The 53,297-nt window shown below is 46.7% G+C and carries 50 protein-coding genes, 1 other RNA gene and 1 other annotated feature; of the genes, 4 read left to right on the top strand and 47 right to left on the bottom strand.

Translation table 11 applies throughout. The annotated features are described in order from the left end of the window. Positions 1-5 precede the first annotated feature (5 nt). The 6 genes from ACLUWI_RS06430 to ACLUWI_RS06405 all read right to left on the bottom strand — a co-directional run bounded on the left by ACLUWI_RS06430 (position 6) and on the right by ACLUWI_RS06405 (position 6,835). Entirely contained in the window at positions 6-278 is a 273-nt protein-coding gene (locus ACLUWI_RS06430) for a hypothetical protein (protein ID WP_412146622.1), read from the bottom strand. A 23-nt stretch (positions 279-301) separates the two neighbouring features. Further along, positions 302-2,140 (bottom strand): APC family permease, encoded by a 1,839-nt coding sequence (locus ACLUWI_RS06425; protein WP_412146621.1) that lies wholly within the window; start codon positions 2,138-2,140, stop codon positions 302-304. Positions 2,141-2,252: 112 nt separating this feature from the next. Further along, the gene (locus ACLUWI_RS06420) at positions 2,253-3,860 is read right to left on the bottom strand and encodes an APC family permease (RefSeq protein WP_412146620.1); all 1,608 of its coding nucleotides are present in this window, start codon (positions 3,858-3,860) and stop codon (positions 2,253-2,255) included. Positions 3,861-3,995: 135 nt separating this feature from the next. After that, complete coding sequence (gene groL, locus ACLUWI_RS06415) at positions 3,996-5,618, bottom strand: chaperonin GroEL (RefSeq protein ID WP_128513106.1); 1,623 nt, start codon at positions 5,616-5,618, stop codon at positions 3,996-3,998. A 49-nt stretch (positions 5,619-5,667) separates the two neighbouring features. Then, positions 5,668-5,952: a co-chaperone GroES gene (groES, locus tag ACLUWI_RS06410; protein ID WP_034541305.1), complete on the bottom strand. Its 285-nt coding sequence runs from the start codon at positions 5,950-5,952 to the stop codon at positions 5,668-5,670. A 235-nt stretch (positions 5,953-6,187) separates the two neighbouring features. Beyond that, positions 6,188-6,835 carry a redox-sensing transcriptional repressor Rex gene (locus ACLUWI_RS06405; protein ID WP_412146619.1) on the bottom strand — a complete coding sequence of 216 codons (648 nt, stop codon included), beginning with the start codon at positions 6,833-6,835 and terminating at the stop codon, positions 6,188-6,190. Between the two features lie 336 nt (positions 6,836-7,171). Here ACLUWI_RS06405 and ACLUWI_RS06400 point away from each other — a divergent pair, with 336 nt between their 5' ends. Continuing rightward, positions 7,172-9,097: an ABC-F family ATP-binding cassette domain-containing protein gene (locus ACLUWI_RS06400; protein WP_412146618.1), complete on the top strand. Its 1,926-nt coding sequence runs from the start codon at positions 7,172-7,174 to the stop codon at positions 9,095-9,097. Between the two features lie 86 nt (positions 9,098-9,183). Here ACLUWI_RS06400 and ACLUWI_RS06395 read toward each other — a convergent pair whose 3' ends face one another. The 38 genes from ACLUWI_RS06395 to ACLUWI_RS06210 form a co-directional block, all read right to left on the bottom strand. Next, positions 9,184-10,146: a ketopantoate reductase family protein gene (locus ACLUWI_RS06395; RefSeq protein ID WP_412146617.1), complete on the bottom strand. Its 963-nt coding sequence runs from the start codon at positions 10,144-10,146 to the stop codon at positions 9,184-9,186. Positions 10,147-10,270: 124 nt separating this feature from the next. Beyond that, positions 10,271-10,567 carry a hypothetical protein gene (locus tag ACLUWI_RS06390; RefSeq protein WP_412146616.1) on the bottom strand — a complete coding sequence of 99 codons (297 nt, stop codon included), beginning with the start codon at positions 10,565-10,567 and terminating at the stop codon, positions 10,271-10,273. Further along, complete coding sequence (locus ACLUWI_RS06385; RefSeq protein ID WP_412146615.1) at positions 10,567-11,553, bottom strand: biotin--[acetyl-CoA-carboxylase] ligase; 987 nt, start codon at positions 11,551-11,553, stop codon at positions 10,567-10,569. Before ACLUWI_RS06385 ends, ACLUWI_RS06390 begins: the two co-directional genes overlap by 1 nt. Before the next feature lie 15 nt (positions 11,554-11,568). Then, the gene (locus ACLUWI_RS06380) at positions 11,569-12,123 is read right to left on the bottom strand and encodes a biotin transporter BioY (RefSeq protein ID WP_412146625.1); all 555 of its coding nucleotides are present in this window, start codon (positions 12,121-12,123) and stop codon (positions 11,569-11,571) included. A gap of 104 nt (positions 12,124-12,227) precedes the next feature. Continuing rightward, positions 12,228-13,415, bottom strand: a complete 1,188-nt coding sequence (locus ACLUWI_RS06375; RefSeq protein WP_412146614.1) for a pyridoxal phosphate-dependent aminotransferase — start codon at positions 13,413-13,415, stop codon at positions 12,228-12,230. Positions 13,416-13,456: 41 nt separating this feature from the next. Beyond that, positions 13,457-16,900: a pyruvate carboxylase gene (locus ACLUWI_RS06370; protein WP_412146613.1), complete on the bottom strand. Its 3,444-nt coding sequence runs from the start codon at positions 16,898-16,900 to the stop codon at positions 13,457-13,459. A 210-nt stretch (positions 16,901-17,110) separates the two neighbouring features. After that, positions 17,111-17,875 carry an enoyl-ACP reductase FabI gene (gene fabI, locus ACLUWI_RS06365; RefSeq protein ID WP_412146612.1) on the bottom strand — a complete coding sequence of 255 codons (765 nt, stop codon included), beginning with the start codon at positions 17,873-17,875 and terminating at the stop codon, positions 17,111-17,113. 12 nt (positions 17,876-17,887) lie between these two features. Next, positions 17,888-18,661, bottom strand: a complete 774-nt coding sequence (gene accA, locus ACLUWI_RS06360; protein ID WP_412146611.1) for a carboxyltransferase subunit alpha — start codon at positions 18,659-18,661, stop codon at positions 17,888-17,890. Continuing rightward, positions 18,654-19,505 carry an acetyl-CoA carboxylase carboxyltransferase subunit beta gene (locus tag ACLUWI_RS06355; RefSeq protein WP_412146610.1) on the bottom strand — a complete coding sequence of 284 codons (852 nt, stop codon included), beginning with the start codon at positions 19,503-19,505 and terminating at the stop codon, positions 18,654-18,656. The genes accA and ACLUWI_RS06355 overlap by 8 nt, the downstream gene beginning before the upstream one ends. After that, positions 19,502-20,872, bottom strand: coding sequence for an acetyl-CoA carboxylase biotin carboxylase subunit (gene accC / locus ACLUWI_RS06350; protein WP_412146609.1), 1,371 nt, complete (start codon positions 20,870-20,872; stop codon positions 19,502-19,504). Before accC ends, ACLUWI_RS06355 begins: the two co-directional genes overlap by 4 nt. Before the next feature lie 9 nt (positions 20,873-20,881). After that, a complete protein-coding gene (fabZ, locus tag ACLUWI_RS06345; protein WP_412146608.1) occupies positions 20,882-21,316 on the bottom strand; it encodes a 3-hydroxyacyl-ACP dehydratase FabZ in 435 nt (144 codons plus the stop codon). Positions 21,317-21,319: 3 nt separating this feature from the next. Continuing rightward, positions 21,320-21,742, bottom strand: coding sequence for an acetyl-CoA carboxylase biotin carboxyl carrier protein (locus tag ACLUWI_RS06340; RefSeq protein WP_074504512.1), 423 nt, complete (start codon positions 21,740-21,742; stop codon positions 21,320-21,322). 7 nt (positions 21,743-21,749) lie between these two features. Then, positions 21,750-22,982, bottom strand: coding sequence for a beta-ketoacyl-ACP synthase II (gene fabF / locus ACLUWI_RS06335; protein WP_412146607.1), 1,233 nt, complete (start codon positions 22,980-22,982; stop codon positions 21,750-21,752). A gap of 9 nt (positions 22,983-22,991) precedes the next feature. Then, positions 22,992-23,723: a 3-oxoacyl-[acyl-carrier-protein] reductase gene (gene fabG / locus ACLUWI_RS06330; protein WP_412146606.1), complete on the bottom strand. Its 732-nt coding sequence runs from the start codon at positions 23,721-23,723 to the stop codon at positions 22,992-22,994. Beyond that, positions 23,714-24,646, bottom strand: a complete 933-nt coding sequence (locus tag ACLUWI_RS06325; protein WP_412146605.1) for an ACP S-malonyltransferase — start codon at positions 24,644-24,646, stop codon at positions 23,714-23,716. The genes fabG and ACLUWI_RS06325 overlap by 10 nt, the downstream gene beginning before the upstream one ends. A 1-nt stretch (position 24,647) precedes the next feature. Then, on the bottom strand, positions 24,648-24,896 hold the full coding sequence (locus ACLUWI_RS06320; protein ID WP_272216027.1) for an acyl carrier protein: 249 nt from the start codon (positions 24,894-24,896) through the stop codon (positions 24,648-24,650). A 33-nt stretch (positions 24,897-24,929) separates the two neighbouring features. Beyond that, a complete protein-coding gene (locus tag ACLUWI_RS06315; protein ID WP_412144527.1) occupies positions 24,930-25,904 on the bottom strand; it encodes a beta-ketoacyl-ACP synthase III in 975 nt (324 codons plus the stop codon). 16 nt (positions 25,905-25,920) lie between these two features. Next, complete coding sequence (locus ACLUWI_RS06310) at positions 25,921-26,361, bottom strand: MarR family winged helix-turn-helix transcriptional regulator (protein ID WP_272216025.1); 441 nt, start codon at positions 26,359-26,361, stop codon at positions 25,921-25,923. A gap of 72 nt (positions 26,362-26,433) precedes the next feature. Next, the gene (fabZ, locus tag ACLUWI_RS06305; RefSeq protein ID WP_033934303.1) at positions 26,434-26,880 is read right to left on the bottom strand and encodes a 3-hydroxyacyl-ACP dehydratase FabZ; all 447 of its coding nucleotides are present in this window, start codon (positions 26,878-26,880) and stop codon (positions 26,434-26,436) included. 311 nt (positions 26,881-27,191) lie between these two features. Next, positions 27,192-28,244: a tRNA (adenosine(37)-N6)-threonylcarbamoyltransferase complex transferase subunit TsaD gene (gene tsaD / locus ACLUWI_RS06300; protein ID WP_412146604.1), complete on the bottom strand. Its 1,053-nt coding sequence runs from the start codon at positions 28,242-28,244 to the stop codon at positions 27,192-27,194. 6 nt (positions 28,245-28,250) lie between these two features. After that, positions 28,251-28,811 carry a ribosomal protein S18-alanine N-acetyltransferase gene (rimI, locus tag ACLUWI_RS06295; RefSeq protein WP_412146603.1) on the bottom strand — a complete coding sequence of 187 codons (561 nt, stop codon included), beginning with the start codon at positions 28,809-28,811 and terminating at the stop codon, positions 28,251-28,253. Next, entirely contained in the window at positions 28,795-29,520 is a 726-nt protein-coding gene (tsaB, locus tag ACLUWI_RS06290; protein ID WP_412146602.1) for a tRNA (adenosine(37)-N6)-threonylcarbamoyltransferase complex dimerization subunit type 1 TsaB, read from the bottom strand. Before tsaB ends, rimI begins: the two co-directional genes overlap by 17 nt. Positions 29,521-29,634: 114 nt before the next feature. After that, positions 29,635-30,633, bottom strand: a complete 999-nt coding sequence (gene galE / locus ACLUWI_RS06285) for a UDP-glucose 4-epimerase GalE (protein WP_412146601.1) — start codon at positions 30,631-30,633, stop codon at positions 29,635-29,637. Between the two features lie 107 nt (positions 30,634-30,740). Further along, positions 30,741-31,700, bottom strand: a complete 960-nt coding sequence (locus ACLUWI_RS06280) for an exopolyphosphatase (RefSeq protein WP_412146600.1) — start codon at positions 31,698-31,700, stop codon at positions 30,741-30,743. Continuing rightward, a complete protein-coding gene (locus ACLUWI_RS06275; protein ID WP_412146624.1) occupies positions 31,693-33,939 on the bottom strand; it encodes an RNA degradosome polyphosphate kinase in 2,247 nt (748 codons plus the stop codon). Before ACLUWI_RS06275 ends, ACLUWI_RS06280 begins: the two co-directional genes overlap by 8 nt. 4 nt (positions 33,940-33,943) lie before the next feature. Continuing rightward, entirely contained in the window at positions 33,944-35,443 is a 1,500-nt protein-coding gene (locus ACLUWI_RS06270; RefSeq protein ID WP_412146599.1) for an exopolyphosphatase, read from the bottom strand. Between the two features lie 204 nt (positions 35,444-35,647). Next, positions 35,648-36,409, bottom strand: coding sequence for an acyl-[acyl-carrier-protein] thioesterase (locus tag ACLUWI_RS06265; RefSeq protein WP_412146598.1), 762 nt, complete (start codon positions 36,407-36,409; stop codon positions 35,648-35,650). A gap of 14 nt (positions 36,410-36,423) precedes the next feature. Then, the gene (gene rsmI, locus ACLUWI_RS06260) at positions 36,424-37,290 is read right to left on the bottom strand and encodes a 16S rRNA (cytidine(1402)-2'-O)-methyltransferase (RefSeq protein WP_412146597.1); all 867 of its coding nucleotides are present in this window, start codon (positions 37,288-37,290) and stop codon (positions 36,424-36,426) included. Between the two features lie 11 nt (positions 37,291-37,301). Then, the gene (locus tag ACLUWI_RS06255; protein WP_006500467.1) at positions 37,302-37,652 is read right to left on the bottom strand and encodes a DNA replication initiation control protein YabA; all 351 of its coding nucleotides are present in this window, start codon (positions 37,650-37,652) and stop codon (positions 37,302-37,304) included. Positions 37,653-37,670: 18 nt separating this feature from the next. Further along, complete coding sequence (gene holB / locus ACLUWI_RS06250; RefSeq protein WP_412146596.1) at positions 37,671-38,687, bottom strand: DNA polymerase III subunit delta'; 1,017 nt, start codon at positions 38,685-38,687, stop codon at positions 37,671-37,673. A 32-nt stretch (positions 38,688-38,719) separates the two neighbouring features. Then, the gene (locus ACLUWI_RS06245) at positions 38,720-39,040 is read right to left on the bottom strand and encodes a cyclic-di-AMP receptor (RefSeq protein ID WP_006500469.1); all 321 of its coding nucleotides are present in this window, start codon (positions 39,038-39,040) and stop codon (positions 38,720-38,722) included. A gap of 24 nt (positions 39,041-39,064) precedes the next feature. Continuing rightward, positions 39,065-39,706 carry a dTMP kinase gene (gene tmk, locus ACLUWI_RS06240; protein ID WP_412146595.1) on the bottom strand — a complete coding sequence of 214 codons (642 nt, stop codon included), beginning with the start codon at positions 39,704-39,706 and terminating at the stop codon, positions 39,065-39,067. A 13-nt stretch (positions 39,707-39,719) separates the two neighbouring features. After that, positions 39,720-39,971, bottom strand: a complete 252-nt coding sequence (locus ACLUWI_RS06235) for a YaaL family protein (protein WP_412146594.1) — start codon at positions 39,969-39,971, stop codon at positions 39,720-39,722. A 9-nt stretch (positions 39,972-39,980) separates the two neighbouring features. Next, on the bottom strand, positions 39,981-40,580 hold the full coding sequence (gene recR / locus ACLUWI_RS06230; RefSeq protein WP_275263775.1) for a recombination mediator RecR: 600 nt from the start codon (positions 40,578-40,580) through the stop codon (positions 39,981-39,983). A gap of 12 nt (positions 40,581-40,592) precedes the next feature. Beyond that, a complete protein-coding gene (locus ACLUWI_RS06225) occupies positions 40,593-40,901 on the bottom strand; it encodes a YbaB/EbfC family nucleoid-associated protein (protein WP_302147613.1) in 309 nt (102 codons plus the stop codon). A 32-nt stretch (positions 40,902-40,933) separates the two neighbouring features. Continuing rightward, positions 40,934-42,670, bottom strand: a complete 1,737-nt coding sequence (gene dnaX, locus ACLUWI_RS06220) for a DNA polymerase III subunit gamma/tau (protein ID WP_412146593.1) — start codon at positions 42,668-42,670, stop codon at positions 40,934-40,936. Positions 42,671-42,800: 130 nt separating this feature from the next. Then, positions 42,801-42,897, bottom strand: an RNA gene (gene ffs / locus ACLUWI_RS06215) — signal recognition particle sRNA small type. A gap of 47 nt (positions 42,898-42,944) precedes the next feature. Further along, positions 42,945-43,415 (bottom strand): nucleoside deaminase, encoded by a 471-nt coding sequence (locus ACLUWI_RS06210; protein ID WP_412146623.1) that lies wholly within the window; start codon positions 43,413-43,415, stop codon positions 42,945-42,947. Between the two features lie 285 nt (positions 43,416-43,700). On the opposite strand from ACLUWI_RS06210, the gene nrdH reads away from it, so the two are divergent. The 3 genes from nrdH (at position 43,701) to nrdF (ending at position 47,244) form a co-directional block, all read left to right on the top strand. After that, on the top strand, positions 43,701-43,922 hold the full coding sequence (gene nrdH / locus ACLUWI_RS06205; protein WP_006500476.1) for a glutaredoxin-like protein NrdH: 222 nt from the start codon (positions 43,701-43,703) through the stop codon (positions 43,920-43,922). 88 nt (positions 43,923-44,010) lie between these two features. Then, positions 44,011-46,182, top strand: a complete 2,172-nt coding sequence (nrdE, locus tag ACLUWI_RS06200) for a class 1b ribonucleoside-diphosphate reductase subunit alpha (RefSeq protein ID WP_412146592.1) — start codon at positions 44,011-44,013, stop codon at positions 46,180-46,182. Positions 46,183-46,224: 42 nt separating this feature from the next. Then, the gene (nrdF, locus tag ACLUWI_RS06195; RefSeq protein WP_412146591.1) at positions 46,225-47,244 is read left to right on the top strand and encodes a class 1b ribonucleoside-diphosphate reductase subunit beta; all 1,020 of its coding nucleotides are present in this window, start codon (positions 46,225-46,227) and stop codon (positions 47,242-47,244) included. Positions 47,245-47,310: 66 nt separating this feature from the next. Here nrdF and brnQ read toward each other — a convergent pair whose 3' ends face one another. From brnQ to ACLUWI_RS06180, 3 genes are all read right to left on the bottom strand, one after another. Then, the gene (brnQ, locus tag ACLUWI_RS06190) at positions 47,311-48,681 is read right to left on the bottom strand and encodes a branched-chain amino acid transport system II carrier protein (protein WP_412146590.1); all 1,371 of its coding nucleotides are present in this window, start codon (positions 48,679-48,681) and stop codon (positions 47,311-47,313) included. A 110-nt stretch (positions 48,682-48,791) separates the two neighbouring features. Next, positions 48,792-49,025 (bottom strand) — a binding site (T-box leader). Positions 49,026-49,196: 171 nt separating this feature from the next. Then, positions 49,197-51,836 carry a bifunctional acetaldehyde-CoA/alcohol dehydrogenase gene (gene adhE, locus ACLUWI_RS06185; RefSeq protein ID WP_412146589.1) on the bottom strand — a complete coding sequence of 880 codons (2,640 nt, stop codon included), beginning with the start codon at positions 51,834-51,836 and terminating at the stop codon, positions 49,197-49,199. Positions 51,837-52,251: 415 nt separating this feature from the next. Beyond that, positions 52,252-53,163 (bottom strand): phosphatase PAP2 family protein, encoded by a 912-nt coding sequence (locus ACLUWI_RS06180; RefSeq protein WP_412146588.1) that lies wholly within the window; start codon positions 53,161-53,163, stop codon positions 52,252-52,254. Between the last annotated feature and the right edge of the window lie 134 nt (positions 53,164-53,297).

Below are 53,297 nucleotides of genomic sequence, written 5' to 3'. Positions count from 1 at the left end.
TTAAATTAACCCAGCAGCTGCTGTACTGCTTCTAAAAAAATTAAAATTACGACCAAAACTAAGATCAGGTTCATGGAAGCAACGGTTTTCGCATCACGCTGCTTGATCTTTGGCCAGTTGAACCCCAGATAGGCACCGACCAGTAACAAACAACCCAACAAGCCACCCAGATCAGAGACAAAATGCTGATGACGAATCGAAAAACTCGAAATCAGAAAAACACCGATTGCTCCCATCGCTGCCCATAGCCATTGCCGATTTTTAAAAAATTTTTCCATTGGCTTAAAACCACCCTGCTCGTTTATTCATGCAAATGATAGTTATAGCTTGAAACCACAATGTTTTCGCGTGAATTTAAAGCAGCCCGCAGTCTGACGCTAGTTTGGTTATGCAGTGCCATCTGCCAAGGCTTATTTGGAATAAACTGCGGTACCAGAACCGTTGTCGAATAGTTTTTAGCAGCCGCCCTTTTGGCAACGACATCGACGAAACGTAACGTCGGTTTGGCAATCGAACGGTATGAGGAATGAATGTCGACAAACCGCACGTCAGGATATTCGGCCTTAAACTCATTGGCCGTCTTGTGTTCCTTGCCGGGGTTCTCATCAAACGAGACGTGCATGGCAATTACGTAATCACCAATCGACCGGGCGTAATTGATGGCGCCTTTGGTAACCCGCGTAACGTTCCCAATCAAAACGATAACTGTCGCACCATCATAATCATGCAGCTGAACTTTGGTCTTTTCCGCAATTCGCAGCTGCATGCCAACTTTAATATAATGATTATGAATCTTGTAGAACATAAACAGTAGAGCCGGCATGATGATCAGGTATGGCCAAACATTGCCAAAATGCTGCCAGAACAAGAAAACAACTAAGCATGCAGAGATCAGTGCCCCAATGAGGTTGATCGTTGACTTGCCCAGCCAATGTCCTTGACGATGCCGGAACCAGTGAATGATCATTCCCGACTGCGAAAGCGTAAACGGAACAAAAACCCCCACTGCATACAGCGGAATCAGCATGTTGGTTTTACCATGGAAGATTAAAATCATCACGATCGCACCAACAGCCAAGGCAATAATCCCATTCGAATATCCTAAGCGATCCCCACGGTCCATAAAGGCATGTGGCAAGTACTTGTCTTTGGCCATATTAAAAGCCAGGATTGGAAAGGCCGAAAAACCGGTATTGGCGGCAACGGCCAGAATCATTGCCGTGGAAAGCTGCAACAGATAAAATCCGATCCCATGGCCATTAAAGATTACGGAACCAATCTGTGAAAGTACGGTAGCATGGGAATTTGGCACGATACCGAAGTAGTAGCTGAAGAACGTAATCCCACCAAAGAATGCTGCCAGAATCAAACTCATAATTGCTAAGGTATTAGCAGCATTTTTCTTTTTGGGTTCGTTGAAGTTGGGCACGGCATTACTAATGGCTTCAACACCAGTCAGTGAGGAAGAGCCGGCTGAGAAAGCCCGAATAAACAGCACAGCCGACATCCCAGCAACCGGCGTCCCAAATGAGGCTGTTGCATGATAGGTCAGATGACCAGTCGCAATATTAAAAAAGCCCCAGATGATCATTGCGGTAATCATGATAATAAAGAAGTATACCGGAACCGTTAAGAAATTAGCGCTGTCGCTCAATCCCCGCAGATTCAGAATCATAATCGAAAGGACGATAATCACTGAAATCGGCACCGAATACTTATAAAGCTGCGGAACCGCAGAAACAATCGCTTCCGTACCAGAAGTCGTTGAAACCGCAACTGTCAGCATATAGTCAACCAGCAGCGACCCGCCGGCAACCAAGCCACCTGTGCGGCCCCAGTTTTCGGTGGCTACGACATAGGCACCACCACCACTGGGATAGGCATTGATAATCTGCCGATAGGAAAGGGTAATTGCCACCAACAGAATCAAAACCAACGCCGCAATCGGCAATGAGTACCAGATTGCCGCCGCCGACAGTGTTACCAAAACGGTCGTAATCTGTTCAGTACCATAAGCAACGGATGATAAAGCATCCGACGATAACAAGGCCAAAGCTTTAAACTTTGTCAAATGGGCCTGGCCTTCATCCAGCGTCTTCAAGGGCTTACCGATGAGGACGCGTTTTAAATACCGCCACATATTCTTTTTCTCCTTCACTCTATTATAAAATATAAAGTCAACAGTTATTCTACACCACGTAAATGGTTAATACCACCCAAGGGCAGCTTGATCATCCAACAGTTCTATAAAATTATTTTTGCTGATCAACATGAGCATTAACGCGCCGTCCTAATTCAAGGTCTTCACCTTTGACGCTGCTGTTGACTCCCCACCAGTAAAATGCCAGAGAGCACAAAATAATCACTACAAAATCAAATGGATACTGAATCAAGTTCTGACCGCCAAAACCAGCACTGCCCAGATAAGACATCACCGAGATAAAAAGCAGGTAGCCCAGCAGCCAGCCGCAGCCTTTCAGTTGGGTCTTCCATGAAGCATGATGATAGCGAATCTCATAATAGGCGTAGATTGGCAGACCTAAACAGATCACAAAAATTACCTCAATCGTTGTTGGCCACATTGCCCAATAGATTGCCAGACTTGTCAAAACAAACGACAAAGGCGCCATCCACTTCAAAGAGCGGGGCTTAAACGGTCGCTTAAGATCGGGTGCAATTCTTCTAAGCGCGACTGCAGCTACCGGTCCAGTCAGATAAGCAATCAGAGTCGAGGCCGAGATGACGCTGGCAAGCGCACTCCAATTACGGAAAATACAGACCAAAACCGCTGCCAGAATCAGATTAACGATCATGGCAAAACGCGGGACCATATAACGCCGCTCAAGTCGCCCCAGCCATGCTGGCAAATGATCGCCACGCGCCATTGCCGCCAGCGTTCTGGAAGCATTGGTAACAAAAGCAACCCCAGTCCCAAACGGCGAGACGAACGCATCAATATACAACAGAATCGTCAGCCAATTAATTCCCATTAAGATTGCCAGATCCGCAAATGGCGAGGCAAAATCAATGCCATGCCAGCCGTGCGCCGTTAGCAGTGATGGCTTAACCGCCCCCACAAAGGTAATCTGCAGCAGAATATACAATACTGCCGTAATCGTCAATGAGATTACAACGCCACGGTAGATGTTTTTTTGTGGATCTTTCATTTCACCGCCCAGATTGACAACCGTCTGGAAGGCATCATAAGAAAAAATAATTCCGGCTACCGTAGTTGCTTCAAAAATCGAGCGACTGCCATAAGGCATAAACTCATGGATGCCTTGCCCGAAATTACTGGTATGAAAGCCGCTCAGCATCAACACAATGATCGTCAAGGTTGGCATCAGCAGCTTAAAAATCGAGATTAAACCAGTAAAATGCGTCAAGATCTTAACTGACCAGAAATTAATCAACGTAAAAACAATCATAAACGCAAAGACTACCAACAGCCCTTGATTGGTAATGCTGCCATGACTGACAAAGCTACGCGTCCAATTAGCCCAACTCCATGGCCATGAGCTCATATACTGTACTGAAGCCACCGCTTCGATGGGAATCAGCGTAATCAAGGAGACCCAGTTGGCCCAGGCCGCTATGAAGCCTAAAAGCGGGCCATGACTGTACTGAGCATAGCGACTCATCCCACCGCTTTCCGGAAACATCGCGCCCAGTTCAACGTAATTAAAAGCAATCACCATAATAATGACTGCCCCTAAAATCCAAGAGATGACCGCTGCTGGTCCGGCAATCCTAGCTGCCTCGCCAGCACCAAACAGCCATCCAGATCCGATTAATGAATTCAGAGCCAGTAAAATGACAGATGTTAAAGACATTTTCTGGCTAGGCATTTTTGATGACATAAAAATACTCCACTAAATAAGATAGCGTCCATTGGTTTGAATGGACATACCTAACAGAATACCACTAAGCAAGCATTAAACGCAAAAAAGCACCGCGACTTTTGTCGAGGTGCTTTGATTCATTATTATTAATGATTACATCATACCGGCACCAGGTTGAGGAGCGGCTGGTTGATCATTCTTTGGTTCTGGCTTATCAGCAACAACCGCTTCCGTGGTCAAAAGCATTGCTGATACCGAAGCAGCATTTTGCAGTGCCGAACGCGTAACCTTGGTAGGGTCAACGATGCCGGCTGCAACCATGTCTTCAAATTTGTCAACGGCAGCGTTGTAACCAATACCTGGCTTTTCGCTCTTCAAACGGTTAACGATGATTGAGCCTTCAACGCCAGCATTTTCAGCGATTTGACGAACTGGGGCTTCCAGTGCCTTCTTAACGATGTTGACACCAGTTGCTTCGTCGTCGCTTTCAGTTTCAACGTTTTCCAAAGCAGGGATTACATTGATCAAAGCAGTACCACCACCAGGTACGAAGCCTTCTTGAACGGCAGCCCGCGTAGCGTTCAGAGCGTCTTCAACACGGTACTTCTTTTCCTTGAGTTCCGTTTCCGTAGCAGCGCCGACCTTGATTACGGCAACCCCACCAGACAGCTTGGCCAGGCGTTCCTGCAGCTTTTCTTTGTCGAATTCAGAAGTCGTGTTGGCAATTGCCTGCTTGATCTGTTCAACGCGTTCAGCAATCGCATCCTTTGCACCATTGCCGTCAACGATCGTCGTGTTGTCCTTAGTTACGGTAACCTTGTTGGCAGAGCCAAGTTGAGCAATCGTAGCATCCTTTAAGCTCATGCCCAGATCGTCAGAAATTACGGTACCACCAGTCAAAATGGCAATGTCTTGCAATTGAGCCTTACGACGATCGCCAAAGCCTGGAGCCTTAACGGCGCAAACGTTGAACGTCCCACGAATCTTGTTCAATACCAAGGTTGGCAAAGCTTCGCCGGTAATGTCATCAGCAATGATCAGAAGCGAGCGGCCTTCTTGAACAACGGCCTGCAGCAATGGCAGAATGTCTTGAATGTTGCCGATCTTCTTGTCGGTGATCAGAATGTATGGGTTGTCCAAATCAGATTCCATCTTGTCCGTGTCAGTTACCATGTATTGAGACATGTAGCCACGGTCAAAGCTCATCCCTTCAACCACATCAACCGTCGTGTCAACGCCACGGCTGTCTTCAATCGTGATTACGCCATCATGACCAACCTTTTCCATAGCATCGGCAATCAGTTCACCGACTTCAGGATTAGCAGCAGAGATGGAAGCAATTTGTGCAATGTCGTCTTTGCTTTGCACTTCGTGACTCATCTTGTGCAGTTCTTCAACGGCAGCCTTAGTAGCTTTGTCAATCCCGCGACGAATACCAACTGGGTTAGCCCCAGCGGCAACGTTCTTCATCCCGGCGTTAACAATAGCTTGCGTCAAAACAGTTGCCGTCGTCGTACCGTCACCGGCATTGTCATTGGTCTTGGAAGCAACTTCAGAAACGAGCTTGGCACCCATGTTTTCAAAATGGTCTTCCAATTCAATGTTCTTGGCAATCGTAACCCCATCATTAGTAATTGTAGGCGCACCATAGCTTTGTTCCAAAACAACGTTGCGACCCTTAGGACCGATCGTCGTCTTAACCGTGTTGGCCAGCTTGTCTACCCCACGCAGCATTGCCTTGCGTGCATCTTCAGAAAATTTAATTTCTTTTGCCATTTTAGATTTTCACCTCATTAATATTGATCGAATGCGAAAACAAGTCTATTTAGTCAACGATGGCAACCAGGTCTTTTTCACGAACGACCAGGTACTTTTCACCATTGTATTCGACTTCATTGCCTGCGTACTTGTCAAACAGGACGCGGTCGCCTTCCTTAACGGCTGGAGCAACTTTTTGACCATTGTCCAGGTAACGGCCTTCGCCGACTGCTACAACCGTACCCGTCGTTGGCTTATCCTTGGCATTGTTAGCCAGGACAATTCCGCCAACCGTCTTTTCTTCAGCTTGTTCCGCTTTAAGAACAACGCGATCTCCTAATGGTTTTAACACGTTAATCCCTCCATCAATCATCATTAATAATTCAGATATTCTTTTTAGCACTCTTATCACCCAAGTGCTAATTACATGATCTACTATATCATGATCCTGCCAAAATGCAACAATTATTTTGACCAATTTTGACTATTATTTTCTGGAAAACGTTTCAATTGCCTTTCTAAAAGCTTTTTGACCTTTTTGACTTTTTCATCAAAAAACGCATGACGATTGCTCGCCATGCGTTAAGTTATTTTTGACCATCTTTAGTATTGTTATTTTCAATAAAGTAGATCAACGTCTGCAGCTCATTGGTCAGATCAATATTTTGTACCTGAACGTCTTTTGGTACTGACAGCCGAACCGGCGTAAAGTTCAAGATACCATGAACTCCGGCTTCGACCAGCTCATCAGTAACAGCCTGCGACTTTTCGCCAGGAACCGTTAAAATAACGACATCAATCTGCTGTTCTTGCAACTGCTTTTTCATCTCGCCAACCGGGTAGACAGGAATCCCACTTTTAACGGTATTGGCTAAGGCCGGTTTAGGATCAAAAGCCGCGCTGATTCGCAGATTGGTACTTTGGTGGAAATTATAGTTCATCAAGGCACTGCCCAGACTGCCGACCCCGACCAAAGCCACACTGGTCAGCTTATCCTGATTCAAGATGCCCTTGAAAAAGTTTAAAAGCTTTTCCACATCATAGCCATAGCCACGCTTACCCAATTCGCCAAAATAGGAAAAGTCGCGTCGAATCGTTGCCGAATCAACTTTAACCGCCTCTGATAATTCAGTCGATGAGACGCGCCGTTTGTTGGCATTAAGCAAAACGTTCAGATACCGATAGTAGACCGGCAACCGCTTAGCCGTGGCACGGGGAATTTTACGCGTTGCCATTAATAGATTCCTCCAATTCAGATTCTAGTTTGTGAAAAATATTTCTTAATCATTTTAACAATTCCACTAAAGTTTGTGAACTATTTTCCAAGAAAAGAATCGTTTTTTATTTAAACATGCTTTCTATTATGCTACAGGCTTCACTACATGTCCATTAATGATTTGTGAAATTTAGGCCATCTACTGATCATGAATGGGTTGGTAATGACGATCATTTTTTAAACGTTAATTCAAAATTTAACATTATTGATCGGTCCTATCCTCAAGCTCGCGACCTGGTCTGATCTTGTGCTACAATCTTAACTGATTATCTACTTTAAAAAATGAGGTTAAATTATGCTGCTACTGCAAACCAATAATGTTGAACGTCGCTTTGGCAGCGATGTTTTGTTTCATAATATGAATATGCAGATTCAAGAACATGGCCGCACTGCATTAGTCGGACGCAACGGTGCCGGCAAAACGACCTTCTTGAAAATCATTGCCGGTTTAACCGAACCTGATGAAGGCACGGTTACTCACGCCCGCGACCTAACGATTGGCTATCTGGCTCAGAATCAAGGACTCGACAGCCAAAATTCAATTTGGGCCGAATTAGACAGCGTCTTTGCTCCTTTACACAAACTGGAAAAACAGCTGCATGAGCTAGAGAATCAACTCGGGACGCTCAAGCCCGGAGCAGCAGACTACCAAGACGTTTTAGCCAACTATGACCGTTTATCCGAACAGTTTAAAAAACAGGGCGGCTATGAATACGCGTCTCGGATGCGTGGCGTACTGCATGGCTTCGGCTTTGATGAAGGTATGTATGATACTTCGGTCAATGCGCTTTCTGGTGGTCAAAAAACCAAGCTGGCCCTGGCTAAGATTCTGCTGCAGTCGCCCAACCTTTTGATTCTAGACGAACCGACCAATCACTTGGACATGGGCGTCTTAAGCTGGCTGGAAGACTACCTTAAAAGCTATCAAGGCGCGCTTTTGATCGTTTCTCACGACCGCTACTTCTTAGATCGCGTGGTTACTGACGTTTACGATCTTGACAATCAAACGCTGATTCACTATACCGGCAACTATACGCAGTTCGTAGCCCACAAGCGTGAACGACTGCAGGCTGAATGGAAGCATTATGAGCAGCAGCAAAAAGAAATCGCCAAGCTGGAGGATTTTGTCAATCGCAACATTGTCCGCGCCTCAACTACCAAACGCGCCCAGGCTCGCCGCAAGCAGCTTGAGAAAATGGATCGCTTGGAGCGACCAACAACCGATAATTCCTCGATCCATTTTCAATTCCACAGTGACCACGCTTCGGGTAACGAGGTCTTGGACGTCGATGAACTCAATATCGGCTATCAAGACCAACAGTTGGCAGGACCATTGTCGTTTAAGGTTCGCAAAGGTCAGCGCGTTGGTATTATCGGTCCAAATGGGATTGGCAAATCAACGCTTTTAAAGACGCTTTTGCAAAAGATTCCCAAGCTCAGCGGGACAATCAAATTCGGCGCCAATCTGGAAATCGGCTACTACGACCAGGAACAACAGCAACTGCATCCTGAAAAGACCGTTTTAGAAGAAGTTTGGGACGACCATCCTGAAGTTTCCGAAAAAGACATTCGCTCGCTTCTGGGCAGTTTCCTGTTTGTTGGCGATGACGTCTACAAACCGGTCAGCGCACTTTCTGGTGGGGAAAAGGCACGCTTGGAGCTGACCAAGCTTTCATTTATGCCAATTAACTTTTTGATCCTGGATGAACCAACCAACCACTTGGACATCGACAGCCGTGAAGTTTTGGAAACGGCCATTAACGAATTTGATGGGACGGTTCTGTTTATTTCGCACGACCGCTACTTCTTAAATCAGGTTGCTACCGATATCCTATATATGACGGCTCATGGCATAACGCATTATGAAGGAAACTACGATGACTATCTGACCCAGCAGGCAAAACTGGAGCATCAGACACAGCCAGAAACCAAAGTCAAACAGTCAACCGGTCAGCTTTCCTATCAGCAAAGCAAAGAAACTCAGCGCGCCCGGCGCAAGTTGCAGCGACAAGTCGATCAATTAGAGAATCAGATGAGCGAACTGGAGGCACAGCAGGCCGCGATCGAAACTGAGATGGCCAAGCCTGAAATTGCCGTTGACATCGCGCAGCTGACCGACCTGCAAAAAAAGCTGGATGCGTTAAAAGTCCAAAGCGAAGAAGTCGAGCTGCAATGGACCGAGGCTGCTGAAGCTCTGGAGACATTCGATCAAGAAAACTAAAATTAACTCTGCTTTAGGCTTTAATTGTTGACTAAAAAGGCCGCTGGACCAGAACTGATCCAACGGTCTTTTTATGTTTGTCTTTTTTATTGACGGAATTTGCGCGTATTTTCCGCTAAATGAACCAAGCCGCGCAGAAAATCATGCGTCGTGGCTTCATAGTCATATTTTTTGCCTAAGTCGTAGATATAGCCATTGATGTAGTCGACTTCGGTATTCCGACCATTATGCATATCCTGATACATTGAAGGATAGTGCAGCGGATTACCGACACGACTAACGTATTCAACCGTCTTCCATTCGGTTTCACGATCATTGAGCAGTTTGATACCTGCTCGTTCAGTCACGTCATAGGCCTCATTGATCAATTGCTTGCTCAGCCGTTCCGCCCCTGGATAGTCAATAAACTGACCCATTTGAATCTCAAACAGCGTGCAGATCGTGTTGACAACTGAGTTAAAGACAACCTTGGTCATCAAGGTTCCCAAGAAGTTAGTCGTCAACGTTGGATTCAGATTAGCGGCTTTAAAGTCGGCAATAATCTCATGCGTGCGCTCATCTGGCTTTTCCGTTTCATTGGCAACATTAATCGTCCCAGCGCCAGGCTTGCCAATAAAGTCAACGTCGCCAGCCTTGTTTAACACGGTCCCAATCAGGCAGGTTCCGGCTAAAACATGCTCTTTGGGGAAATACTTATTCAGTTTTTCAACATGCCCCATCCCATTCATGCCCGAAAAAACGTACTGCTTTTCCGGCTTAAGGAAATGCGCCGAGCGCTCCAATAGATCCTGCAGCGTCATCTGCTTGGCAAAAACGATAAAAACGTCTGGCTCGCCTTGATACTCTTCCGGTGAATAGATGTTGACCGGAACCAGATGCCGATTTTCATGGTCGCGGGAAACATAGACCCCACCTTGTTTTTTAATGGTTTCAACTTCGGGCGCCCAGTTGTCGACAAAATCAACCTGAGCCCCCGCGTTTTCCTGCAGCAGCACTCCAAAGCGCAGTCCCATCGCACCCGCGCCTAAAACCGTATATCGTAGCGTCATCTTAATCACTGATCCTTTCCTAAAACTTAATTAAAACATATCATTGGGCCTGATTTATTTTTCTTTTTAATCAACGTCTTACATTTTAATCTTATTTTAATTAAAAATCAATGAGAAAAGATAGCTATTTAAAATAAATTCGACAGTGACGATGGCAGCCAGGATTAAAGTCATGCCCACAACGCGGACAGCTTCCCTGCTGATATTGTTCAAACTGCATCAGACAGCCGCAGACACCACATAAAACTGGCCAGTCATCTCGCTTGCAAGCCATGAAATGATGGTTTTCTAAAGCGTCATGACATTGATAGCAGGCATAATATTTTCGGCACTGGCTGCATTTTAAAGCTGCTACGTCAACCGGCAAATGATAGTGTCGACAGCGGCCAGCCCGATCCAAATCTAAGCCGTGAATTTCCATTACGATACCATCCCTGGCAGATCAACTTTGGTCACTTCGCCGCTGATAAACGACTTTTTCGTGCCATCAGCAAATTCCAATACCAGGCCGCCTTGACTGTCAATGTCGATGGCTTTGCCAACTGCCTCATCATTGCCGATTTTAAGTACGACTGGCCGATTCAAGACCATTGAATGAGCTCGATACTCTGGCAGGAATTTTCCTGAATCATACTCACGATAAACGTTCATGATTGCAACCAAAAGCTTGGCAGCAAGGCGATTGCGATCAATGTTCTGTTCAGGGGCAATGCTGCCGGCTTTTTTTGCCACTGGCGCCGGAAAATCGACAGTCGACAGATTAATGCCGATTCCTACGATCAAAGCAGCCGATGATGCCGATTCCAGTTCCAGCGTTGCTTCAGTCAAAATACCGCAGACCTTGTGACCGTTCATATAGATGTCGTTGACCCACTTATACGAAAAATCATGATCGGGAAAAGCTTGTTTTAGCACTCCACCAACCGCAACGGCGACTCCCGTTGTTAAAAGGCCAATTTTAGGCAGCGCGCTCATTGGATTATGCGGCAAAATCAGGCTAAAATATAAACCCGTCTTTTGCGGCGAATAGAACTGGCGGCCGCGTCTGCCATAACCGGCCGTCTGCTGATCAGCTAAAAATGCAACCGGCTGACTGGGCTGGTGACTGCTGAGATACTGCTTAGCCCAGTTTTGCGTTGAATCAATGCTTGATGCCGTATAGATCTCACCGTTAAACTCATTGTGAGTCTGCATCTTGATTACCATTGCATCCAAATGATCCGTTCCTAAATATCGATAGCCAAGCGCTCGCTGACTCTCAAGCTGGTATCCTTGTCTGCGCAAGGCAGCAACGCCTTTCCAGATACTTTCACGGCTGATTTTCAACCGTTGTGCCAACTGACTGCCCGAAATCCATTGCTGCTCATTAAGCAAAAATATCTTTAACAGCTCATCTTTAGTCCCCATTGCGATCCCTCTTTTCTAACCAAGATTCAATACCGGTACGCGTCGCAGCTGACGAGCAACAGCTACTGCAACGCCAGCTTTGATCAGGTCGCCAGGAATAAATGCCAAATTGGACATCAATGCCGCCGTCAGCTTAATATGCGACTGCCAGCTGAGCCAAAGCGAGCCGGTAACATCAATAAACAGCACACCGGCCAGCACAATCATCAAAAATTCCTGCCACCAGTTCCAATGACTGCCAAAATGCTGCCGCAGACTGCTGATCAAAAACGGTGCAAACAGCCAGGCTAAAAGATAGCCGCCAGTTGGGCCGGCAAAAACAGCAATCCCCCCACTGCCGCCAGTTAAGAAAGGAAATCCAACCGCAACCAGCAACAAGAGCAATGCCACCGAGGTCGTTCCTTCTTTAGGCCCCAAAATCTCACCGGCCATCATGACTCCCATATTCTGCAATACGATTGGAACGGGAATAAATCCTAACGGAATGCCTGGAATCATGCCTAATACAATTAAAATTGCCGTCATTAAAGCCGTTTGTGTTAGATGAACGATATTTTGACGTTTCATAATATTCCTTCTTTCACTTTGTAACCCGTTTTTTAAAGTTAGGGTTACAACAAGTTTAAAACAAGAGCCCAGCTCAAAATTGAACTGAGCTCTAAATTAATGATTGATTATTTTTGGTGGTCTGCCATAAAGGCTTGAATTCGTTGAACTGCTTCTTTCAATACATCCATGCTGGTTGCATAGCTGATTCGCACGTGGTTTTCCATTCCAAAAGCCGCGCCCGGAACGACGGCCACGTGAGCCTCATCAAGCAATGCACCGACAAATTCATCAGTTGAGGCAAAACCGGTCAGCTTAACGGCCTCGCTGACGTCAGGGAAGGCATAGAAAGCTCCGGCCGGTTTTACCTCCAGCTTAAAGCCTGGAATCGCGTTCAATAATGGATAAAGCGTGTTGATGCGTTCCTCATAGGTAGCGCGCATTTCTTCAACACAGGTCTGATCACCGGTAATCGCTGCCAAAGCCGCATACTGGCTGACGGCTGCCATGTTGCCGGCCGCGTGACTCAAGAACGTCTTCAGCCCCTTGACTACCTGTTCGTCAGCAATGGCATAGCCAACGCGCCAGCCGGTCATCGAGTAGGTCTTAGACATCCCATTAACCAAAATCGTCTGTTTGCGAATTTCTGGTGACAAATCAAGCAACGAGACAAATTCGGTGCCATTGTATACCAGCTTGCCATAAATATCATCGGCAATCACGATGATATCATGCTCAACGGCCCAGTCACCGATCGCCTGCAATTGTTCGCGTGTATAGACAGCACCAGATGGATTGTTAGGCGTGTTTAAGATCATGGCCTTCGTCTTAGACGTTCGCGCCGCTTCCAATTCTTCAGGAACTACGGTCAAACGACCAGCTGCCGGCTTGACGAAGACTGGCTTGGCCCCGGCCAGCTTGACTTGTTCACCATAAGTTACCCAGTATGGCAGAGGAATCAAAACTTCGTCGCCTTCATTAAACAGTGCTTGTCCCAGAGCGTACAGCGTCATTTTAGCACCATTCATTACTACCACGTTATCTGCCGTGAAATCAGTGCCGTGATCAGCATTTTCTTTATCGGCGATTGCTTTTCTCAATGGTTCAATACCAACTGCCGCGGTGTAAAAATCAACCTTGCCAGACTCAATTGCTTTAATAGCTGCCTGCCCGATATGTTTAGGCGTATTGAAATCCGGCTGACCAATTGAAAGATTCAAGACGTCAATGCCTTGTGCCTTCATTGCTTTAGCCTTGCCAGACAAAGCCAGCGTTGCTGAGGGTTGAATGTTGCTTACGCGTTCTGAAATTTCCACTGTTTTAACCTCGCTTTATAAATTAATACTGTCAAGCTGTATTAGCTTAAAGGACTCATTTGAATCAGCAGGTCTTGGCTTTCCATCGTCGAACCAGCTTTGGCATAGACTTTGTCAATCTTGCCGTCAAACGAAGCCTTGATCGTTGTTTCCATCTTCATGGCTTCGGTTACGACCAGCGTCTGACCCTTCTTGACCTCTTGACCGTTTTCGACCATCACGTCAACGACCGTCCCATTAAGCGGCATCCCGATCTGACCTGGATCGTGCGGATCGGCTTTTGGCACGCTAACCTTGGCCGTAGTAGCGTGTGTCTGATCCTTGACCGTCAAGACCAGCTGTTGACCGTTTTCAGAGAACAGCAGCTGGCGGTTGCCATCAACGTCCATGTCAGAAACCGTCTTAAGTTCAAGAATCTCCGTACGACCCGGCCGCAGATTGACGTAGATCTTTTCGCCTGGGCGCATCCCTTGATAGAACGTATTCGTGTCCAGGACGCCGATCTTGCCATATTGACGATTGCGCTTGACATAATCAAGATAAACGTCTGGGTACAATACATAGCTGATGACTTCTTCAGCGGTTGGCTGGCGCTTCAGCTGCTCAGCCAGTTCCTTAGTCATCTGATCGAAGTCAACCGGCTGGGCCAGACTACCAGGACGAACCGTAATCGCTGGATGATCCTTTAAGACGACTTTTTGCAGCTGCTTTGGAAAACCGCCATATGGCTGACCAAGATCACCCGCAAAGAAGTTGACTACAGATTCTGGGAAGTCAAGCGTTTCACCGCGTTCAATAATATTTTCCGCATTCAAGCCATTTTGGATCATAAAGATGGCCAGATCGCCGACCACCTTAGAGCTTGGCGTAACCTTAACGATATCGCCAAGCAGGGCATTAACTTCACGATATTTGGCCTTGACCTCGTCAAAGTCATCCAGTCCCAACGACTTAGCTTGTTGCTGCAGGTTGGAGTATTGACCGCCAGGCATCTCAGTTTGATAGATGTCGGTCTGCGGTGACGTAATGCCATTCATGAAGTCTTGGTATAGTGGCTTGACCTGTGCCCAGTAGTCATTGATCTTTTCGACCGTTTCAATGTCCAGTTCCGGCTGCCGTTCATTACCAGCTAAAGCATAGTAGAAACTGCTCATGCTTGGCTGACTGGTCGTTCCCGAAAGCGCGCTGGAAGCCACGTCAACCACGTCAACTCCGGCTCTGGTAGCCTGAACATAGGTTGCAACCCCATTGCCGGTCGTGTCATGCGTATGCAGGTGAACCGGTACGTCATACTTGCTCTTCAGTTCGCCAATCAGTTCATAGGCGGCCTGTGGTTTGAGCAGTCCAGCCATATCCTTGATGCCAATAATCTGGGCTCCGGCATCAACCAGCTGACCAGCAAGCGTCTTGTAGTAGTCCAGCGTGTATTTATGCTCGTCTGGGCTGAGCAGGTCACCCGTGTAGCACATCGTCCCTTCAGCAATCTTGCCAGTCTGACGAACATATTCAATGCTCTTTTGCATTTGTTCAATCCAGTTCAGACTGTCAAAGATTCGAAAGACGTCAACGCCATCTTCAGCACTCTTATCGATGAATTTCTTTAAGACGTTGTCAGGATAGTTCTTATAACCAACCGCGTTCGATCCCCGCAAAAGCATCTGCAGCATAGTATGCGGCATCTTTTCACGCAGAATCTTCAGCCGCTGCCACGGATCCTCGCCTAAGAAGCGGTAGGCCACGTCAAAGGTTGCCCCGCCCCACACTTCAGCCGAGAAGACGTTTGGCATGGCGCGATCGTAAAGGTCGGCAATTGGCAGCATGTCTTTGGTCCGCATCCGCGTGGCAAACAGACTTTGGTGAGCGTCTCGCATCGTCGTATCAGTAATCAATACGCGTTTTTGGTCGCTGACCCACTTCATTGCCGCCTCGGCGCCGTCTCGATCCAAAATATCCTTAGCATTAACGATTGGCAGGCCATTGTGACGTTCCAAATTGATCTTTGGCGCTTTTAATTCGGCAGCATGAACCTGTTCGCGTGCCTTGACGCCATTAAAACCATTAACGGTAACGTCACCAACATAGGTCAGCAGCTGCTTGGCTGCATCCGGCTTTTCATGCTTGAAGTCAAACAGTTCTGGCGTTTGGTCAATAAATGTCGTATGAGCCTGACCAGCCGCAAAGACTGGATGATGCAAGACGTTGAGCATAAACGGAATATTGGTCTTGATTCCGCGAATCTGGAACTCATGCAGCACCCGAATCATGCGCCGTACCGCTGACTTGAAAGTTCGACCATGAACGCAGGCCTTAACCAGCAGCGAGTCAAAGTATGGCGTGATTACGGCCCCGGCATAGGCATTGCCCCCATCAAGCCGTACGCCCATCCCACCAGGTGAACGATAGGTTTCGATGCGGCCAGTATCTGGCATAAAGTTGTTTTCTGGATCTTCAGTCGTTACCCGACATTGAATCCCATAGCCGCTGTACTTCAACTGATCCTGGGCCGGCAGTTCAAGGTCCTCGTACAGATCGGCACCATCGGCAATCAAAATCTGTGACTGTACGATATCGATATCGGTAATCAGTTCGGTAACGGTATGCTCAACTTGAATCCGCGGGTTGACCTCAATAAAGTAAAAGTCGTCATCGGTTACCAGAAATTCAACCGTCCCCGCATTTTGATAGTGCACGCTTTCCATCAGCTTAACGGCTGCCTGACAGATTGCCTGGCGCCGTTCTTCATTCAAGGCCAGACTCGGCGCAAACTCGATCACTTTTTGATTCCGCCGCTGAACCGAGCAGTCACGCTCAAACAAATGCATGACGTGCCCATGTTGGTCGGCTAGGATCTGCACTTCAATATGCTTAGGGTTCTTCAGATACTTTTCAACGTAAAGCTCATCATCGCCAAATGACTGCTTGGCCTCGCTGCGGGCTCGATCGTAGGCGCCATCAAGCTCATCATCATCGTGAACGATCCGCATCCCGCGACCGCCACCGCCCATGGCTGCCTTGATCATGATTGGATAGCCATGCGTATGAGCGAATTCGCGAACCTCATCAATTGACTGAACCGGCTCATCCGTACCTGGAATCGTCTTTAAGCCAGCCTTGACCGCAACTTCCTTAGCCGCAACCTTGTCGCCAAACAGCTGCAGCTGACGGACGGTTGGCCCAATAAAGATAATGCCGTTGTCCGCACATTTTTGTGCAAACTCTTCATTTTCCGCTAAAAAACCGTAGCCGGGATGGATGGCATCGGCACCGGTCTGCTTAGCGACTCGAATAATATCATCCATATCCAAGTAAGCTTCAATTGGCTTTTTGCCTGCACCAATCTGATAAGCCTCATCTGCTCGGAAACGATGGACGCCGTATTCATCTTCTTTAGCGTAAACAGCAACCGTCTTCAAGCCCAGCTCATGACAGGCACGAATGATCCGAACTGCTATTTCGCCTCGATTGGCAATTAAAACTTTCTTCACGAAACACACCACCTTAATCAATCGTCAACAGTAACGAACTTTCTCCCTACCTCAAGGCAAAATTATATCATAAATTTTTAGGTTGATTGCCCAAAAAATGAGAAACCACTAAGATTTTTCAATAAAAGTCGAACCATTTTTTAATTTTTTAAATAATATTATTGTTTTTAGCAAAATTAAAAAGGATTCAGAGCTCTGAATCCTTTTTTGCTAGATCAAATGAACGCCTTTATCAACATAAATAATATCGCCGGCAATGCCCTTTGACAAATCACTCATCAAAAAGGCGCAGGTGCCACCGATTTCTTCCAAGGTAACGGACTGACCATCAGTCGTCCGCTCCTGTGACATCTTTAAAAGATCACTGTGGTTGTCAATTCCCGTAACTGCCAGAGTCTTCATCGCCCCAGCCGAGATGGCATTTACCCGCACTCCCAGCGAACCCATGTCGCGGGCCAAATAGCGAACGCTGGCCTCTAAGGCTGCCTTGGCGATCCCCATGACGTTGTAGTTGGGGATTGCCCGCTCTGAGCCGAAGTAGGTCAAAGTAGCAATGCTGGCAGGATCGTTAAGCAAGTCCAGCTCATGGGCTGCCTTGGCAACGGCAATCAAAGAGTAAGCCGAAACGTTTTGAGCCAGCGCATAGCCCTCACGACTGACGTTTAGAATTGAGCCGCTTAGTTCTTCTTTTTTGGCATAGGCAATGGCATGAACCAGCCCATCCACTTTGCCGAAACGTTGCTTAATTGCCCTAAAAGCCGTCTGGATGCTGTCGTCGTTGGCAACGTCGCATTCGACCAAACGTTTTTCATCCTCAACTAAACGACTGACGCTTTTTTTCATGCGCTCGTTCTGGTAAGTGTAGATCACGGTTGCCCCCTGCTTTTCCATCGCCTGAGCACATCCCCACGCAATCGAGCGCTTGTTGGCTACGCCCATGACTACGATTTGCTTATTGCTTAAAATTCCTTCCATTCTTTTCCCTCACTAAAACTTTCTAAAACGTTGCTGGCGACGCTGAAGCAGTGCGGCTGGCGTTAGTTTTTGCAGTGCTGCCAGCTCACTAGTCAAAACTGCATCCAGATTGGCAATAACGGCCTGGTGATCGGCTGGCTCATCAATGATTCCCTCAATGACGCCCTGCTTTTTCAAGGCTTGTGGCGTCAACTGCATGATTTCTGCTGCCTCAGCTGCACGAGAGCTGTCCTTCCATAGAATCGAGGCGAATCCTTCCGGCGAAAGGATTGAATAAGTGCTGTTTTCAAGCATCCAGACCTCGTCGCCACAAGCCAGCGCCAATGCACCGCCGCTGCCGCCTTCACCAAAGACCACCGTAATGATTGGAATTGCCAGCTTGCTGATCTCCAGTAGATTCTGAGCAATTGCCGATCCCTGACCATTTTCTTCTGCTGACTGACCAGGATAGGCCCCCGGCGTATTGACAAAACAAAAGACTGGACGGCCAAACTTTTGCGCCTGCTTGATCAAGCGTAGCGATTTCCGATAGCCACCCGGTTCTGGGCAGCCAAAATGACAGGCCATACGTTCTTCAATACTCTGACCACGATCAGTCGCGATCACCGTCACTGCTTGACCGTGAAATTCTGCAATACCGCCTTTAATGGCTGGGTCATCAGTCCCATTGCGATCACCGTGCAATTCAATAAAATCAGAAAATAATTGCGTTAAAATTTCAGCACTGGTGATCTTTTCTTCACTGCGCGCAGCCTTAACGATTTCAACCGCCGTTTTTTCAGACACGCATGGCACCCCCCAGCTTAAGCAGGCGTTCCAACATTGCCTTTTCATCTGCTCGTTTGACGATTGCATCTATAAAACCATGTCTCAATAGGTTTTCAGCAGCTTGCAGATCATTAGGAATCTTTTGGTGCATTGTCTGCTCAATTACGCGTCGGCCGGCAAAACCAACCAACGCATGCGGTTCAGCCAGGGTAATATCGCCCTGCATGGCAAAACTGGCCGTAACTCCACCCGTCGTTGGTCCGGTTAAGACAACTACGTAAAAAAGACCAGCCTGATCATGTGCGGCAACTGCATTGCTGATCTTAGCCATTTGCATCAAAGAATGAATTCCTTCCTGCATTCGTGCTCCGCCAGATGCCGTAACCATTATGACGGGCAGACGGTGCAGCGTTGCGTACTCAAACAGCCGCGTAATCTTTTCACCAGCAACCGTCCCTAAAGACCCCATGATAAAACCTGGATCCATGATGCCTAAAGCTGCCTGCTGATTGCCAAGCCTAGCCACGCCAGTCAAAACGGCATCGTTGAGCTGAGTCTTGTTTTGAGCAGCCTTCAGCTTATCTTGATAACCAGGAAAAGTCAGTGGATCCTTGGTTTGCAGGTCCATATCCAGCTCGTTAAACTCATCGGTCAGCCAGGCCAAACGTTGCCGAGCTCCAATGCGAAAGCCGTAATGACACTGCGGACACTCTGCATAGCAGTCCAGCTGGCGGCTCATAATCGTCAGCCCACACTGCGGACATTTGCGCAGCAGATCATCTGGAACCTTGGCATCTGCTTTTTGATCGGCCTTAACATGACGTTCGCTTAGCGTGTTTTTCTTCTGCACATAAAGCTTCACTGCCCGGTCTCTCCTTTCCAACGCGGCATAAAGTCCCGTTCAAGATAATTGGTCGTCATCGATCCGCGCAAAAATTCAGGATCGTTGAGGATTGCCAGGTGAAAATTCTGGTTGGTCGTAATTCCCGTAATCACCATCTCGCCTAATAGCCGCTTCAATTTTTCAATGGCTTCATTGCGATCATGGCCAAGTGCAATCACTTTAGCAATCATTGAGTCGTAATAAGGCGTCACCTTGGCCTGCGGATAAAGCGCGGTATCAATCCGCATTCCCAGATTGCCAACCGGCAGATATAGGTAGTTGATCGTCCCCGTTGACGGCATGAAGTCTTTTCGCGGATCCTCGGCATTGATGCGACATTCGATAGCCGTACCATGCAATTTGATGTCGGACTGTTTAAAAGGCAGTTTTGCGCCAGCTGCAACCATTACCTGGGCTTTAACCAAATCGATGCCGGTTACCATTTCCGTAACGGTATGCTCAACTTGAATACGCGTGTTCATCTCCATAAAGTAAAAATGATGCGCTTGATCCATCAAAAACTCCAGCGTCCCAGTATTTCGATAGTCAATTGCCTGAACCGCCTTAAGCGCCAGTTTTCCTAGATATTGGCGCTCATCTTCACTGATCAATGAGCAGGGACTTTCTTCAATTACTTTCTGCTTGTTGCGCTGCAATGAACAGTCACGTTCCGGAAACCAGACGGCATGACCAAAATCGTCGCAGAAGACTTGAACCTCAATGTGCTTAACGTTTTCCAGTATCTTTTCCAGATACATGCGGTCATCATTAAATGACAGCCGCGCTTCACTTTGGGCCTCATCAAACGCCTGCTGCATCTGATCCTGATCCTCAATGCGCCGTATTCCCTTACCGCCACCGCCTGCCGCTGCTTTTAGCAAAACCGGATAACCGATTGCTGCTGCTGCCTGCTTGGCGCTTTCAACATCACTAAGATAACCATCACTGCCGGGAATTACCGGAATCCCGCTTTTTTTCATCTGCTCTCTGGCATGTTCCTTATTGCCCATCAGATCGATCGTCAATGCTTTCGGCCCGATAAAGACAATCCCACAGGCTTCACACATCTCAGCAAAAGCTGCATTTTCCGAAAGAAAGCCAAAGCCAGGATGAATGGCCTGAGCGCCCGTACCAATTGCAGCTGCCAAGATATTCTGCATATTCAGATATGAGTCTTGCGGCCGCGGTCCACCTACGCAAACGGCCTCATCGGCTAATTGGACATGCAGACTGTCGCGATCCGCGGTTGAATAGATAGCCACCGACTTGATACCCAGTTCACGCAGCGAGCGGATGATCCGCACTGCGATCTCGCCACGATTGGCTACTAATACTTTCGAAAACATGCTTTTCACCTAGCCAATCAAAAAGGTAAGCTCTGCGGTGCAGGCCTTTTTCCCATCAACCGTCGCTACGCCCTTACCCAGCCCGACTTGACCGCGAACTTTTTCCAGCTCGACTTCAAGTCTTAACGTATCACCGGGACGAACGACCTTGCGAAACTCAGCCGCCTTGATGCCGCCAAAATAAGCCGTCTTGCCTGCAAACTCAGGCTCTGACAAAAGTGCCACAGCGCCCGTCTGCGCCAGCGATTCAACGATCAGCGCACCTGGCAGAACCGGATTTTGCGGAAAATGACCGTTGAAGACTTCTTCATTGATGGTAACATTACGAATCGCCGTGGCTTTTTGGCCTGGTTCCAGTTCAATTACGCGATCAATCAAGAGCATCGGATAGCGATGGGGAATGATCTTTTGAATCGCGTTTGAATCCAAAATCGTTTCAGTCATTGACTAACCCTCCGTAACTTCAAACAAAGGCTGATCAACCTCCACCAGCTCGCCGTTTTTAACCTTGACCGCGCTGATAATGCCGTCTTGATCGCTTTTAACCTCTGTCATCATTTTCATTGCCTCAATAATGCAGACGACATCGCCTTTGTGAACATGGCTGCCAACCTTGACGTAGGCAGGCTGTTCTGGCTTGGCCTGCAGATAGACCGTCCCAACCAAAGGCGCCTTGATCTGCTGGGCACTTGCAACAGCCATGGGACGTGCTGGCTCTGCATGAGATGGCTGCGGACTTAGATCAGCTTCGCCATTTGCCTGCTGATTCTTGCTCAGATAGAGATGAAATGAGCCATCATCAATCTTAAGCTCTCTGGTATCCGAGGCCTCAAACGCCTTCATTAAATGCTGAACGTCTTTTAATTCCAATTAAAAATCACTTCCATTTTCGAAAAGCCAATACGGCATTATGTCCACCAAAGCCAAATGAGTTGCTCAGGGCATATTCGGCATCGGGCTGCTTTTGATTGGTTTGGTCAACCAGATTGACCTGACAGGCCGGATCCTGATTTTCACAGCCAACGTTCGGCGGCAACACGCCTTTTTGTAGCGCAGCAACGGTAACGACCGCTTCAATTGCTCCGGCCGCCCCGAGTAGATGACCGGTCATGCCCTTGATCGAACTGACCAGCACTTTGCTGTCCTTACCAAAGACCTGATTGACGGCCAGTGACTCGCCAGCATCATTGGCATGAGTTGCCGTACCATGAGCATTGATATAATCGACTTCTTCTGGAGCAATCCCAGCTTCGTCAATTGCCTGCTGCATGGCTCTTGCCGCACCACGACCTTCTGGATCAGGAGAAGTAATGTGATAGGCATCGCCAGTCGCACCATAGCCAACAATCTCACCTAAGATTTGAGCGCCTCGCTTTTGAGCATGCTCAAGGCTCTCCAAAACCAGTGCCGCGCCACCTTCGCCCAAGACAAAGCCATTGCGATCCTTGTCAAATGGCCGTGAAGCTTTCAAAGGATCCGTCGTCGTGCTAAGTGCAGTCAAAGCGGCAAACCCGGCAATTCCGATTTCATTGACTGAAGCTTCTGATCCACCGGCAATCATGACCTGCGCGCGATCTTCCTTAATCTGACGATAGGCTTCACCGATCGAGTTGGTTCCCGTTGCACAAGCCGTTACGATTGACGTACAGATGTTTTGCGCATTGAAGCGAATCGCAATATTGCCCGCGGCCATATTGGCGATCGCCATTGGCACGAACATTGGCGAAACTCGTTTGGGACCTTTGTCGTGCATTTTGATTACCTGCTCTTGAATCGTGGTCAAACCGCCGATTCCTGAGCCATAGATAACACCCAGATCTTCAGGTGCCGTATTTTCCTCATTGATACCAGCCATCGCAACTGCCTCAGCTGCTGTTTGAATGGCATATTGTGAATAAAGATCCATCCGACGCGCGGCTTTCTTGCCAACGACTGCGCCGGGATCAAAATCGTCAATCTGACCGGCTACCGTAATGCCAGTTGGCTCTGCGTCAAACTTGGTGATTGGCTTGATGCCGATCTTACCAGCTAAGGTGTTCTCAACAAACTTATCAAAGCCATTGCCGTTTGGGGAAACAGCCCCCATACCTGTAATTACAACTCTTGTCATAAGCTTCTCCTAAATCGTCATCCCGCCATCAACTACGATCGTCTGCCCGGTTACATAATCATTCTGGGCTAAAAACAAAGCCGTCTGCGCGATTTCTGCCGGTTCGCCAAAACGCTTTAAAGGCAGGCTCTCTAAAATCTGGTCCTGCGCTTTTTGCGGCATAGCAGCCGTCATGTCGCTGGCAATCATCCCTGGTGCAATGGCATTACAGCGAATCCCTCGCAGTGCGCCTTCTCTAGCTACCGTCTTAGTTAAGCCAATGATTCCCGCCTTGCTGGCAGCATAGTTGGCCTGGCCGGCATTACCATGCAGACCAACGACGCTGGCTAGATTGATGATGACGCCTGCCCGCTGCTTATACATCTTTTTAAGCAGCGCCTGAATCATTAAAAATGGCCCCTTCAAGTTGACTTGTAGAACTTCGTCAAAGTCTGCCGCCTTCATACCAATCAGCAGGCGATCACGCGTAATGCCAGCGTTATTGATTAATACATCAATTCCGCCAAACTTTTCCCATGCAGTCTTGGTTAATTCCTTAACGACCTGTTCATTACTGACGTCGCCTGGTAAAAAGCAATATTCAGCACCAAGCTCATCCAGCTCCTGCTTTAATGAGGCTGGCAATTCATGACGTGCATTCAAGATCACGCGGCTGCCCGCCTTGGCAAATGCCAGTGCCGTTGCCGCGCCGATTCCTCTTGAGCTGCCGGTAATCAGTACCGTTTTATTGGTTAGCTCCATTGGGCATGCTCCTTTACAAAGTTTTCATAATCCTGCCGCGTTTCGATATGTTCCCGCGTTAAACCAGCATCAACCTGCTTGGCAAATTTGCTGAGCGTTTTGCCGGGACCAATTTCCAACGTTCCTTCAATCTTTTGATGATCAATTAGATACTGCAGGTCTTGACCAAAATGAGTCGGTACCGCCAGTTGACGTTCCAAAATGACTGCCGTTTCTTCAGCTTGGAACGGAGCCACGATCGTATTACTGATCACAGGAACTTTCGTCTGGTTAAATTTAACGTCGCGCAGGCGGGCTTTCATCTTTTGGCGAGCGCCGTCAAACAGCGGCGTATGAAAAGCCCCGCTGACATTCAGCTTAATTACGCGCTTGGCTGCTTGATTTGCGTTTAATCGTTCTACTGCCTCTTTGATTCCTGCTTGAGTACCGCCAATCACTAGTTGTCTTGGCGAATTGTAATTGGCAACCCAGGCATCTGACAGCTGGGCACAAATTTTTTCAACCAGATCATTGTTTGGGTCAATGATCGCCGCCATTGTGCTAGCAACTTCATCTGCAGCTGTCTGCATATATTGACCGCGATCCTTGAGCAGAGCAAAGCCAGTATCAATCGACAAGGATTCAGCCGCCATCAAAGCTGGATATTCGCCCAGCGACAGCCCGACCATGCCCGCTACCGGCAAGTTGGGGAGATCGCGCTGCAGCATGCGCCAGATTCCCAGACTAAAAGCTGCCAGTGCCGGCTGAACGTATCTGGTTTGATTCAGCTCGCCATTTTCACTCTTCAAAAGTTTGACGATATCAAGTTCAGTTGCCTCGCTGGCCTGTTCCAGCGTCTTTAAAAACGTCTCATCAGCCAGCAGGTCACAGCCCATTCCTGGTTTTTGCGCTCCTTGACCGCTAAACAGAATCCCTAATTGCATCTTAGTCTTCCTTGGCTGCCAGCTGCTTAGCTACCAGTTCAACGACATCGTTAATCGTTTCGGCACCATCTTCAACATCCAGTTCAATGTCAAACTTGTCTTCCAGTTCGTTCATGATTTCAAAAACGTCCAAGCTGTCTGCTTCTAGATCTTCTTTGATTTTGGCATCTGACACGATCTTAGCTTCATCGACATCCAGTTCTTCAGCTGCGATTTCTTTTACCGTTGCAAAAATTTCTTCTTTAGTCATTTCTTTGTCCTCATTTCTTTTGGTTGTTCAAAATCAGTATCTTAAAATAATCGTTCCCGTTGTCAAACCGCCGCCAAAACCACTCAAGGCTAAAATATCGCCTCGTTTGATCATTCCTTTTTCAATACATTCGTCTAAAAGAATCGGTTCGCTAGCGGCAGAAGTATTGCCATATTCAGCAATATTGATGGGAAACTTTTCTAAAGGCTGCTTGAGGCGCTTGGCTACCTGCTTGATAATGCGGGCATTGGCCTGATGCAGCAAAAAAACATCAATCTGATCCAGCGTCAGCTTATTTTGAGCACTGGCCTGCAAAATTGATTCGGGTACCTCATGCGTGGCAAAACGGTAGACCTCTCGTCCATTCATTTTAAATGGCATCAGTCCAGTCAGTGGTTTGGGAAAAGTATTTCCCGGACTCGTCATGCCAGCACTCAGCTCATTGCTTAATTCGCCAAAGGTCTTTAGCTGTAGTCCTAACAGGGTCGGTGCTTTAACCGGCACTTTTTCTAATAAGACGCCCCCAGCACCATCACCGAATAAAACGGCAGTCGTTCGATCATGCCAGTCAATCAACTTGCTTAAGACCTCGCTGCCAATTACCATGGCCTTTTTTACCATTCCCGTATTCATCATCTGACTGGCAATTGCCAAGCCATAGACGAATCCCGAACAGGCTGCCGAAACATCAAAGGCAACTGCATTTTTGGCCTGCAGCTTGCCTTGAACGATTGCGGCCGTTGAAGGCGTATAGGCATCTGGCGACATGGTAGCCACTAAAATCAGATCAAGCTCCTCAGCCTGCCAACCGCTTTTCTTTAAAAGCAGCTGGCCGGTTTTAAATGCCAGATCAGCCGTATTTTCGTACTTGCTGATATGACGACGCTTAATTCCGGTTCTTGATTGAATCCAATCGTCAGAGGTATCCATAATCCGACTCAAGTCATCATTATCAATAACCTGATCAGGAACCCAGCTGGCCGTCTGTACGATTTTTAAGTCTTCCAAAGGCTTTCTCATCCTTTCAGGCATGTTCATCCAGAAAATCTTCCAAGTTGCGCATCGCCTTACGAACGACTTTTAGCTCTTCATCGTTCATATCCTTTAAAAAGCCCTTAACCATCATATTGTGGAAAGCACGGTGCGCACGAAACAGCACGCGACCCTTATGAGTCAAGCCAAGCCGAATCACGCGCCGATCATCCTCATCACGATAGCGTTCTACATAGCCCTTTTTCACCAATCGATCAGCCGTTGCCGTCATCGTACCTGGTGAGACATGCAGCTTTTGCGCAACCTGTGAAACGGTCTGGTGATTATACATGGTGATTGCATCGATTGCGTGCATCTCCTTGATCGTCAAATCACGAAACATGCTTTTGCGCAGCTCGTGCTCTTCAACCCACAAGATTCCGTTATAGGCCCGCACCAATGCCTGGTTAATTTCTTGGTAGTCGTCATTCATAATGTATTTTTCTCCTTTGCTTAGCAGCTCAAATAGTTTGATTATCAAAATACATTATAGACTAAACCGCGGCTAAATCTTAGCTTGGCGATCCGCCACTACAAAGACCAATTCAGCGCTGCAGACCTTTTTGTCCAAGACCTTGGCTACTGCCTTGACAATTCCCATTTGCCGCCGCTTTTTAATCATTTCGATCTCAAGCTTCACTACATCGCCAGGACGAACCATTTGGCGAAACTTAGCATTGTGAATTGCTCCCAGATATGCCGTTTTCTTGAAAAACTCTGGTGATTTCAGAATCAGAATCGAAGCCGCCTGAGCCAGCGTTTCAATTATCAAGACCCCCGGCATAACCGGATTGCCAGGAAAGTGACCTTGGAAAAATGATTCATTGATCGTAACGTTTTTAGTCGCAGTAATGCTTTTTCCAGGTTCCATGGCATCGACATAATCGATATAGCAGATCGGATAGCGATTGGGAATCAGATCCATGATTTCTTGTGCCGTCATCAGTGCCAATTTTGTCACCTGCCTTCAAAAAAGTATTTCGAGTATCAAAGTATTCGATATTCGAATTATATGTCATTCAAATTTTTAGTCAACCATCGACCTGCTTCCGTAACCGCTTTCTATAAACGCAAAAATATCTTTTGATGTCTCAAAGTATCATTATTAATTACAATAACGGTGCTCATTGATAAATATGATAATCAATTCATATCTTGTGGATAACTTTTATAAAAATATTTTGATTATCAAAGTTTTGTTAATAAAAAAGTCTCGCATTTCAATCAAGAAATACAAGACTCTCAAAATAATGGGGTGGTTATTTATTTAGTTGTTGTCAGATCTGGGTTCGCATTGCTTCTTGCAAATGAAAGCCCAGGAACCGCATTGAGATCCCAACCGGCACGATCGCCATGCAGATAGTTTACCCAACCGGCCGCTCCAATCATGGCCGCATTGTCGCCACATAGTCTCAATGGCGCCATCAAAAGTTCTACTTCCGGATGCTGCTTTTCCAAGTCCTGCTTTAAGCGGTTGCGCAAGCCGTGATTAGCTGCCACACCGCCAGCCAAGATCAGCTGCTTGACAGGATAGTCGCTCAACGCCCGCATCGTCTTTTCAGCCAGTACGTCGACTACGCTCTGCTGAAAGCTGGCCGCCAGATCATATTTATCCAGTTCCTGACCACGCTGGTTGGCGTTGTGTACGGTGTTGATAAAGGCGCTTTTAAGACCACTGAAACTGAAATCATAGTTGTCTTCTTTTTCCATCGCCCGCGGAAAATGGAAGGTATCGGATCCTTTGGCTGCCCACTCATCAATCGTTTTGCCAGCTGGATAGTTAACCCCCAAAACCCGGCCAATCTTGTCGTAGGCTTCACCTGCCGCATCATCACGCGTTTCGCCAATGATCTCATATTCATGCTCGCTGGCCATATAAACCAGTTCTGTGTGCCCGCCCGAAACCAATAGTGCCAGCTGCGGATAGGCAAACTGCTTTTCAAACCGAGCCGCGTATATGTGTCCTGACATATGATTGACCGGCACCAATGGCAATTGATGAGCCCAGGCAACCATTTTGGCAGCCGTCACGCCTACCAAAAGTGAGCCAACCAGACCGGGCCCATACGTAACCGCGACCGCACTTAAGTCACCATAATCAACGCCTGCCTCATTTAGGGCCTTATCAATGCATTTTGTAATCTGCTCAATATGATGACGGCTGGCAACCTCAGGCACGACCCCGCCAAAACGCTGATGACTCAAGATCTGGGTTGCTACGATATTGCTTAGGATCTTTTGCCCATCCTCAATGACCGCCACACTGGTCTCATCACAACTGCTTTCAAACGCCAAAATCAAATTTCTCTTTGCCACTTTATTCTATCCTTTCACTTCTTCAAGCTGGGCAATCATGTCCAACGCGTCTTCATGATTATCCAGGTAATAATGCCGCTTGATCTCGCCATCCATAAAACCCATCTGCCGATAGAGCCGCTGTGCTTGATAGTTGGAGACTCTGACTTCCAGGCTCATCGTGCGCATTGCTTGTGCCAGAGCAATCTGCCTGGTTGTCTGCAACAGGTAGGTTCCCAGTCCTTGTCTTTGAAAAGCCGGATGCACGCCAAAGTTGGTGATATGAGCATCAGCACGATTCCAGTCAAATGAGCAGCCGATAAAGCCCAACACATCTTCATTGGCATTTTTCAGCACCAGATACAGCCGATCATTTTTCTTCAGATCCGCTGCAAATGCCGCTCGATTCCACGGTGCCACACCATAGATCAGTTCCTCAATATGCACCATGGCAGCAATATCAGTTTCTTTAGCCTGGCAGATCGTACCAGATTGGTGATTAAGTCTGATCGAACGGCTGGCAAACGTCATTGGCATCCGGTCAGTGCTGCCAACCTGTTCCAGCCAATTCTTAAACTTCTCGAACATAATCCTGCTGTGGGGCATTTGGGTGCTGGTGGTGCCAAACTGCCTCGGCCTCAGTAATTCTTAAGTATTGCGGCACAAATTCATCAATGTTTTTAACCGGCACTGCCTTTTCACCCAGCAAGGCCAGCTGATAGGTTGAAGGAATACTAAATGCAGTCGGCAGAAACTTCAGCTGATTCGGCACGTTTTTCAGCTGGTTTCGTAAACGGTCAGTCAGCTCACCTGCCATTAAGACTGGTTTTTCAAATTTTGCCAATTGATCGAACAAAGCCTGCATTGACAGGTGCTGATCAGGCAGTACGTTAATCAGTTGATTGTCTTGCCACTGATAGGCCCCTGCAAAAACGTTGCCGCGTCGTGCATCAAAGAATGGCACAATCAAGGCGTCAGTTGCTGGGGCCAGGTTAGCCGCCACCGTTTTTAAGCTGGAGACGCCTGCCAATTCGATGTCCAAAGTATCCGCCAGCACCTTGGCAGTAGTTACTGCAATGCGGATGCCGGTATATGATCCCGGACCCTGAGCAACTACTACGCGATCCAGGTCTTGGGGCTGCCATTGAACTTTTTGAAACAAATCATTAATTACCGGTAAAAGAAAAATGCTGTGGTTGCGGACCATATTAAGCGTCGTTGTGGCTAAAAGCTGATCGTCTTCCACCAATGCCACGCTCATTGGGTGATTAGAGGTATCAATTGCAAGTATTTTCATTATTTTCTCGTTCCTTTCGTACTTAGCAATTTTATCACACAACTTAAAAATGAGTGCGGCCAGCTTTTAGCTCTTACCGCACTCATTTTTATTTAAGCGATTAATATTTGATTTTTAATTGTTGCGGTCGTCATAACCCTTCGGATGCGTGGAGTGCCACTTCCAAGCCGTTGCAATGATGTCGTGCACGTCATCAAATTTTGGCTTCCAACCCAAGACTTCACGTGCCTTTTCACTGGCCGCAACCAACGAGTCAGGGTCTCCCGGACGACGTGGCGCCATTTTGGCTGGAATCTCCTTACCCGTAACCTCACGAGCAGCTTCCAGCATCTGCTTGTTGGAAAAGCCCGTTGAAGAACCCAGGTTGAATTGGTTGGATTGATTGTTCTTCTTCAGATACTGCAAAGCCAGAATGTGGGCATCAGCCAGGTCCATGACATGAACGTAGTCACGCACGTTGGTACCATCTGGGGTGTTGTAGTCATCGCCAAAGATGCTGAGTTCTTTGCGCTTGCCTTGTGCAACCTGCATGATGATTGGAACCAGGTGCGTTTCGGGACCATGATCCTCGCCAATCGTACCGTCTGGAGCAGCCCCAGCCACGTTGAAGTAGCGCAGAGCCACGAATTTAATGCCATAAGCCTTGTCAGCCCATGCCATCATTTGTTCCATCATCAGCTTGGACAGACCATATGGATTGATTGGCTTTTGAGGATCGGTTTCTTTAATTGGCATGTGTTCCGGCGTACCATAAGTAGCCGCCGTTGAGCTGAAGACAATGTACTTAACGCCAAAGTCGCGCATGGCTTCCAAAAGCGTAACCATGCCACTCGTGTTGTTGTCAAAGTACTTCAAAGGCTCACTCATTGATTCGGGAACGATTGAGAAGGCCGCAAAGTGAACAACGGCTTCGATATTCTCATTAACGAAAATCCGATCCAGAAAGGCACGATCGCGAATGTCACCATAGTAGAACTTAGCCTTTGGATTGATGGCCTTTTTGTGTCCCGTTGAAAGATTGTCTGCAACGACCACGTCATAACCATGTTCAATTAAATCTTTAACCATGTGTGAGCCAATGTATCCGGCCCCACCTGCAACTAAAATAGCCAAAGTGTTTTCCTCCCTTATCTTGACGGGTTTACCTCTTCATTTCTCTCTTGGTAAAATTATAACATAAAATTTTAGTAAAAACCCATTTGATATCAATCTTTAAAAATTTAATCCGTCAGCGGCTGAACGATACTGCTCATAATTTCATGGTCCAAGAACTTAAACATCAATCCTTCCCGCAGACCGTTATTGCTAAATGTCAGCTGTTTGACGTCTAACTGCCGCAAAATCGCCATTAACGGCAGCAGGCCGCCAACAATTACATCAGCCCGTTCAGAAGCAATGCCATGAACGTTGGCCCGCTGCTTTTTATCCATCGCCAGCAGCGAGTGCATAATGCGATTGGCATCAGCTGTCGACATTTTTAGACCATGAACGGGTTGACGACCTTTGCCCTGAGCCTCCAACTGCCAGCGATAAATCTTGGCCAGGGCTCGATTGCTGCCACCCAGTGCTACGACTTCTTGGTGTCGTGCCCGCTGCAGCCAGTGCTGAGGTCCCAACGCGTGATCAACTCTAACGATGGCATCAAACAAATCAGCAGAGTTAATCTGATCATCCAGATGATATTCTTGAGAAAGCAGCACCGCACCGATCGGCAGACTGATAATTTCTTCAGCCTGTCCATCATCGACATAGATCAATTCCATGCTGGCGCCACCAGTATCAATAATCAACCCGTTTTTAATCGGCAGGGTTCTGGTAACGCCAACATAGTCCAGATAAGCCTCCCGCTCACCAGAGATTACCTTAAAGCTAAAACCGGTCTCTGCCTTGACCCGCTTTAAGAATTCCGTCTGGTTGGCAGCCTGACGAACGGCAGCCGTGGCAACTGCAATCACCCGAACGTTTTTCAGCGCCATGCAAAGCTGCTTAAAATGCTGCAGTGCTTTTATCGTCCGATCCATCGGCGCCGGCTTGAGCATTTTTTCTGGCCCCATGTTTTCTGAAAGGCGAACGTATTCTTTTTCATAGCTTACCAAATTATAATTGCCAGACTCGTCAATTTCGGTAATTCGCAGTCGAACCGAATTCGAGCCCAGATCAATAACCGCTAGATTAATCATGCGCATTGTCCTCTTTATCGTTCAAATGCAGCTTGGATACATGACGCGTCATTGGTTGAAAGGCACTGGCTGCTTGATGCTGTTCCGTTTCCTTTTTATCAGCTCGGTTAGCTGCCTGAGCTTGCGCAATAAAGTATTCTTGACAGCTAAACGGCTGCGTCTTGCCGCGGTCAATTCGTTCATACTTGTTGCCGTGCAGAATCCGTGTCTTGACATTATCTTGCCACATCTTGTCAAAAATATCGATTGCCCGGGCCTTGGTATCACTTTCCAAAACTGGGAACAGCTCCTCAACGCGCCGGTTTAAGTTCCGCGTCATCATATCAGCACTGGCCAGATAGATCTCTTCATGACCGTTGCCTTTGAAGTAATAGATCCGTGAGTGTTCCAAAAAACGCCCCACGATTGAATGAACCTCAATGTTTTCGTGCAGCTGAGGCAGATCATTGCGCAGACAGGTAATCCCGCGAATCAGCAGCTGAATCTTAACGCCAGCCGTGGCCGCTTCATAAAGCCGCGCGATAATCTGCTTGTCAGACAACGAGTTCATCTTCATGCGAATCAAAGCTGGGCTGCCGGCCTTAGCAATCTTGATCTGCTCATCAATCTTGCCATCAATAAACTCCCGGATGCCATCTGGTGAGACTCGCAGCTTATGGAAGTAGCGTGGTCGAGCAAATCCTGAAAGCATATTGAACAGGTTAGTCATGTCTTCACCCAGTTCGTAGTCGCACGTAAACAGTCCCATATCGGTGTAGAAATGAGCCGTAACATCATTGTAGTTACCAGTCCCCAGATGCATGTAGCGCCGGATGCCATCCTCGTCACGCCGAATAACCAACGCCAGCTTACAGTGCGTCTTTAAGCCAACCAGACCATAGATAACGTGACAGCCCATTCGTTCCAGACGCCGCGCCCAGCGAACGTTGTTTTGTTCATCAAACCGTGCCTTGACTTCAACCAACACCGTAACCTGTTTGCCTTGCTGAGCAGCCATCCCCAGATACTTAATGATCGGCGAATTGCCCGAGACACGATACAAGGTCATCTTAATTGCCAAAACCTGGTCATCAGTGGCCGCTTGATGAATGAAGTTGACGACCGATTGAAAATCATCATAAGGATGCTGAACCAGATGATCTTTGGTGCGAATTGCCTCAAAGATATTATGATCCATATCAAAGCACGGATCAAGGTGCGCTTTGAACGGCTGATAACGCAGATCATCGTGTCCTTTGACCATGCCGGAAAGCTTCTTTAAAAACGTCAGATCAACTGGTCCATTGACGCGGTAGACCGCCGTTTCATTTACATGCAGGTTCTTAATCAGATGATTTTCCAACCATGGATCAATATCACGCTCAACCTCCAAGCGCATGACATGACCATGTTCACGCTCCCGCAGTTGATGCTGAACGGCCCGCAATAGATCAGACGTGTCTTCTTCTGCAACGTCCAGATCCATGTCCCGCATGACCCGATAGGTACCAGAAGAAATGATGCGATAGCCGGGAAAGAGCACCGACAAAAATTCCTTAATCAATTCATCCAATAAGACAAACTTATTTTCACCCGGCAGCTTGACCAGACGCTTATAGATCTCAGGTACCCGCACCGTAGCAAATTTCTCTTCATTTTCAGTATTCTCGTCATGAGGTTCTTGAGAGCGGCCTTGAATCTCCTGATCGCCTTCCAGGATTTCGTGCTCTTTAACGTGCAGGCTTTCCGGATCGCGCTCCAATTTAATTGCAATGTTGAGCGAATTGTTGGAGATAAAAGGAAATGGCCGCGATGTATCATCAGCCATTGGCGTCAGTACCGGCATTAATTCCTCGTTAAAGTAGCGACGAATGTATTCATATTGTTCAGCATCCAAATTTCTGACATGTAAAATTTGAATATTTTGTGATGCCAGTTCTGGCAGCAGCTGATCATTATAAATCTGATAGCGCTGCTCAACCATGCCGTGTTCTTTTTCATTAACCGCGTCCAGTTGCTCTTTAGGCGTCATCCCTGAAGCATCGGTTGTCGTAACGTTGGCGGCCGAAAGCTTATGCAGCGAGGCAACTCGTACCATAAAGAACTCGTCCACATTGCTTTGCGTAATCCCCAGAAAATTAGCCCGCTCCAGCAGCGGATTTTCTGGGGCCAGCGCTTCTTCTAAGACCCGACCATTAAAGTCAATCCAGGAAAGCTCACGGTTGACGTAGTTTTGCGGCTGATAAAAATCTTTATACATCATTTCATTCCCCTTCCTTGGCAATTAATTCTGGCTTTAGGCCATAGACATCGGTAAACAGCTGATTTTTTCGTTGAAAGGCCCACTTTTCCAAGACCAGATCGTCATTGGCATGTGCCGTGATCAACAGACGATCATCCTGCAGGCGCAGCTCAATTCGCGAAATCTTTTGCAGGCGCGAATCGTCCAATGAGTCGGCCACCCTTAAAATTGCCGCCAATTTGGCAACGGGCATTTGAATGTCATCATCCATATGCCGATAGTGGGCCTGAGCAACGTCAGGACTCTCAGAACTGTGATAGCGCGCTACTTCAGCAATCGTACGGTTATCATCAGCCGAAAGCCCAATCAGCGGATTAGATTCTAAGATGTATTGCGAATGCCGATAGTGCCCTTGTGGATTGATAAAATTGCCGATATCTTCAATCTTGCAGGCAATCTCTAAAAGCAGGCGATCATGCCGATCAAGCCGGTGAATCGGCTGCAGAGCATCAAACAGCTGCAGCGCAACTCTGGTAACAAACGTTGAATGCGCTGTGTCGGCTCCATAGCGTTGCGCCATGTTAGCTGCTGAGGTTCGGATCATGTTGTCAATCAGTGAGCGATCACCCAGCTGCATAATCGTCAGGCCATCTAAAATGTGCAGACTGGTGGCATAGATCCGCTGTGCATCCAACAGATGAATGGTGCGCGAAATTACCAGGTAGTTGGGCAATACCCAGTTGACGCTTTGCTCATCGACGTTGTAATGATTGATAATGAACTGATTAGACGAGCTGACAATCCGTTGGTAGCGTTTTTCAAAGTCTTCACGCGGCACCTTGCCCAGCATCTCATCTGGCTTAACGTAGCTTTGAGCCATCGTTCCTACGTTATGAATCAGCAGATTGGAATTTTTGACATGCCGCAGCTCTGGCACTAGATATTCTAGCTTGCTTGAAATATAGTCCAGAATAATTTCGCTTGGCGTTGTCGTAGTCTGGCGCAGCGTTTGGGCCAGGTGGTTGACGCGCGCCTCGCCCAGATCAATATCCCATGACGTCTGAAACTTGCCGTGACGGAAATAGGAAAGCCGCGTCGTGTTCAGGCCAATCGTCAAAATATACAACGCTTTTTTACTGAGCTCATTGAACTGCGGCATCTGGGCCATTACAGCTGCCAATGCACTGGCCATCAGCTGATTGTTGCTGAGCCATTCAATATTCAAATCAGTCCTGACTTTTAATTGCTCGGCAATATAGCGAGCCTCAACCATGTTTAAATCTTCTAAAGAGCCATAAAAGGCAAATTTTTCAACTTGATATTCATGCAGAATTCGTTGAAAACCTTGCAGATTATCAACAATAGCCTGCATGTTTTGTGCATAGTTGGCAACATTATGACTGCCAACGATCAAAGCCCCTGATTGGACCTCGGTGATGATTTTAAGGGTTGGGAGCTCTACAATCCGAAGCGTCAAGCGATCCGGCTCTAGGAAAATAATCCCAAATAACGAATTTTTCAAATTAACACTCCTCACATGATTTTATTCATTGAATGCCCTTTTTATCTGTTATATATAAAGAATACCACCAATTTCAGCCTGTTTGGGCCTTAAAACTTTTTTGCATTGTAAATAATGTGAAAAGCCAAAATTGCATCGTGTCAAAGCCGTTCATCATACTAAAAAATCGCCTCTGCCGGCTTGACAGACGCGATTTTGCGTATTTTATTCATTCCAAGTCATTGTTGAGGCCGCTGCCAGCTGACCATCAACAACGATTCGATGATCAGTGGTCAACTCACCATTTTCATTGCGATACGGGCTGCTGATCTCGCTGGTGACGGTCTGACCATAGCGCACTTCTTTTTCATAGCGCATCGTCATATGCTTCAGCTGATGGCGCGTTAAAAATTCTGCCCCCAGCGGATCCTGCATCCAGTCAAAGTAGCGAGCATTATTGACGTGACGATTTGAGTCAATATCAAAGAATCGAACATGGTAGTCGTTTTTACATCTAACGTCTTGAAGTCCCTGAGCCTTAGCTAATCTAGGCAGCCGCTTCTTTTCCGGACCATGATAAGGCTCAATGACTGCTTGTGGGATCGACATTAAATGACGCGTCTGCAGGTTCATATAAACGAACAGTCCGGTCAAGCGAACATATTCTACGCGACGATCCGCCGATTGAATCCAAAATTCGCGTAGGGCAAAGAAACGATTATTGGCAATCGCCCGCGTGCCCAGAATTACCTCTTCACCATTAATCGGCTGTTGTGCGGCAAAGAATCCTTCATAGCTGGTAATCACCCAGCCACCGCCATAGCTTTGGATGGTTGCCGTATCCAGTCCTAACGAATTGCCGTGTTCTTCTGATACCTGCACAGCCATACTGATCAGCATACTTAAGCTGGGATGGCCGGTTGCATCGCATTCATAGTAACTTAAATGATGCTTGGTTTCATATACCAAGGGGGCTTTCAATGCCATCGTCTCACCTCATTTTAAAGCTCATGATACTGCCGATATAAATCCTGGCGCTTGATCTGATTGCGCTTGGCAACCAGCTTGATGGCCGCATTGGTTGAAAGACCATGCTGAATTTCCTGGTCGACCTGCTCTTTTAGACTGAGACTGACCGAATCATCAGCTGGCTGGTCAGGATGATCGTTGCCAGCCACCAGAATCACAAACTCACCGCGAATCTGATGCGTATCTGCCCACTGAACTAATTCCTCCAATGACCCTCGACAAAATTCCTCATAACGCTTGGTCAATTCTCTTGCCAAAACTGCCTTGCGATCCAAGCCAAAAACCTCGGCCATTGAACTCAGCGTTTTTGCCAATCGATGTGGTGCTTCATAAAAAATCATCGTTTCCTGATGCTGATTTAGCGGTATCAATTCTGCAATCTGTTGTTGATGCTTGCGGCTTAAGAAACCATAGAAATAAAATGGCTGCGGATTAAGACCAGAAGCAATCAGGGCCGTAATCCCAGCATTAGCACCGGGCAGGGCAACAACCTGCAAGCCTTCTTCAACCGCTGCTGCAACCAGCTCCCGACCTGGATCAGAGATTGACGGCATGCCGGCATCACTGCACTGCGCAATCGACTTGCCCTGCTTTAAAAGCTCAATCAGCTGCGGAATCCGCTGTTCGGTATTATGCTCATGAAAACTGATCTGTCTGGTATCAATCTCAAAATGATTCAAAAGCATCTGCGTATGCCGCGTATCCTCTGAAGCAATTAGGTCAACTGCCGCCAGCGTTTTGACGGCCCGAAACGTCATATCGTCAAGATTACCGATTGGCGTTGGTACCAAATAGAGTCGTCCCGTTTCATTATCAGTAAAGCTGCGAATCTGTTGCATAAATATCACCCTTACTTTTGCGGCTGATCGTGACGCCCGTAGATTGCATCCAGACAAAACGCGCATGAATCGTCTTCATCCAGTCGCTTGCCATAGTACTCATTGCAGACATGAAAGCCTTCTTGATACAGTTTTTGCAAGTTGCGTCTTGAATCGGTCAAGCCATCTTTGGTTGCCTGCTGATGCTTTTGTTTGAGCATTTGATGTAGATGCTCATTTTCAATTGATAGCTCTGCGTTTTCTTCTAGAACCGCCGTCATCATTGACTGCAATTCCTCCATACTGTCGACCAGATCCTTGGTTTGCTTGGTAACTCTGGTGAATCGTTCATAAATCTTGCTTTTGTCTACTCGCTCACTCATTTACGTCTTTCCTCATTTCTATCGCTGCAAGACATTGATAATGCGTAGTGAAAGCTGCTCGGCCGTATTTTGAAATGAAATATTCTGGTCCATTAAATGCCTGGTTTCCAGTGTCAGTTCACTGACCTTCAGCAACTGGTCCAATCGATAATGCTGCGCGATTTCTTTTACCATCGTCAATTGATCATTGAAATGCAGATCGTCAATTTCATCAGCACCATTGGCCACCATCAGCGTATCGCGCCAGATCAAAGCCATCAAGTCCAAGACCAATGCTTGTTTTTCGCGATCGTCAGCCACTTTCAAAAGCGTTGTCTGGACCGTGACAAAGGCTATCAGATCAGCCCGACCACATTCTTTATACCACTGCACGACGGCTTGGACCGCTTGATTGAGCCAGTCATCTACCATCCATTCTTTAATCCGCGCCGTTGAATCGCTTAATCCTAACGCAATCGACTGCAGACCAATGGGAATCTCGGCTTGATCCAGCATCTCATGCAGAATCTTTTTGGGCAGCGGCTGCAGTTCAATAATCTGGGTACGCGAACGAATTGTTGGTAAAACGGCACTTTTATTGGTCGTCAAAAGCAGAATATAGATGCCAGGCAGCGGCTCTTCAATAAATTTTAACAGACTATTGGCGGCACTTGTCGTCATTTTTTCAGCATCTTCAATGATAAACAGCTTTTGACTGCCTTCCACGGCACTTTTGGTAAATTCTGCCTTTAAGCGCCGAATCGTATCAACCTTGATCTGCCGACCCTCTGGAGTTGCAATAACTACGTCGGGATGATTGCCCGAAAGAATTCGCTGACACTCGCTGCAGGTTCCATCCGGCTCGCCAGCTTGCGGCTGTTCACAAAAAAGGCGCAGGGCCATCCACTGCGCCAATGCTTTTTTCCCTGATCCAGACGGGCCGGCAAACAAATAGGCATGTGCCAATTCACCTTGAGCCATCGTTTTTTTTAGGCGTTGACTGATTGCTGGCTGCAGTCGTTCAGCTTGCCATTTTGATTGCGTGGCATTTGCCATTTTGGATCACCTCGTCTTGATCGGTTTGCAATTTAAAACTGTAAAAATTTTTCGACTGGCAGGATAAAGACCGTTGCTCCCCCAATCTGAACGTTAATCGGAATGGCCGATGAACCGTTGTCGATCTGGGCTGCCGGGGTCATGTACTGTTCACGCGACTTGGCATTATGCTTGATGATTTCCAATACTTCATCAACCCGATCATCTTCTACGACTACCATATAAGTGGTGTTGCCTTCTCTTAGAAAGCCACCCGTCGATGACAGCTTGGTCGCACCGATATTGTTGTCGATAAAAGCATCCCGCAGTTTACCGGCATCTTTTGGTTGAACGATTGCCATAATCATTTTCATAATAAGCCCTCCTTAAAAAATCGCTTAAAACAGTTGCTCAAAGCGCTGATGAATTGCCAAACGAGTTGCCGAAATCACCTGTACCAACGGCTGACTGGCATCAATCGTAACGATCCGATCAGGGTTTTGTTGCGCCAGCTTCTGATAGGCGCTTCGGACCTTGCGATGAAAAGAAAGTGCCTCTTCATCCAGCCGATTAACCTGATCAGCACGATTCTGCGCAATTCGCCTAAGGCCCAGTTCAGAATCAATATCCAGATAAATCGTCAGTTCCGGCATCAAGCCGTCAATTGCAAACTGATTGATCCGCCAGATGTTATCCTCTCCCAGGCCACGACCAGCGCCTTGGTAGGCAATTGAGCTGTCAACGTAGCGGTCGCAGAGAATTACCTTGCCGCTTTTGAGCGCTGGCATGATATCGGCAACCAGGTGCTGTCGCCGCGCCGCCGCAAACAGCAGTGCTTCCGTGCGCGGATCCATATCGGTATTGCGAGCATCAAACAAGACATCCCGAATCTGCTCAGCAATATGGTTGCCGCCTGGCTCTCTGGTATACAAAACACCATCCGATCCCAGCTGTTTTTTCAGATCGGCCGTAATCTGACGCATAACGCTGGTTTTACCCGCTCCATCTGGCCCTTCAAATGAAATAAATTTACCGTCCATTATCATTCCTCGGTTACTGCTTGATTACGCTGTCGTTTAAATAGCCATGCAGGTGATTGCGGCGCGCTTTGGTATAAAGGTACAGGTATTTTTGCTCTTGCAGCTTGGTTCGACTATAGAGCTCATTGTCAACTTGTCCTTCATAGACGGCGTGCTCGGTTTCTTTGGCATGATCCCAACTGTCCTTAACATTGTAGATCAGTTCCAACAGCTTTTGATTACCCAGCTCTTCAACGGCATGGGGATTGTGATGCTTAAAAAACATGATCTTCACCTACATTTCCGTTCTGCCTTGAACTGCTCTGAACAAGGTTACCTCATCAGTATAGTCGATATTGGCGCCAGCTGACAGCCCATGGGCCAGACGAGTAACTCTGATACCTGCCGGCTTGATCAGCTTAGCCAGATATTGTGCCGTGGTCTCACCATCCAGTGAGGCATTGGTTGCCACAATGATTTCTTTGACCTCGGTATTTTTCTGCAGGCGCTTAAGCAAAGCCGGGATATTGATATCCATTGGCCCTGTTCCTTCGCTTGGCGAGATGGAGCCGTGTAAAACATGGTAAAGGCCATGGTATTCGTGCATCCGCTCCATTGCCATAATATCTTGCGAATGCTCAACCACCAGAATCGTTGAACGATCACGCGACTTATCTCGGCAGATTGGGCAAGGATCGTCTTCAGTAATAAAGCCACAGATACTGCAGTAGTGCAGATCTTTTTTCACGCTTAAGAGCGCCTTGGCAAAATCCTCAACGTCTTTCTGGTCCATTCCCAGGGTATAAAAAGCAAGGCGAGTCGCGGTTTTTTCGCCAATTCCCGGCAGCTTCATATAGCTGTCGATCAGTTTGGCAATTGGCTCAGGATACTGCATCGCCAGGCCTCCTTAAATATTCAAGCCTTTAGTGTACTTACCGAATTTTTGCTGTGTGGCGGCATCAACTTTTTCCAGGCCATCATTAACGGCTGCCAAAACCAGATCGGCCAGCATGTCAACGTCATCGGGATCAACGGCTTGCGGATCAATCTGCAAATCAGTCAGCTTTTTATCGCCGGTAAAGGTTGCCTTGACCATTTCGTCAGGCGAGACGCCGACAAATTCTTCCTTGGCCAGATTCTGCTGTTCTTCCATCATCTTTTGCTGCATCTTCTTAGCCTGTTTCATCATTTGTTGCATGTTCATTCCGCGCATCATAGTTATTATCCATCCTTTACTTATGTTATTGATTAATTATCTTCAATTTTTACCAAATCACCAAACATTTGCTTGGCCTTATCAACCAGTGGATCTGTTTTAATCGGTGTGGCTGGCGCTGTCTGAGCTGATGAAGTTTTTTTATCAGTACCGGCTTTGTCCTTATTTAAGTAGCCATGCTCTGCCAAATAGTTATGGCGAATCTTTGGCCACTGATCCATTGGTACGAATGCCACACGCATCTCATTGCCAGACAGGCGCTGCAGGCCAGCTTCCATATCCGCTGCCAGACTGCCGCTGTTGGCACGCTGCAGCAAAAAGCTGCTGTCAAATGAAACCACGACGCCTTGCGGACTGGCCGCTACCGGCTGGGATGTATTGATCAGTGCGCGCTGCGGCGTCTCCAGCATATTAAGCAGATCGCCCCAGATTTCCTGCAGCCCGCGCAGATTCTGCTTTGTGGCATGTTCCAGAATTGGGTAGACGCGATCCAGCTTAACCATCATTTTAGGCTGAATTTTGTTGCCAACAGTATCGCCTGATCGTCGAACGGTACGGGGTGCCATGCTGCTGCCGGTTTGTCTTAAGCCGGCAATTGCTGACTGCAGCTGCTGAATCTCTTGCTGCAGCTGACCGATCGTCTGACTAAGCCGTGGATCCGATGCACTTGTTTTATCAACTTGCGGTTTGATTTGACTAAGCTTGACCGTCAAGACTTCCAAATAAACGTCAGGATGTGTCGTAAAGCGCATCTCTTCTTGAATCTCATTTAACTCGTCAATCATTTGGTACAGCTCATCGGCACTGGCAGCCTGACTCAACTGCTGAAAATCAGTTTCTTTAAGTCCTGAACCTGCAACGTTGACCAGCTGTGGCGATTCTTGATAGAGCAGTACATCGCGAATAAATGAGATCAGGTCCTCAATGAAGCGTTGACCGTCTTTACCCTGATCCAGAATTTCTTTCATTGTATGCAGAGCCGCGGCACTTTGATGGCTGATCGTCTCATCAAAGTATTTTTTCAGCAGCTGCTTGGTGACGCTGCCGGTAACCAGAAGCGCATCATCCAGTTTGACTTGGTTATCGCTAAACGACAAAACCTGATCCAAAATACTCAGTGCGTCACGCATGCCACCCTCAGCAGCATTGGCAATTACCCAGAGTGCGTCATTTTCATATACGACGTGCTTTTGATCCAGGATATACTGCATGCGCTCAAAGGCATCCTGGGCTGAGATCCGCCGAAAATCGAACCGCTGTACCCGACTGATGATAGTCAGCGGAATCTTATGCGGCTCGGTGGTTGCCAGGATAAAAATCACATTGGCTGGCGGTTCTTCCAAGGTTTTCAATAAAGCATTAAACGCACCGGTTGAAAGCATGTGTACTTCATCAATGATATAGACCTTATAGTCGGCTTGAGTTGGTGCGTACTTGGCCTTGTCACGAATATCGCGTATTTCTTCGACCCCGTTGTTGGAAGCAGCATCAATTTCAATAACGTCGCCAAGCTGCCCATTAGTAATTGCCTGACAGATCTCGCATTCATTGCAAGGTTCACCGTCTTGCTGATGATGACAGTTAATGGCTTTAGCGAAGATTTTTGCCGCTGAGGTCTTGCCAGTTCCCCTTGGGCCGGCAAACAAATAAGCATGACTGATCTGCTTGGTTATGATCGCGTTTTTTAGGGTCTGCGTAACCACCTGCTGACCAACGATCTCGTCAAATCGCTGTGGCCGCCAAACTCGGTAAAGCGCCTGATAGCTCATCTTGACTGCTTCCTTTCTGGTAAAAATCCGTATTATCGTTATTATACTAGTAAAATCGTCGCAATTCGATTGAAAAAAGGTTTTGCGCATAAAAAAAGCCGTGCGAAACGATCCACACAGCGGTTAATTTTCAAAAAAAACATGGGGCACAAGCTGTAGCGAACTTAGTGCTGCTTCCTTCCGGACCTGACACGATTCGTAGGCACAACCTTGCCCCATGACCTTACGGCAAATAATATCTTACACTATTTTAAAGTTAAATGCCAGTCTTCTGTCAATTCTTTTGCTGAGTCGATTTTTTCGCAGCTTTGCGCGCTTTGCGAACCCGTTTAAAGAATTGTTTAAGCAGCTGCTGACACTCAGCCTCTTTGATTCCTGATCTAATCGCAACTTGATGGTTGAATCTTGAATCGCTCAGCAGGTGGTACAGACTATCGACCGTGCCGGCTTTAGGATTTTTAGCTCCATAATATAAAGTACGAATTCTTGAGTTCATAATGGCACCGCTGCACATCATACATGGCTCCAGCGTTACGTACAGATCACACTCTTCCAGTCGCCAGCTTCCTAGATACTCGCAAGCTTCCATAATAGCCAGCAGTTCGGCATGATAGGCTGCATTTTGAAATCTCTCCCGCATGTTATGGCCGGCACCGATCACCTTGCCATGATAGACAACGATGGCCCCAATCGGCACCTCATCCATTAACTCAGCTTGCCGCGCTTCAGCCAGTGCCATTTCCATATAATCTTCCGGTTGCAAAATTTTTCTCCCTTATCAATTATTATTAATCAGTGTATAATGGTTTTTGTGATTTTTCTACCGCGTGAGTTATGAAGCAATCTTCATTAGAAAATAAAAAATTTGCTGCAACTTTCAGCACCCTAATCCCTTATTGCTTAGCCACTACATATTGTATTAATATTTTGCAAGCACACATTATATAGTACGTCAATGCTTGTAATTTCTTCATAACCCGCTATACTATAAAACATTAACTCAACGAAAAGTTAAAGGGGACTGAGATTTATGATTACCGTTTTCTCTAAAAACAACTGCATTCAATGCAAGATGACCAAAATGTTTCTAACGCAGCACCACGTTGACTTTGTTGAACACAACATTGATGAACATCCAGAGTACGTTGATCAACTGAAAGCTGACGGTTTTAAAGCCACGCCAGTAATCAAGCTGCCAGATGGTCAATCCTTTACCGGTTTCCGTCCTGACATGCTGAAACAATTGGCTTAATTGTCAATTATACCGCGTTATTTCCGGGGATCGTTCAATTATTTTGCACGATGCCCGCTTTTTATTGCACTGGAAAAAGGAGTTATCCATGGCACTATCAGATATCGACCTCACCAAGGTAAAATACTACGACCTTAATAATGAACTCAATATTCCTAAAGATGGACAAATCCAGCTTGATAAGGATCACGAAGCCCTAGACGATTTCATCAAGGAAAACGTCTTACCCAACACCAAGCACTTTGCTTCATTAAAAGAACGCTATGACTGGCTGGAAGCAAACGATTATATCGAAACCGGCTTTATGCACAAGTACCGCTTTGAATTCATCGAAAAGCTCTACGACTTTTTAAAGGCTCAGAATTTTCATTTTCATTCATTTATGGCGGCCTACAAATTTTATGCACAATATGCCCTACGAACCAACGATAAGGAATACTACCTGGAAAACTACATTGATCGCGTTGCCATGAACGCTCTGTTTTTGGCTGATGGCAATGAAGAGCTGGCTATGCAGCTGGCCGACGAATTGATTCACCAGCGTTATCAGCCAGCTACACCAACCTTTTTAAATGCCGGTCGCAAGCGGCGCGGCGAATTCGTATCCTGTTTTGAGATTCAGGCAACCGATGATATGAACTCAATCGGCAGGACGATCAATTCCGCCTTGCAGCTTTCCAAGATTGGCGGCGGTGTTGGCATCAATCTTTCCAACCTGCGTGAAGCGGGTGCACCAATCAAAAAAATCAAGGGTGCTGCCAGCGGGGTCGTACCAGTCATGAAGCTTTTAGAAGACTCTTTTTCCTACTCAAATCAGTTGGGACAGCGGCAAGGCGCCGGTGTCGTCTATCTAAGCGTCTTTCATCCCGATATCGTGGCCTTCTTGTCTGCCAAGAAAGAAAATGCCGATGAAAAGATTCGGATCAAGACGCTATCGCTTGGAATTACCGTCCCTGACAAGTTTTATGAGCTGGTCGAAAGCAATCAGGATATGTATCTGTTCAGCCCTTATGATGTTGAGCGGATCTATGGCGTCCCATTCTCATACGTTGACATCACTAATGAATATGAGAACATGGTTGCTAATGACGCCATTACCAAATACAAGGTCAACGCTCGCGACTTAGAAGATGAAATCTCCAAACTGCAGCAGGAATCAGGCTACCCATATATCGTCAATCTGGATACCGTCAACCGCGCCAATCCAATTGATGGCAAGATCGTCATGAGCAATCTTTGTTCAGAAATCGCCCAGGTTCAGCGACCATCAATCGTTAATGATGACCAGACGTTTGCCAAACTTGGGACTGACGTTTCTTGCAACCTTGGCTCTACCAACATTGCCAACATGATGGAAACGCCAGACTTTGGCCGCTCAGTTAGCGCCATGGTCCGGGGATTGACCCATATCAGCGACATCGAGCACCTTGACGTCGTTCCATCAATCGAGCACGGTAACGACATGGCTCACGCGATCGGTCTTGGCGCCATGGGGCTGCACGGCTACCTGGCCAAGCACCATATTCAATACGGCTCGCCAGTCGCACTGGAATTTACCAGCGTCTACTTTATGCTGCTCAACTATTGGACAATCAAAGTCTCCAATGATATTGCCCGTGAACGTCACGAAACGTTTGCTGAGTTTGAAAAGAGCACGTATGCCGATGGTTCCTACTTTGACAAATACGTCAGCCAAGATTGGGGGCCAAAGTCGGATGCCGTTAAGCAATTATTTGATGGCATTTTTATTCCTGGCACTAAAGACTGGCAAGAACTCAAGACAGCCGTACAAAAAGATGGTCTCTACAATGCCTACCGCTTAGCCGTTGCCCCGAATGGATCGACGTCATACATTGGTGATTCGACTTCCAGCCTGCATCCAATTATCAATCGGATTGAAGAACGTCAAGAAAAAATGATTGGCAAGATCTATTACCCGGCACCATACTTGAGCAACGATACCATGCCATACTACAAATCAGCTTATGATACCGACATGCGCAGCGTGATCGATACCTACGCGGCTGCTCAAGAACACATCGATCAATCGCTGGCAATGACGCTGTTTATGCGTTCCACGATTCCAGCCGGGATGTATGAATGGAAAAACAATCGAACTGACAAGATGACAACGCGTGACTTAAACATCCTGCGCCATTATGCTTATCAAAAAGGCATTAAATCCATCTACTATATTCGGACGTTTACCGATGATCAAGATGAGATTGGTGCTAACCAATGCGAAAGCTGTGTTATCTAACTTTTTTGGAATCATTAAAGACTAAAGGAGCCCCTTTTTATAATGAAGATTGAAAATTTCGTACCACTAAAAAACTACCAAGCAATCAATTGGAATGAAGTCTCTGATATGATCGACAAAGCCACCTGGGAAAAGCTGACCGAGCAGTTCTGGCTAGATACACGGATTCCAGTTTCCAACGACATGGATGATTGGCGCGAGCTTGATACTGATCACCAGTGGGTCGTTGGTCACGTATTTGGTGGCTTGACGCTCTTGGACACGTTGCAGTCGGAAGCTGGTTTGACGGCACTGAAAGAAAATGTTAAGACCCAGCATGAAACGGCCGTGCTTAACAATATTCAATTTATGGAATCAGTTCACGCCAAGTCTTACTCCACGATTTTTTCTACGCTGAATACCCCTGAAGAAATCAGTGAAATCTTTGACTGGTCCGATACTGAAGAATATCTGCAAAACAAGGCAACACGGATCGGCAATCTTTACCTGGATCCAAGCGTCAGTCCTTTGAAGAAAAAAGTTGCCAACGTCTTTTTGGAAACGTTCCTGTTCTATTCTGGTTTCTACACGCCACTGTACTACCTAGGCCACAACAAGCTTAACAACGTGGCAGAAATCATCAAGCTGATCTTGCGTGATGAATCAGTTCACGGAACTTACATCGGTTATAAATTCCAAGTCGGCATGAAGGATCTCACCGAAAAGCAGCAGCAAGACATGAAAGACTGGATGTACAATTTCTTATACGAACTCTACGACAATGAAGAAAAGTACACCCACCTGCTGTACGATCAAGTTGGCTGGACCGATGAAGTCTTGACGTTCATTCGCTACAATGCCAATAAAGCCTTGATGAATCTAGGGCAGGATCCGCTGTTCCCAGATACGGCCAGTGACGTCAATCCAGTCGTAATGAATGGTATTTCAACTACGACTTCCAACCATGACTTTTTCAGTCAGGTCGGTAATGGCTACCGACTTGGGGCAGTTGAAGCAATGAGCGACAGCGATTATCACGTTGCCGATCCTAATGCCGGCAAAGACATTAACACTAAAGATTAATAATAAAAAACGTGCATGATGCCACTGCATCCGCACGTTTTTTATTTGCTAGATATCTCAGTAATCCTAATCCTGACTCATAGCTGGTGAAGCCATTCGTTCCTTGGCAAAATGAATGATCAAGCCCAGTGCCAGACCGGCGATGCCAAACGAAAGCCAGCCAAAGCCAAGACTGAAGAATGGGAAGAATTTAGCCGCAAAGCTGATCATCGCCTGAACGGCAGCGGTATTATGCAAAATAGCCGGTGTAGCGTTCATCATATCAAAGAATGCCGGAATTAGAGTGAAGCCCGTCGTAATGCGGTAAACCAGTGGATCGTTTTTGAAGAGCGGTGACATGATCCCCATGATGATCAGCGTGATTGCCAACGGGTACAGGAACATCAAGATTGGCGTTGACCAAGCAATGATCTGATCCAAGCCCAAGTTAGCAACCAAGAATGAAAGTCCACAGTTAAAGCGCAGGAACGCCTTATAGGAAATCTTAGGGAAGCGCCGATGGAAATCTTGTGAGAACGCAACAACCAAGCCCATCGCGCTGGTCATGCAGGTCGTCGTTGCCAAAACAGCCAAGATTGCATCGCCAGCCGTACCCAAGTAGTAGTTAGCGATCTGTTCCAAAGTCGTACCACCGTTATCAGCCATCTTAAAGTGGGCCAGGCTGGTAGCACCGAGCCAAATCAAAGCAATGTAGATCAAAGCAATCCCGATGATTCCTAAAGCCCCGCCTTTAGCAGTTGCCCAGGAAATGTCGCGCTGACGCTTAATGCCCAGACCTTTGATTGCCGTGATAACCGTGATCCCAAAGGCCAAAGAAGCCAAGCAGTCCATTGTGTTGTACCCTTGCAAAAAGCCGTTGGTAAATGAAGCGTGACGGTAAGCAGCAGTAATAGCAGCTGAACCAGCGTGTCCCATTGGGCTGATAAATGCCATAAAGAAAATGATGAACATCAAGCCTAAAAACAGTGGATTAAGCATTTTACCGATCGTGTCGGTGATTCGTCCTTCCCGAGTTGAGAAGTAATACGTCAAGCCAAAGAAGGCTGCTGAATAAATCAAAGTTCCCCAGGTATTGGCACTGGCCGAAAGATGCGGCGCGATCCCAATCGCATAAGAAACTGTGGCCGTCCGTGGCGTAGCAAACAAAGGTCCTAATGTTGCGTGAACCAAAATCAGAAAAATAAGTGCATACCAAGCACCATTAGGACGAGCTAAATCATAAATCCCGTTGGAACGCGTAATACTGATTGCCAGCAATGCCATCAAAGGCAAGAGCACCCCTGACATCAAAAAGCCACTTGCGGCACTTAGCCAATGAGCTCCTGCCATCTGGCCCAGATGAACTGGAAAAATCAGATTGCCGGCCCCAAAAAGCATCCCAAAAATTAGTGATCCAATTAATAAAGCATTGCGAAAAGTCAGTTTGTTCGTATTCATAAAAATCAATCCCCTTTCAATCAGCAAATGAATTTCAAAAAGAGATCTTAGCTAAGATTTCGTGATCAACGGAAAATAAAAAGCGCCTTTTTCAAATCATAACTTGATTTGAAAAGGACGCTTTTGCGTGTTACCACCTTTTTTTGCTCAACCGTCACCAATTGAGCCTCAACGCGTACGTGTTCATACGCTGGCGCGATCACGGGCGCACCCGTCCGACACTTCTTACGTCGCATCGGCCACTCACCGGCTACTTTCCAGTTATAGTTCCTGTCCCCGCTCACACTTCATCGGGGTCGCTGATCAGCCAACTATAACCTTACTCTCCGGATCACTGTGTTTTGTTCCGTTGATTAACTTGTCTTATACTCTAAAGCTTTCCTAAGAAATTGTCAACCTGTTTCTCACTTTTTTTTAATTTTAACCAAAAAAGACGATCACAGATCCGCGACCGTCTTTTAAAGTTGAGATTTTAAATTGAGAAGATTAATTGAGAGTGCTTGAAAATCAACAGCCTATTCTTCAGTTTCGACGCCAGTACCTTCGTAGCAGCGTTCCAACAGTTCCTTAAGCTGACTGACCAGTGGTTCAACCGGGTTCGCCGTCGTACATTGATCTTCGTAAGCTAAAACGGCCAGTTGATCAACAACCTTGTCAAAGTCTTCGCGCTTAACGCCATTAGCTTTCAAGCTTAGCGTTACGCCACACTTATGAGCCAGTTCGATGATCTTTTGTACGTATGCTTCCACCAATTCTTCAGTCGTATCACCCTTCAAGCCTAAGAAGCGGGCAATCGCTGCATAGTCCTTGTCAGCACGGTAGTCTTCGTAGTGTGGCCACATTGCCAGCTTGGTTGGCCGCTTAGCATTGAAGCGAATTACCTGTGGCAGTGCAATCGCAATTACCAGACCGTGTGGCAGATCGAAAGCCCCACCCATCTTGTGAGCCAGGGAGTGCGTGATCCCCAAGAAGGCATTGGCAAAAGCCAGACCGGCAATCGTGGAACTGTCATGCATCTTCTTACGAGCCAGCTTGTCGCCCTTGACAGATGCCTCAAGGTTTTCCATAACACCCTTGATGGCTTCTAGCGACCAGCCACGCGTATAATCAGTTGCCATTACCGAAACGTATGATTCAGTAGCATGCGTCAAGACGTCCAGACCGGTCCAGGCCGTTGTATTGGCTGGCACGGACTCAACAAATTGTGAGTCGACAATTGCGATGTCTGGAGTCAAAGCGTAGTCAGCCAGTGGGTACTTAACGTGCGTCTTAGAGTTGGTAATAACCGCAAATGGCGTAACTTCAGAACCAGTACCGGAAGTCGTAGGAATCCCGATAAATTGTGCCTTCTTTGGCCGACCGATCTTGTAGGCCCGCTTCCGGATATCAAGATACTTTTGCCGAACCCCATTCCAAGTCGTGTCTGGGTGCTCATAGAACATCCACATTGCCTTAGCAGCGTCCATTGGCGAACCACCACCCAGTGCGATGATCGTATCAGGCTGGAAGTCGTTCATCCAAGCTACACCTTTGTCAACCGTATCTGTTGATGGGTCAGGTTCGATATCAGAGAAGATCTCGTATTGAACCCGGTTGTTGCGCAGCCGCAGCTGATCAATAACCCGTTGAATATAGCCACGCTTAACCATTCCTGGACCGGTAACGATAAATGCCTTGTTGATGTTTGGAATTTCTTTCAGGTACTTCAGTGAGTTCCGCTGGAAGTAAACTTTTGGCGGAATCTGTACCCATTGTGGATTATCGCGACGCATAGCAACCTTCTTAATATTCAGCAGGTCCCAGTCAGAAACGTTGTGCGAGATTGAGTTACTGCCGTATGAACCTGTCCCCAGCGTAAATGATGGCGTCATATTGTTGTAGACATTACCGATACCACCAAGACCTGATGGCGAGTTGACGATAATTCGAGAAGCCTTCATCTTAAGTGAGTATTCTTTAATCAATTCATCGTCATTGGTGTGGATGGCTGCCGTATGACCTTCACCACCATAGGCCAACAGTTCACTACAGATTCGGAATGCATCTTCACGATCCTTGGCCCGGTACATCGTCAACACTGGCGACAGCTTTTCGGCTGACAGTGGATACTTAGGACCAACCCCATCCAGCTCGGCAATCAGTACTTTAGTATTAGCTGGAACGTTTTTCAGCCCACACATTTCGGCGATATCATTTGCGGAACGACCAGCAATTGGACCACGTACCTGGTGTCGATCAGGATCGATAAAGCCATTGGTAAATGTTGGAATCTCACTTGGCTTCAAGAAGTAGCAATTCCACTTCTTAAAGGCTTCTTTAACCTGATCGTAAATTTCATCGTCAATGACAACCGAGTTTTCTGTAGCACAGATCATCCCGTTGTCAAAGGTCTTTGATAATACGATGTCGTAGATAGAACGATCGATGTCGGCACTCTTTTCGATGTAAGCTGGACCGTTACCAGGACCAACACCTAAGGCAGGATTACCAGAACTGTAGGCTGCTTTAACCAGTCCAGGACCCCCAGTAGCCAAAATCGTAGCGATACGAGGATTCTGCAGCAGTGCCGTCGTATTTTCACGACTGCATTGCGGAATCCATTGAATTACGTCTTTTGGTGCCCCAGCGGCTTCGGCAGCGGCTTCCAAAATCTGACCAGTCTTCAGACATGACTTGAAGGCCTGTGGGTGGAACGAGAAAATAATCGTGTTCCGTGTCTTCAAGGCAATAATCGATTTAAAAATTACCGTTGAAGTTGGGTTGGTAACTGGTACGACCCCAGCAATTACCCCCAGTGGATCAGCAATCGTAATCATTTGGTTTTCATTATCTTCATCAATAATACCAACCGTCTTGTCATTGCGAATGTTGTTCCAGATGTATTCACTGGCATAGATATTCTTGATAGCCTTGTCTTCAGCTACCCCACGACCAGTTTCTTCAGCTGCTGAAATAGCCAGATCCATATGGTGTTCTTCAGCGGCCAATGCCAGATTTTGGCAGATTTTATCAACTTGTTCTTGGCTAAATGTGCGTAATTGATCAAGAGCCTTTTCACTCTTATCAATCAAGCCGTTAATCAATTCTTCAGCGGTTTGTTCCTTGTCTTTAGGCTTTTCGGTGGCCTTAACAGTGGCTTTAGCTTTAACTGTCATTGCACTAGCTCCTTCTCGATTAATTACTTTTCAACAACTTTGTTATCCTTTGAACAATTATTACTATACTCCTTTTTCTAGATTTGTAAACACCTTTTGTGAATTAAATAACAATTTCTAAATCATAGAAAGCGATTACAACGTTATAGCTATAACCATTGTCACAGTAAGGATGAGGCCTTAAAAATATTTTTTTACATAATCTTATGTAATTATTTTAAGTGTTTTCTCCTCGTTTTTGTATTCTTATTCACAGCTTTTTCCGGTTGCTTTTTATTTTTAATAGTCAAAACAGCGGTTATTTGTATGATACATTTTAAAATTAGTTTCTATTCCCTATGAATTAGCTCATCATTGAACTAATTTAACATAAATAAAAGCTGCACTCACCAATCGATGATCGCAGCCTTCAATTTTAAAAATCTTCAATTAGCTTTTTGCCAAGACCATTCATGATGAAGATGATCAGTGCAGTCAAGAAAAATGAGAACGTAACGTCAGAAAAGAAATGCGCGCCTACGATTACCCGGCTCAGAGCGATTACGACACCATAAACGATGCCGCCAATGAAAAAGCCTTTACGCTTATTTTTTGAAACGAACCATGAGAAAACGATACATAGCGTTGCTGCCATCGTATGTCCTGATGGAAACGACTTATGACCATTAACGCCATTGATCGTCAGCCAATTGGTAAATTCACGATTACCACTCGTAAGCTCATATGGGCGATAGCGTCCCCATAAATCTTTTAAAGTCAAATTAACTTCCAGAGCAAACCAAACCGTTAATGACGCTAAGACGGCGATTTTCATATAGCGTGTCAGCTGCTTAGTCGTTTTATTTTTCAGCCACCATTGCACCAACAGCGTAAATATAATGAAAAACAACAGCCAGACAATCATAATCGTTGAACTTGCATAGCCGCCTGTTGCCGAATCACTGTTAGCCATTGCAATTGCTGTACCGTTTTTTAGATTGGTCTGTGCCGAATACAGATAGCCCAAGAATTCATTGACATACTGCTTGCTCTGCCAAAGCGACAGCGCAAGCCCGCCAATAAACAACGGTCCTGCCAACAGTCTTTCACAGCCACCTCGCCAAGCATAAGTCATGGCAATCTGTCCACACAAGGCAAAAATTAAATAAACCGGAAATTCGCCAAAAGTCTGACAGAACGTCCCTACCCAACTGTGATAATTAATTAATGTATTGCTGATGGCTAAATCGCCAAAATAGGCAATCGCTAATAAAATAATGCAGATAATTGCTGAAATGCCAAACAGCTTCTTTTGATTCTCTTCACTCAAATCAATCCCTCCTGTCAATATTTAGAATAAACAGCCAAAGTAAAGAAATACCACATAAGCAGGTTAATATTGAGTAAATTCATTCACAAAAGCTTCCTTTATGTAAATAAAATAATGACTTACTGTTAGGCATCCGATGTTGAAATAAAAAA

The organism is Limosilactobacillus mucosae (assembly GCF_046939755.1).
GTDB lineage: Bacteria > Bacillota > Bacilli > Lactobacillales > Lactobacillaceae > Limosilactobacillus > Limosilactobacillus mucosae_A.
The sequence above is the reverse complement of the archived record's forward strand: the minus strand, read 5'-3'. Positions and strand labels throughout refer to the sequence as shown.

Bases quoted from the DNA above. Each gene is read 5' to 3' on its own strand.
- ACLUWI_RS06430 (WP_412146622.1), bottom strand. From the start codon at position 278: ATGGAAAAATTTTTTAAAAATCGGCAATGGCTATGGGCAGCGATGGGA.
- ACLUWI_RS06425 (WP_412146621.1), bottom strand. From the start codon at position 2,140: ATGTGGCGGTATTTAAAACGCGTCCTCATCGGTAAGCCCTTGAAGACG.
- ACLUWI_RS06420 (WP_412146620.1), bottom strand. From the start codon at position 3,860: ATGTCATCAAAAATGCCTAGCCAGAAAATGTCTTTAACATCTGTCATT.
- groL (WP_128513106.1), bottom strand. From the start codon at position 5,618: ATGGCAAAAGAAATTAAATTTTCTGAAGATGCACGCAAGGCAATGCTG.
- ACLUWI_RS06405 (WP_412146619.1), bottom strand. From the start codon at position 6,835: ATGGCAACGCGTAAAATTCCCCGTGCCACGGCTAAGCGGTTGCCGGTC.
- ACLUWI_RS06400 (WP_412146618.1), top strand. From the start codon at position 7,172: ATGCTGCTACTGCAAACCAATAATGTTGAACGTCGCTTTGGCAGCGAT.
- ACLUWI_RS06395 (WP_412146617.1), bottom strand. From the start codon at position 10,146: ATGACGCTACGATATACGGTTTTAGGCGCGGGTGCGATGGGACTGCGC.
- ACLUWI_RS06390 (WP_412146616.1), bottom strand. From the start codon at position 10,567: ATGGAAATTCACGGCTTAGATTTGGATCGGGCTGGCCGCTGTCGACAC.
- ACLUWI_RS06385 (WP_412146615.1), bottom strand. From the start codon at position 11,553: ATGGGGACTAAAGATGAGCTGTTAAAGATATTTTTGCTTAATGAGCAG.
- fabI (WP_412146612.1), bottom strand. From the start codon at position 17,875: ATGGAAGGAATTTTAAGCAATAAGCAAATCGTAGTCATGGGCGTAGCC.
- accC (WP_412146609.1), bottom strand. From the start codon at position 20,872: ATGTTTTCGAAAGTATTAGTAGCCAATCGTGGCGAGATCGCAGTGCGG.
- fabZ (WP_412146608.1), bottom strand. From the start codon at position 21,316: ATGACTGAAACGATTTTGGATTCAAACGCGATTCAAAAGATCATTCCC.
- fabF (WP_412146607.1), bottom strand. From the start codon at position 22,982: ATGACAAGAGTTGTAATTACAGGTATGGGGGCTGTTTCCCCAAACGGC.
- fabG (WP_412146606.1), bottom strand. From the start codon at position 23,723: ATGGAGCTAACCAATAAAACGGTACTGATTACCGGCAGCTCAAGAGGA.
- ACLUWI_RS06325 (WP_412146605.1), bottom strand. From the start codon at position 24,646: ATGCAATTAGGGATTCTGTTTAGCGGTCAAGGAGCGCAAAAACCAGGA.
- ACLUWI_RS06320 (WP_272216027.1), bottom strand. From the start codon at position 24,896: ATGACTAAAGAAGAAATTTTTGCAACGGTAAAAGAAATCGCAGCTGAA.
- ACLUWI_RS06310 (WP_272216025.1), bottom strand. From the start codon at position 26,361: ATGAATGACGACTACCAAGAAATTAACCAGGCATTGGTGCGGGCCTAT.
- rimI (WP_412146603.1), bottom strand. From the start codon at position 28,811: ATGTTCGAGAAGTTTAAGAATTGGCTGGAACAGGTTGGCAGCACTGAC.
- tsaB (WP_412146602.1), bottom strand. From the start codon at position 29,520: ATGAAAATACTTGCAATTGATACCTCTAATCACCCAATGAGCGTGGCA.
- ACLUWI_RS06280 (WP_412146600.1), bottom strand. From the start codon at position 31,700: ATGATTAATCTAGCGGTTATTGATCTGGGCTCGAATTCGGTTCGACTG.
- ACLUWI_RS06275 (WP_412146624.1), bottom strand. From the start codon at position 33,939: ATGTATAAAGATTTTTATCAGCCGCAAAACTACGTCAACCGTGAGCTT.
- ACLUWI_RS06265 (WP_412146598.1), bottom strand. From the start codon at position 36,409: ATGGCATTGAAAGCCCCCTTGGTATATGAAACCAAGCATCATTTAAGT.
- rsmI (WP_412146597.1), bottom strand. From the start codon at position 37,290: ATGCAACAGATTCGCAGCTTTACTGATAATGAAACGGGACGACTCTAT.
- ACLUWI_RS06255 (WP_006500467.1), bottom strand. From the start codon at position 37,652: ATGAGTGAGCGAGTAGACAAAAGCAAGATTTATGAACGATTCACCAGA.
- holB (WP_412146596.1), bottom strand. From the start codon at position 38,687: ATGGCAAATGCCACGCAATCAAAATGGCAAGCTGAACGACTGCAGCCA.
- ACLUWI_RS06245 (WP_006500469.1), bottom strand. From the start codon at position 39,040: ATGAAAATGATTATGGCAATCGTTCAACCAAAAGATGCCGGTAAACTG.
- tmk (WP_412146595.1), bottom strand. From the start codon at position 39,706: ATGGACGGTAAATTTATTTCATTTGAAGGGCCAGATGGAGCGGGTAAA.
- ACLUWI_RS06235 (WP_412146594.1), bottom strand. From the start codon at position 39,971: ATGTTTTTTAAGCATCACAATCCCCATGCCGTTGAAGAGCTGGGTAAT.
- recR (WP_275263775.1), bottom strand. From the start codon at position 40,580: ATGCAGTATCCTGAGCCAATTGCCAAACTGATCGACAGCTATATGAAG.
- ACLUWI_RS06225 (WP_302147613.1), bottom strand. From the start codon at position 40,901: ATGATGCGCGGAATGAACATGCAACAAATGATGAAACAGGCTAAGAAG.
- dnaX (WP_412146593.1), bottom strand. From the start codon at position 42,670: ATGAGCTATCAGGCGCTTTACCGAGTTTGGCGGCCACAGCGATTTGAC.
- ACLUWI_RS06210 (WP_412146623.1), bottom strand. From the start codon at position 43,415: ATGGAAATGGCACTGGCTGAAGCGCGGCAAGCTGAGTTAATGGATGAG.
- nrdH (WP_006500476.1), top strand. From the start codon at position 43,701: ATGATTACCGTTTTCTCTAAAAACAACTGCATTCAATGCAAGATGACC.
- nrdE (WP_412146592.1), top strand. From the start codon at position 44,011: ATGGCACTATCAGATATCGACCTCACCAAGGTAAAATACTACGACCTT.
- nrdF (WP_412146591.1), top strand. From the start codon at position 46,225: ATGAAGATTGAAAATTTCGTACCACTAAAAAACTACCAAGCAATCAAT.
- brnQ (WP_412146590.1), bottom strand. From the start codon at position 48,681: ATGAATACGAACAAACTGACTTTTCGCAATGCTTTATTAATTGGATCA.
- adhE (WP_412146589.1), bottom strand. From the start codon at position 51,836: ATGACAGTTAAAGCTAAAGCCACTGTTAAGGCCACCGAAAAGCCTAAA.